The organism is Blautia sp. MSK17_66 (assembly GCF_020538025.1).
Lineage (GTDB): Bacteria > Bacillota > Clostridia > Lachnospirales > Lachnospiraceae > Blautia_A.
Map to the genome: position 1 here is coordinate 57672 of NZ_JAJBNQ010000011.1, position 50790 is coordinate 108461.

Here is a 50790-nt window from a genome sequence, read left to right on the forward strand (position 1 = left end):
GTCGGCAGCTCCTTAATTAGATGAGCAATTGTTTTTTCTGGAACACTTCTTTCATTGTGTTCCGAAAAACCTTTTTTTAAAAATCGTTCCGGATAAAACTTCAACACTTCAATATTTTTCATTTTCAAAAACTGTAGAAATGTATGCATATGTGTGATATGTCGGTTAAAAGTGGAATACTTAATATCGGACTCATCCAAAACAGACACATAATCCGCTATATCTTGCATCTCCAGTTCAGTTACTTTTTTACTCTGTCCATCCAGATATTTTAAAAATTGTGAAATAAAACTTATTGTATTTCGGATATTTGATAAAGACAGATCAGATATCCCGACCAAATATTTTGCGTATAATTGTAAATACCAACGATTTTCTTTTTCGTAAATATTAATAAATGAAAGGCTTTTAACAGGTGAACTGGCATTGATTCTCGATTTATCAAACTGAAACCTATCCATATACCAGATACACGCTCGCCAATTTGTCTCTGGATCTGTTAGAAATAACGTTCTTCTCGCAAACTCAACAATCTTAGAAGCCTGTTTTTTTATAATTTCCGGCTCATTATTTAAATACAGATAAAATCTGTTTTCGTCTGCCTGTTCCATTTCTTCAATATCATCTATTCCGTACTTATCGCAAAACCGTATAAGTGCTTTTAATGGTTCTAAAAAATATCTTCGATGTCTTTGTGCCTTATCCATATTCAGAATTTCACACAGCAATATTTTTGTCTGTCGCACCAACTGTGATGAATGTATCCTCGTTAAGTCCCATAACAAATCATTCTTATCGACCACCTGACGGAAAGATTGTGCTTTCTTCTTATTAGGGATATACAGCAAAAACAATTTGTCTTGCTTAAAAAACTCCTGTTCTACAGAGAAGGGATTTCCATGTGAATAGACATCCGGTATATTTTCTATTTTTAAACGATCAAATAAGCTCATTAATTCCACTTTATATTTTTCTGAAATATCCTCTTTTTCAAGAGAATCCATATACATTTTTCTCGTTTCATAGTTAATATCTGCAGTACACTGTATATCTGTATACTGAAAAAATTTGTATAACCGGTTATAATATTTTGCTTCTCCATTCGTAACCAAAGATATTTCTTCCTTTAATTTCTCAGATATTTTTTCCTGATATAACTTCGGAACAATTTTTAATACTGCCAAGGTAATCCCTCCTTCCTTTTACAGAAAATCTGCAATTTGGTATAAATCTTCATTATTTGAGTAGTATTGATCTGTTGCTTCTATCAATCGTTCATTATTTTCACCCAAGTATTTAATGGTAGTTTCAACTTTCTTATGCCCCAGGGCAAAACGAATGTCATTCAAATCCCATCCTTCTTTTCTTCTTTCCTCCGCAAAATAGTGTCGGAGCTGATGCGGATGGGAATTGATATCCGTTTTTTTGGATAGCCTTTTCAACATGCTATACACAGAATCCGCATCTAATGGCTCCCCTTTGTTTTTTCCAGTCAATTTTGTAAATAGATACTCCGAGTTCATCAGACTTTTCCGGTTATCAGAAATGTACTTAACCAAGAACTCAAAAGTTGTATTACTTAACAAAGCAATTCTATATTCTGCATTTTTTGCTCTTGCCAAGTTGGTATTGGATTCACGATACCTTACCCGAACCGTCCTTCTTTCAAAATCAATATCTTCGGTATAATGGATTCCCAGAATTTCCCCTAATCTAAGACCGGTTTCTGCCATCATTGCTATCAGCAATCGATCTCTATCATTCGTACAGGCATTTATCAGCTCCTGTATTTCTTCGGATGTTATTTCTTCCAGATTAGGTTCTTCTTCTTTGAAGAAACCTTTAAACGAATTCACTGCATTTTGATGATTTACTCCCATACTGTCAAAATACGATACTTTTTTTACTCGTAAGACTTTAAGCATTGGTAAAACATCTTCCAGTGCCAAAAACTGGTAGTATCTGAAGACTGCACCAAGATACATATTGCAGGTCTTATTGCTCGTCTGTGTATTATGCTCAGTATGCTTTCCACTCTTAACCCAATACAAGAAATCAATAAAATGTTTATTCTGCTCTGAATAGGATAGCAATGTAATCTCATCCAATCCTATCGTTTGCTCCTGCAGATAATTGTAATAATATGAAAGTGCGAAGGCTGCGGATTTTACAGTATTCGGAGAAGCATTAATCTGATCCAGATGCTTCAAATACTTTGATGGAAGGATTTCAATTTCTTCAATATCAGAAATAATCAAAAAACGTGGTCTATTATCTTTCAAAACCGAAACAACCCTATATTTCAATCCACAGCCCTCCTTCCTTTCTTTTGATTCATTTGACTTCTTTGACTTCTTGATTTACATTATACGCAAAGATGTCAAAATGTCAATTACGTTTTTGACTTCTTTGACTTTTATAAGAACATCAATAAAACATTTTTTGATTTCTTTATGTTTTAAATTGATTTTTAGGGATATAATTGATAAGATAAAATACAAGAAGTCAATTTATACAAAGTCAAAGAAGTCAAGAGGAGATTTGAATGAGCGAATTTATATCAAATTCAGGCACACTAATAAATCCTGACAGCGTTTACGATCAGGAAAGATTCATCAATATACTTCAAATCATTTTACAGAAAAAAACACAAAAAGAATTATCTGAACAAACAGGCTTAAATAATGCAACCATTTCACGAATGCTCAACGGTGCCCGATCTGGAAGACCATATAAAAGCACTATTGATAAAATTGCAAAAGCCATTGATGATCCAGAACTTATCCAAGAATTATATGATGCAACGGGATATTCTTCTAAGAAAATACGGGAACGAAAAAAGATAATTGCAGACAATGGATTTTCTCTGGATCTCTCTACTGTTCAGGTGCATGAAAAATTTTTTTCTACCTTAATGCGTGGACTTTCCATGATGACAAGTCTGCATAAAATTGAATGGACAATAAAATCTGGAACACCCAGATCATACGATTATTTAATTAAATTAAAAGAGGGAAATATAGATTATTGGTATATTAGATATGTAGATAGAATTACTTCTGATGAAGAAAGAAAAAAAGCCTTAACTGCCATTTATGGAGAATTTGCAAAATTGAAATTGGGCGGAAAAATCAAAGTTTCTTGCGCCACTCCTTCTTACGAAGATTATGATTATTTTGTTACAATTCCGCCATATCAATTAAATACAAATGCTTCAATTATACATTTTGATTCTGAACTCGAAAGATTTGCAGACGAAACCTTTTTAGAGACAGCTTTACCACTTAAAGAAAATATTCCTGTTAAGGATTTTTGTAATCTTACCGAACCACTGATACTATAACTTTTTGATTTTATCACAGAGAGAGTTACTTATGGCTCTCTCTTTTTTTACACTTCCTCCTCCCACGTTCCAACTCATTATGGCTAATCATTTTCTAAAGCAAGATCCACCTGTGTTTAACAATATTGTCTTTCCGACAAATGTTCTTTCATCAGGTTTTTATCTTGCTGGGGATTCCCCAAACCCATTTTTCTATTTATGCCGAGGTCTCAATATACACTAGAGCAAGATCCACCCCGGTAATACCATATCGCTATTTTAGCAATATGATATTTTCCGGACGTAGGATTCTTGCTGAGGATTGTGCTCCCCAGTTCCTCACATTCAGCATAAATATACACTTGGTTCCCCGAATTTTTCCGGTCACAACACAGGAATATAAAATAGACTAAATATCTCTATATCCCTGTGAAATCACTATGTGATTTTAAAAACAGCAAGGACAGGAAGTGTGGATACACTTCCGCAAAATTGCCAATTTCGGAGCCATATCCAAAATTGAAAAATACATAAAAAATCAAAAATCCGAAACTTTCCTTAATATCCAAATTTATAATTTTTGCAGATTATCAAAAAACCAATATGAAAATTTTACAAATTTTGTACCACCTGTAAAATTCTCATATTGGTTTTCATTCAACTTTTATGGATTTGGAATATTCTATATTTTCCAAATATTCTGTGCATTAGCTAAGAGCCATTCTGCACGATTTTCTATTTCATGTTCGTTCCAATCATTTTTTTGAAGTACGTCATGTAATGTATAAAGTCCGCTCGCACACAAAAGTAAACCTGGTTTATTTTGTCCCTTTCCCGCCTTTTTTACATTCCATGCAGCATCACGTATAGATGCATTTAAAGCTTGCGGAATAATCGCCAAATTCCCCAATGTCAGTAATAGAGAATCCCTCTTTTTTGCATCATCTTCTGTCGCGCAACAGTGGCTTTAAGCGTTCTCAAATTTACATTCTATTTTTAATACTGTCAAACTTGAATTTTACGGTAGTTAATTCAATTTCAAACGAAGAATTATTACCTGTTTCTTCTTCTCTGCAACCTTCATAGATACTTTTGTAACAAAAGAAAGTTTCTTCCCTAACATCTTCAATGCTTCTGGAAAGAATGTCTTTTCTTCCAATAATTCCATACTACATTTGTTTGCAAATTCTTTGCTATCGTTAATACCAAAATACATAATAGCACTTGCATTTCCTGTACGTTTGATAAACCAGTTCGTAAACTTTAATCCACTCTCACTTGTAGCGTCAAACAACATCTCACCTTTTGGAAATGCTTTTCCACACCCCTTAATAAATGCTATGATTTCTTCTTCATGGAAATATTGGAACACACCTGACACAATTAGCAGTGTAGGAAGCGAATTGTCTATTTCCTTTACCCATTCCAATTTAAACATATCGCCTGCAATGAGCGTTTCATTTTTTCGCTGACCAAATACTTTTTTTCTTGCCTCTATTACTTCTGGCAAATCAGCCTCATACCAATGTACAGTTCTGTTTTCAATCTTATCACTTAAACGGTCATAAGCAGTCTCTAATCCTGCACCAAGATATACAATATTACTTTCTGCGTAACTTTTTGCAAACGCAGTAACTGTTTTGTCCATATTGTAATAACGTGCTACCGATGCCATATTGCTATATTCAGAAGAACCTTTATCTGCACCTTGTGGTAAATACTTCTCCAACTCAAGAGCCTTTTCATCCATAAAATATTCTGGAAATTTTTTAGAGATATTGATTCTTGCCACTAACGGAACAAATAACGTATTTGCAACACCATCAAATTTATTCATAATCTACCTCTTTCTTTAGTTAGTTTTTGCTGACCAATCTAACATATGAAGTTTATTTTGTAAAGTATCTATCACTTAGAAAAATTCAAATTTAATAATTAGTTTTTTTCGCAATCAAAACTCCAACAGGAGCTAAACCGCCATCCACCAAATTCACTTTGACGACTGTAAAGCCATAATCCGTAATAAACTCACAAAAATTTTCCTTGTTCCATTCTTTGTATGCTTTAAATCCTGTAATAGACATCAATCGCTTTCGTAAACCACTTGATTTTTTCTCTGCCCATAAGAAGGTTGGTGCGTACAAAATACCATCTTTTTTTAATACTCTACGAATTTCCTGCATTGCTTTTTCAGGCTCTGGCATAATGTGCAGTGCATTTGAAATTACTACACAATCAAAATTTTCATTCTCATATGAAAGTGCCGTTGCATCGGCTACGCAAAAACTAAGTTTTTCTGTTGTACCTCTCCTTTTCGCTTGCTTAATCATATTTTCCGAAAAATCGGTTGCCGTCCAGCTATTAGTACAATCAGACAATGGGAAAGATAGCTGCCCTGTTCCACAAGCTAATTCTAATACATTCATATCAGATTTGAGATAATCTCTAATATATCCGCAGATTGCATTATAAAATTTCTTATCTGACTCCATCAAAGGTGCATATATTTTTGCAAGTCGTTGCCAATAACCCTTGTTTGCCTTGTCTTTCATATCAAAATCTCCATTTTATTCAATAATACAACTTCCGATTTGAATGAGTCCAGCAAGGGGCTAATGCCCCTTATGCTTTTCTCTTTTCTTTTGCTGTTTCATTTCAAACTTTCGCAGTTCTTCTCCTGCAGTGTTTCCTTTGCATCTTCATTGAAATGATAACGGACAACATAGACTGTCTGCCCGATTTTCTTTGTAAATGTGTTCCCCTCTGTTTTTGTATTCATCATTTTTTCCTTTCCTTGAATCCCCGGCAAAGAGTCATTCCATTGTTCTCTGTCAGGACACTATTCTTTAAATCAGGCCCAAAATGGGCACTTCCAGTTTCGTAGGCTACCTATATATAGCCTTTTCATTTTTGCTTGCAAAAAGCCTTGTGATCACAGCACTTTTTTAACGTAAAAATCATTTTAATATGCTTCTATCGTGTTGTTATACTGAGAAGCCCGACAAGGAGTAGGCGCTTAAAGGTCACTTCCAGGCACTTTATAGGCATTAAATAGGCACTTAGAAATACCTGTTTTCCTACTCCTCTTACTTATCCTTGCATTTTTTGATATAGCTTCATCAATTCTGCAACACACTCTTCTTCTGTCATTTTTATGCCAAAGCCATAAGCTGCCATAACTGCCTTATCATTTGCAATATGTGCTTTTCTTAATTCCACTGGCATCGTTAAAGGATCATACAAATCTGCGAGACTACTGTCTGGGAAAAGTGCTCTGGCATCCAAAATTCCATGTGCTGTTTCTTCGATTTTCTGTTTCTGCTGTTCTGTTGGCTCCGGCCATGGAAAATTGTTATATACGATTTTTGCAGAATATCTATAGTCACTCTTTAATCTACCACACACTACTCGCGTCCATGCCATGTGTACGTTAGAGGTAATAATTCCAAATGTATACAAATCAGCGTTTGGAATACACTGGACAGAATCCGTTATAATCGTTTCTGGCGATTCATATCCCATCGGTATATATCTTCTATTTTCCGATGATACCCTTGGTACAATTATATATGGTTCATCTGGCTGTCTAATTTGTTGAAACAATGTTGGTGAATCCGCACTTTTTACAGTAACAGCTTTTGTGCTTTTCAATCGAAATTCACGAACCTGTTGAACACGCTTTTTTATCATCGGCAACTTGTTTAATTCTTTTGGAGAAATATCTCTCAGCCATAAGCAATATCTCTCTTTAGAATTTATAAATTCCTCTGCTCCATAAACCCTGCGAACGAACTTTTTAGATTCTGGCTCATTTTGTATGAGTTCATCTTTTTCGTCTGGTGACAAAAACAAATATCCCCCATCCACTGGTTTATTTCCATTTGTTATCTTAGGGACATTACATAATGGATTAGTACGACTGTTAATAAAAGTAATCGGAGCATCTATTAGGTACGGACTAATTTGTACCGTTTCTTCAAGCGCTCCATTATCATACAAACGACATTTTCCCTTTGACATTGATGTGCTAAAACCTATAATAACGCAATGAACCGCCGCTTTTAATTTTGCCTCACTTCCCCATACAAATGTCCTGTGTGCAAAATCTATATGAATATCAAACTGTTTATATAGTTCAGCCCAAACATAAGCCACCTGCTCTCCCTGTGTAATGGAATTAGTAGAAACAAATGCCGTTCTAACCTCTGAACCCTCCATCATTTTTGCAGCCTTAAAATACCATGCCGCAACATAGTCGATTTTACCTGCCGTTGAAGTTGATTTTCCATTTTCGTCTACATATACATTCTCAATGTCTTTCTTTTGGCTTTCTGATTGATACGAATATCCAACAAACGGTGGATTCCCCATTATATAGGACAATCGTTCTACCGGAACCACTTCATTCCAATCTATCCTAAGTGCATTACCCTCCGTAATATTTACATACGTCTTCAACGGAAGAAAATCATCATTGAAGCCATAGACAATATTTTTGGTTTCTTCCAACATCTGCGATTCTGCAATCCAAAGAGCTGTCTTTGCAACGGTAACAGCAAAGTCGTTGATCTCTATTCCATAAAATTGCTGGATAGACACTTTGATTGGGTTATGGACTTCTCCCAATGTTATCTGACCGCCAACTCTTTCACGAATCACCTCATTCTCCAGCCGCCGCAACGACAAATAGGTTTCTGTGAGGAAATTTCCAGAACCACACGCCGGATCTAAAAACGTGAGAGATGCAAGTTTATTCTGAAATTCATCCAACCTCTTTTCTTTTGTTCTCCGAACAGTAACCGCTTGAATCTCCTTAAATTCTTTTTTCAAATCATCAAGAAACAGCGGATCTATCACTTTATGAATATTCTCTATGGATGTATAGTGCATCCCGCCAGATCTTCTTGTTTCCGGATTTAAAGTAGATTCAAAAACTGCTCCAAAAATAGTCGGTGAAATATCACTCCAGTCAAAATCCTCAGATGCTTTCGTCAAAAGCAGGTCTTTGATTTCTTCTGTAAAAGGTGGGATTTCTATTGTTTCATCTGCAAACAGACCACCATTTACATATGGAAATTGTGCAACATCTTCTTCAAGATATTCATCCCGTTCAGCGATTGGAGTATCCAGCGTCTTAAACAGTTCAATCAATGCTCTCCGGCAATCTTTTACATCATATGCTTCTAAGTAATCATGAAAAATATCCCGATGTTCACCAAATATGCCAGCATCCTCTGCGTACAGACAGAATACTAAACGCACACAAAGAGCGTTCAAGCTCTTCAACTTATGTTCCCTTTTTTCTTTCTGTTCTGCTGATTCCTGTTTTTCATTTCCGTCCGGTATCTTGTATTGCTTCAGGAAAGCATCATAAATCAGACCAACAATATCGCCAGCCTTAATAGAAACTTCCATCTCATGAGATAACTTTTTTACATCCTGCTTTACCAGAAAATCAAGGAGCAGATACTTGCTCTGCAATTCAACCAACGCTATTTTAACAGGTTCCGGTACCCTGGCATTCATATCATATATCCAAATATCCGAAAAATTACAAGTTATGATCCATCTTGCTTTTTCATCATACGGAAGATTGTCATTATAGCGTTTCGCCTGTTCATATGGTGTTAAATCCACATCTCCAGAGTTATGTATTTTCTGATCAAGTGACTTTCCCAGACTTTTCTGTTCAATGATGACATGTGTTTCCGGGATATATACGTCAATCCGCTTTGTATTCCCATTTACGATTACTTTCTTCTCAAAATTTACACGCTCTGTGGGATTTTCCATCCCCATTACATTGGATAAAAATTCCAGCCAATAAGAACGACCATCTTCATCCTCATTGCCACGTCCCATCCATCTATTGATAAACTGGTGAGCCGCTTCTCTTTTTTCAGCGTCTGTCATGCTTTTTTCCTCCTAAATAATCGTGCATTCACAAATCTTTCTCCGACTATTTTTACATATCATATCCACAGTATATCATAAAATTATTACAGAACAGCATTCATATATCATTATTTGTATTGTGTCTGCACACAAGGAACTTCTACCGTCAAATCATAATAATATTGATACATGATCATGTTATCTTTTGCTTCTATATACACTCTCTGAGCTTCTTTCATCAAGTTATTCCAAATATCTTTCCATTCACTAGGAGCTGAATCTAAAAACCACATATTATTAAATGACATTTCTATCGTCCCCCATAAATCATCTTCTTTACGCTCAGTTTTTATATTCATCTGCATATTTCGTGCAATTTCCAATGCATCTTTTTGTAAAAAAGTGAACTTCACTACTTTTTGAGGATCTGGAACTTTCTTAAAACGACGCATATGAGCTTCTGCCTTTTTAATAATTGTTTCCAATTGTTCATCATGCCATTTTTTATCCTCTAGTATCTCTTCTTCTGACATTTGCGCTTTTTCTTCATTAATTTCTCTTTGCATTTCTTCCAATTCACGCTGTGCAATATCATAATATTTCTTTTCAATCACCATAATCTCCCAACTCCATAAAAAAAGAAACAGTCAACATTTTCGTTACAACTGTTTCCTTTATTTTTGAAGTCCCCGGAGCATTTGTATCACTACATTCTGTTCTTTTTCATCAAGATTATTCCAAATATTCAGAACCTCTTGTTGTGATTCTGATAAGCTTACTGGAACATCCATTCCGGCAAAGAATTGTGCCATTGTTACTCCCAGTGCATCACATATCTTTTCTACAGTAGGCATGGTTGGTAAACTTTCTTTAGCAATAATTTTTCCAATCGAAGATTGAGATATACCAGTCAATTGTGACAGCCGATATTTACTCATATCACGTTTTTTACATAAAGCTATAATATTGTCCGCAATATAATCCTCTGTACGCAAGTAAATACACCTCTTTCCGATAGTAGTTACCTTAATTGTAACTAGAAATCCGCAAAAATATTAGAGATGTATCTTACAAGTATTTACTAAGGGAAACAGTAGTATTAAAACAAAAAAAATAGAACTATATAAAGTTGTATTCCATTAATGTCAGCTTATTATCTAAATGCTCATATTCTCTTTGTACCTCTTCAATTTTATCATATAGTTTCAGCACTGTCGAACCCTTTATCATTTTATTTTCTTGGCACATCTGCCGGAATTTTTCTTTGTACCCCCGCAGTATTCTTCCTTTTTCCTCTAATTCCTCCAGTGTTTTAATTTCCTCTTTATCTGCCATGTATTTTCCTCTCAGACATAATTTTTAATACATAAATAATAACCTTTTTTTCACTGTTGTTCAATTATAACTTATCGCCTTTTTCTCCCATCAATCGACAATCTTCTTTTTGCTATATACATATGATATACTTCTTTTTATACAACCAATTACTATTGTATAGCTCACCATTTTTTTCTATCTACAACACAAAAAAGTCAAGTTGTGATGGAAAGGAGGTGAGGACATGGAAATAAATTATGCACTTATAGGCAAACGTATAAGAGAAACCCGCAAACAACGAGGATTGTCTGCCGAGGAGCTGGCTGAAATCGCTGATCTTTCTACTGTTTATATAAGCTATATAGAAAATGCCAAGCGTAAACCCAGTTTAGAATCTTTAATCAAAATTAGCAATGCCCTTGAAATTACTATTGATGAATTACTCTATGGAAACTTGTTATACAATCCTACGGAATATCAAACTGATATCGATTTATTAATGGCAGATTGTACCAGCACTGAAAAACGTTACATATTCGAGGTTCTTTCAGCCATAAAGAATATTTTACGAATCAATGATTGGCATCTATCCTCAAAACACAATTACGATGCTGATAACCCGAATGATTATTAAATCATTCAATAACAATCAAATATCTATTTCTACATAAACCATCCGTTAATCACTTAACTGATGGTTTATGTCTTTTTCAATCCAAAAATTCTATGATAGTTATATCAACTATAAAGGATGTCGCTATTGATGAAAGAAAGTGAAGAACGAAGCAGTAATATTGATGAACAGAAAGCCAGAATCCGGCAAAGATACAAAGGTATTGATCCAGAAGAACTGGAAGTAATTCCGGCACTTCCACCAGAGGATATTTTTAAAACAGAAAAAAAACTACGAGTAGCTGTATATGCAAGGGTATCTACGGATGATCCACGCCAAACATCCTCATATGAATTACAGAAAAATCATTATCAGGATGTAGTAAATAAAAATCCGAATTGGATGCTTGTCGAAATATATGCCGACGAAGGCATTTCAGGCACTTCGCTTCAACATAGAGATGCATTCAAAAAAATGATTGAAGATTGTGAAGCCGGAAAAATTGATTTAATCATAACAAAAAGTGTATCCCGATTTGCAAGAAACGTTGTTGACTGTATCCGATATGTACGAGAGCTTTCTTCACTCCGTCCACCCGTCGGTGTATTTTTTGAAACAGAGCATTTAAATACTCTTGATCCCAAAAGCGAAATGATTCTGTCATTCATGTCAACACTTGCACAGGAAGAAAGTCATACCAAAAGTGAAATTATGAATTCTTCCATTGAAATGCGTTTTCGTCGGGGAATATTCCTTACACCTCCTCTGCTCGGATATGACCAAGACGAAAATGGAGATCTTGTAATCAATCCACATGAAGCTAAAATTGTGCAGCTTATTTTTTATATGTATCTGAATGGAAGCAGTACTCAACAAATTGCTGATTCTTTGACAGAACTCGGTTGTAAAACAAAAAAGAATAATGATGTCTGGTCATCCAGTACCATACTACAAATCCTTCAAAATGAACGCCATTGTGGGGATGTTCTGGCGAGAAAAACATGGACTCCTAATTATCTTGACCATAAATCAAGGAAAAACAATCAAGACCGTAATCAATACAGAAAAGTCGGACATCACGAAGCTATTATCTCCCGAGATGATTTCATAGCTGTTCAAAAATTAATTACAAATGCGAAATATGGAAATAAAGAGATTTTACCAGAATTACATGTGATACAAGAAGGCTCTCTAAGTGGATTTATAAGCATTAATCCAAGATGGTCTGGATTTAAAGCCAGAGACTACTTTGAAGCATCTCAAAGCGTCCTTAAACCGGCAAATATGAATGTACCTGATACAATTACTGCTTCCGCCGGTTCCTTCGATTTAAGAGACTATGAAGTTGCCAGAGGACAATTTTTCTCCTCTGTTGGTCGGATTTCTGTTTCTTTTTCATATAAACAGATCTCTTTTAACAAAGATGCTATACGGAAATTTCCAAACATAAAATTTGTCGAACTGCTAATACACCCAAGCTCAAAACTACTTGCTATCCGACCATGTTCCTCTGAAACAAAAAATAAAGTGCAGTGGTCACGTCTCAAAGATGGTCAACTTATTCCAAAACCAATTTCCGGCGCTGCATTTTTGCCAACATTATACGAGATATTTAAATGGGACAAAAAATGCAAATATAGAATATTAGGAGTTGCCCACCAAAAAGACAATGAAAATGTCCTTATTTTCAACATGGACGATACAGAAATACGAATACCGACAAGTACCAACGACGTATCCGCCCCCAATAACAACATGCCTGATACAATATCTGATTCTAAGAGTGTGTTAGCTTATCCTGCCGACTGGATGAATAGCTTCGGTAATAATTACTATACTCAGTCTCAAGCGCCAGAATTAACAGAATTTACAGCAGACAAAAACTGGCAGACTGCTTCAGAAAGTAAACCTTATAAAGAACCCGAGCTACAAACCACTCCCAAAGAAACCATTATACAAAATATAAAGAATATTATTACAGAAATTAAAGGAGACACCCAATGAGCGAGCAACCTATAAATCAATGGAATATGACTACAGAACCTTCTGATATGATGAAAATCAACACACCTATGCCAATAACAGCCGCACCCAGCCCCTCAAATCAAACGGAAGTCATTGACGATGATTCTTTCAGCTATGACGGTTATCAAGTTGTACGTGGCGAATTCTTCGCTCATATTTACGAACCTTCGTTTACGTTTAATAACTACAAGGTATCTGTAAATACCGCCTGCATAAAAAAACTACCCGATGTCGAATATGTGCAAATATTAGTCAATCCCATTGAAAAAAAACTGGCTGTCCGTCCCTGTCGAGAAGAAGAAAAAGACTCTTTTCGTTGGTGTTCCTCTGGAAAAAAACGTTCGCCAAAACAAATCACCTGTCGAATTTTCTTTGCTAAAGTGATATCTCTCATGGACTGGAATCCTAATTATCGGTACAAGATTCTCGGCAAACTAATTCGTTCTGGCAATGAAATACTGTTCATTTTCGATTTAACTTCACCTGAAATATTTCCTCGTACACTAAAAGACAATGGAACTGTAACCACTGCTAGGACACCTTCTTATCCTGAAGAATGGAAGAATCAGTTCGGTATTCCAGTGGAAGAACATCAAAAATCAATGCAAGTCAATATATTTGAAGGCTACGCAGTATTTGACATACAAGAAAAGAAGAAGGCAACTGATAAATCCATAGAAAAAGCAAAAGAACCATCAACAGCAGAAAGTGAGGAAAAATCCTATGAACAACAAACACTCTTCCCATCCACTAATATGTATTGACTTTAAAAAGAATCGTATACGAATCCACCGCAATACACTCCGTCAAATTGGTAACCCAGAATATATTCAACTTCTTGTTAATCCTGATCAAAAAATGATAGGTATAAAAGCTAGTTGTGCGGAGGATAAATTGGCACATAAAGTTAAGGATTATTTTGTCATCAATGGTAACAGTTATGAATTGTACAGCCGAGAATTACTATATTCACTTTCCCAACTTAACCTTTCTTGGGAGAAATTTAACATTTTTCGTTTAGAAGGCAATATTTACCCAGATAAAAAAATAGCTCTATTTTCCATGGATAACATCATCACAAAACTGCCACAAACAGAATTCAAATCAGAAATAATGGGAGATGAGTATGCGCAATTATAGTATATATACATTAAAAACAAAACTAGAATTCACCAATTTGTATCAATATCTCAGTGAAAAAGATTATAAACAACTTGAACAACAGATATTATGTTATTCCTATCACACCCCCATCTGCACATGGAATGGTATTGTCATTAATGGTATAGAAGCATATGAATTATTTCGTAAACACAGTATTCCTTTCCGAATAAAAAGACTACATTTTTCCAGTAAAGAAGATGTAATTTCATGGATATGTACTGACCAACTTAAACGAGAGGATTTAACCAATATCAATAAAAAATACCTGATTGGGAAAAAATATGATGCTGAAAAAATTTTAGTTTCAAGACAACTTTCATCTACAAATAAATCTCATATTTCCGGTGCAAGCATCGCAGCAAAAAAAATATCCGAAGAATGTAATGTAGCAATGGCTACCGTTTACAAATATTCTGCTTACAGTAGTGCACTAGATATAATTGATGAAAAAGTTCCGGATCTTGTCAAACGAGTTCGTTCTGGTCAGCTCTGGATTTCCCAAGCTAATATTATTGAGCTTTCAGGATTATCAAAAGAGCAGCTTTTAAGTCTAAATAACTACCTTCTTGCCGAAAAGATAGAACATCTCAGTTATCATGATATGAAAAGGGAATTACTGTGGAATAATTACGCCAAACCGATGTTAAAGAAAGAATCTTCCGTTTCTATTCCTTCAATACGCAACCTGCCACAATTTGATCCAGATGCGGAAATTGCAAGTCTTACGTTGACGATTCCCTCGTGGAACAGTTCTATCGAAAGAGTATTAAAAGTTTCAGATTTTAAAATTGCTTCTGATACAGCAAAATACAAGCTTAAATATCAGCTTATGTGCCTAATATCAACCACAAATAATATTTTAAAAAAATTGGAGGAAATATAATTATGGATGGAAATACCGAAGATTTACAAAAGTTTGTTCCCCAAGTGCATTTTGAGCAAATACCTATTAAAAATTTATGTTCAAATCAAGATTACCAACGTAATCTTTCCATCAAACACGTTCAGCGTGCTGCAGCTAATTTTGACCTTTATCAGATAAACCCTGTAAAAGTAAGTAGACGTGATGGGATAAATTATGTGTTCAACGGACAACACACTATAGAGATTGTTGCTCTCGTCTCTGGATCAAGAGAAACTCCTGTCTGGTGTATGGTTTATGATGATCTTGTTTACACCCAAGAAGCAGATATTTTTGCAAATCAGATGAAATATGTCAAATCATTATTACCTTATGAAATATTCATGGCTAATATTGAAGCTGGTAATGATAGAGAACTTATTATTCGTGACCTTGTTGAATCATATGATCTCACTATTACTTCTTCCTCTCGCCCCGGAGGTATATGTGCTGTATCCACTTTAATTAATATCTATGAAAAATATGGTTTTCACACTCTTGATCGTGTTTTACGTCTTTGTGTTGCCACATGGGAAGGTGCGCCTATGTCCTTTAGTTCCAATATGCTTAATGCTATTGCCCGTCTGGATAATGCTTATGGAGAAACAATGAAAGATGACACATTTAAAGAAAAAGTTGGGCGTGTCTCTGTCAGAGAAATCAGTCGTACTGCCAGAGAACGTCGTGCCGGTTCATTAGGATTCGCAGAAGCTCTTTTACTAGAATACAATAAAAAATCCAAGTATTCACTTCCTTTTGAGAAATTATACACTCATAAAACACCCAAAAAAAGAGAACAATCAACTGAAGATGAATCCGGTCAAAGTTCCACTCCAGAAGGTCAGTTAGATTTATTTTCTACGGATCAGGAGAATACTCAGGCTCTGCCAAACGAATAGCGCAGAGCCTTCAGCCTTTATTCTATCCATACTTTCAAAAGAACACCCTGCTTTAAGGCTCTCTTTCATGCAGTCACTATTTTATCTTATCCCAAATTCATCATCCGCTCCATCCGCCACCTTGTATATGAATACCCATTCCAAATATTTGCTTTTACCGGATACTCTTTCCTGTAAACAAATACAGTGTGATATTTAACAAAATGTATTCTACACCAATTATGTATATCTTTCATATATATGTTATTTATACCATTCATCCACTGTTCTAAAGCCCATATGTCTTTATCTGACACTAACTCCATTATGAACAGTACATTATAATATTGAATGACACCTACTCTCTTCCTTTCCTCTATTAACCTTTTACACAATAACCTATACTTAATGTTCATATCGTTCCTATGCCCCTCCCTCTAATCTATATTTTCCATCCTTATATACGTTATATATATAATTATTATATAGTACATATAAGTGCCTGAAGCATATCAACCGCCTCACCTCCGCGGACTTCTCCTACTACAATTCTGTCAGGACGCATTCGAAGTGCTGTTTTTATCAGGTCGCGTATTGTGATCGAAGTACCTCCGTCCACGTTTGCCATCTTGGCTTCCAGACGAACCAGGTTCTGCACTCCCTGGATTTTAAGTTCTGCATTATCCTCGATTGTGATCAGTCTCTCATCTTTTGGAATGTAATTGGACAATGCTCCCAGAAATGTAGTTTTCCCACTGCCGGTTCCTCCGCCGATAACCATCGAATATCTTGCTTTTACAAGTGTTGCCAAAAACTGTGCACATTCCGGCGGAAGACTGCCAAGAGCGATCAGCTTCTCCATTGTGATCGGTGTATCCGGGAACCTTCGTATTGTAAGAATCGGTCCTTCCAGGGCAACCGGACGAATCACTGCATTTACTCTGGCACCATTCTCCAGACGTGCATCGCAAATAGGCATGGATTCATTAATAACCCGGTTGCATCTTCCTACAATCTGCTGTATAACATCTTCCAGTTTTTCTCTGGAAGTAAATCCTTTTTCCCATTTTCTCAGTTTCCCGGCACGCTCCACAAAAATATGATCCGGTCCATTCACCATGATCTCTGTCACAGTATTATCGTCAATAAGCTCCTGCAAAACATCCAGTTTTCGTACAGAATAAAAGAGTTCCTGCCGAAGTGCTATTTTTTCTCTGAGTGAAAGCGCCTCTTCCTGTTTTCCATTCAGGAGCAGATCATCAATCTCTTCCAGAATCTCTTCATCTGATAACTCTCTCGCCAGATCCAGCTTTTCCATCAGACGCTGTCGGAGTACTCTGAAGCAGTCACTGTTCATGTGAAGTCTCCTTTCCAAGAAGTTCTCTCACATAATTTCCAAGCGGACTCCATATCAGGGATTCCGGATAATCTGCATTTCCTGATGTCTCACAGAAGGGAAGACTCATTTTTACAGTCTTTTCAAGCAGATGGGAATATCCTCTCATATCAAGAAGATTTTCAAACTGCTGAAGTTTACTTTGGGAAATGAGATCTGTACATACAGGCATATAAATAAACTTACATAACTCCAGCAATTGAAAGAGTTCTTCTGTTCCATTCCCCATATCCACTACGATCACATCATAACTGCCATGAAGAAGCAGTTCCTGAAAAAGATATTCCCAGTCCTTCCAGGCGGTTTCTCTGATGTCCTCCGGCAGCTGTACCGGTGGAACAAAATCGAGTTTTCCCACATTTTGAATCATACTGTTCAGCTTCAGAATAATGCCTGGACTTTTCTGTCTTACATAATAGAGCAGGTCGCTGAGTGTACAGGAAAATTTTTGATGCATCAGTTCTTCAAATCCGGAATATTCTTCCATATTCAGATAAAGCACTGCACGTTCTTCGCTTAATATCTGTGCCAATGTCCATGCAAAAGAAGTTTGCAGACATCTGCCAAGAGGAGAATACACACCCAGAAATTCTGTCTTCTTTTTCAATGCAGGGCTCTGTATGGGAAAAACATCTCTTTCTTCCCCATAGCACGCCATCACCTCACGGATGATCTCTGCCGAAGACTGATATTTATAGACCTCTGCATACATATCCAACTCTTCCGGTCTGCTTCCTTCTGTAAGAATCACAACCTTTCCAATGTCCAGTTCACGAACTTCCCTGCACATGGCATCCACTGAGATCAACAGCAATTCTACGTGTGTTTTCTGTGCATAAGCTACCAGACTTTCCACACTTGTAAATGCCTGGACTTCGAACGGAAGATTATTTCTTCGATTCAGATATTCCATGAAATTCCGGGCATAATCCGCTTCAAGGTCACAGACTGCAAAAATTTGTTTTTTCAATATAAACCTCCTGTATAAAGCATCACACTCATAAAAATAGGTACTGTAAAATGAATATTTTCCAGTGTATTTCCCGTCTGATAATAAGGCTTTGGCCTTCCCGTCCTGATGCATTCAGCAAGATATGCTGCCAGATAACTCATTCTCTTTCTAATCCCGGTATAACAGATCAGAAGTGCAAGCGAAATTCCTGCACCGCACAGAAAGGAAAACCAGATACACCACAGAATCTTCGCAGGACCCATGATTCCTCCCAGTGCACAGAATACTTTAATATCACCTGGACCAAGCATTCGAAAATAAAACATCCACCCGAGGATTGCCAGTGGCACCAGAGCTCCCGGCACAAATCTTATAAGACCGGCAAAACCACTCTTCCAGAAGCAATACCCTGCTCCTGCCAGAAGAGAACATAAAATCCAGTTGTTCTTAACCTTCATACTGTAAAGATCCATAATTACAGATACACCGGCAATCGTCAGAAGCAGCATTTGATCAGCAATAAATAATCCGCCTCCTTGTTCCTGATATTTGATTATAAAAAAATTGGGGTTATTCCGTCAGAACCGACGGTGGGAATACCAGAAGATTTCTGGTGAGTCTTATTATAGTCTTGGCTTCTGCTGTTTGTAAAGAAAATTCGTTCACCAAATCCAGACAGCCAGATTCTGCCTGTTTCTGCTTTTTTGTCAAATTTCTTCCTGTCTTCGCCTCAGGCTTATTGCAGTTTTTTGAGGGCTTTTGTATAATATGTGTAACTGCTCACAGGTAATATTTATCCTGTATTTACAGAGTACTTGCCGCACAGTATAATAATACATAGTTTTGAAACGGGAGGCATTTTCATGGAAAAAAACATCAAAAAAATCGAAGATATGTCATTAAATGCCTGGCCTTCACATAAAATGGAACTTTATGACGGCTGGATTCTTCGGTTTTCTTATTTTTATACACACAGAACCAACAGCGTTGAACAATTTGGCAGTTCAACCTTACCATGGAGAGAAAAGGTCTCCTACTGCGAAGACGTTTACAAACGCCTTGGCTCACCTGCAATCTTCAAGATCAGTCCTCTGGTCTCACCGGATTTTGACTATACTCTGGAGAACCGTGGATATGAGATCCAGCATACAACAGAAGTCATGACTCTACATCTGGAAAATGCCAATCTCAGTACCGAATGTTCAGACGTAACACTTACCGATGAGATTCCGGATATCTGGATCACCAGCCTGTTTGATCTCAAAAAAATGACAAATCCGATCCACCGTGCAGTGGTTCCTTCTATGTATCGTGCAATCCCAAAGGATACCATCTGTGCTTCTGTCTGGAGAAACGGCAAGATCATTGCCACTGGCCTCGGCATCCTGGATCGTGACTACATCGGTATCTATGCGATCCATGTCAAAGAAAATTATCGCGGACAGGGATTTGCCCGCCAGATATGTACTGCGCTTCTCAAAGAGGGAGTGCACCAGGGTGCACAGAATGCTTACTTACAGGTAGTACAGGGAAATACCCCTGCCAAAAGACTTTATGCATCTCTCGGATTCACAGATTTCTATACATACTGGTTCCGAGTTCAGCCACAGGGAGGAACAGAATGAAAAAATGGCTTCTTTTGTCATTCTGCAGTGTATTTATTACTTTGTTGTCAGGCTGCAGCCCTGAGAATCTCCTCAACGGGATTATACCTTCTGATGATCAGGAAATCCAGGATATCCATCCTGACAGCACGCGCGTCTATATGGATGAACTGCCGGGAACTGTCCAGAGTTTCACCGGAAACAAACTCACTCTTGTCAGTTCTTCTCTACTCTATACGTTTGATGTTTCTCAGGCCACTCTGGAATCTGAGGATGGTATTATCCGCGGAGACTCTGTCAGTGTGATCTATGAGGGACAGCTTACCGATACCGACACCTCTACAGTCCGTGCACTTAAGGTGGTTGATGATTATCATACGACCGATACTCTGAAGGATAAAACTTCTCATGGACAGATCCAGCAGCTCACTGCAAATTCTGTCACCATAAAATCCCGCGGCGGCAAAACTGCCACTTTCCCCAGCACCGGTGCAGAACAGTATTATCAAAACGGCCTCAAGGCAGGTACCTGGGTTTATATTCACTACAAAGGCGAATTGGAGACCCCCGATCCGGAAAATCCCTCCAGATTATACGGTTCTCATGTCAAAGTGCTCAGTATCTCTGATATTGATCCTCTTAAGGTTCCTGACCCGACGCCAACTCCTGCACCTTCCAAAGATCAGGAGCGTAAAAAGGAAAACCAACTGCGTGCTGTGATCCAGAGTATCCAAACCAACATCCTGCAGATAACTATTGAAAGTACAAATACCACCATGAAACTGGATCTGTCCGGATTTCCATCCTATTTCAGTGGAGGCCCGACTCCGGGATCTCATGTCACCATCACTTATACCGGTGATTTTGACGGCAGCACTACAGAGAATATTTCCATCCTCGGAGTCACAGGAGATGTTCCCGAATCACTCAGTGAACAAAGGATTTCCTTTGCTGTATCCGGCGACATTATCGCTTCAACCTCCAATACGCTCACTCTTTTGACTTATGATAATGTGTATGTTACCTGCAATATAGACAATGCTTCCAATTCCTCTACAGGCGGACTGCTCAGCGGAAGTTCCGTTAAGATTACTTTCAATCCTGCCAAATCACGTAAATCCAATATTCTCTGTGCACTCAACATCGAAGATGCATAGATATAAGCATGAACAACGCAGACATGTCTGCTTCAAACTTCCTGAAACCTTCAATTAAAGTGAAAAAATGCCATAACTCTCAACACTTCTGAGAATTATGGCATCTTCTGTTTTTATAACTATTAACTTCTTCTGAATTTCTTTCGGATGATCTCCTCTCCGTTTCTCAGCCAGTCCTGCACTTCCTTTGAATCTCCCAGTATTTCTCTGAAGGACTGATATTCCTGACAAATTCCATCTCCATGAAGTACGCAATAGGCTCCCGCATCACTCCCAAGAGCTGTTTTGACACCCTTTCTGAAAGCTGTTCTGACCATTTCTTCTGCCCGATGGATAATCGGAAGCAGAGTTTCATCCTCATATCTTCCGCATCCCAGAAGATTACGGACCGTCACTAGAGTCGGAACCCACACCGTATGACTGTCAGCCAGCATGGTCAGCGTTTCTTCATCCATATAGTTACCGTGCTCCAGTGTATCTACTCCCGCCTCGATCGCCGCCTGCGTGCCATAAATTCCATTTGTATGACTCATCACGGCAAATCCCTCTTCATGGGCGATATGCACCATCTCTTTGACCTCTGTCTTATCCAGAGGTGTACCTGTGATCTCACCATGGTTTCGGAAATCCAGCAGTCCCGTCGTCATGATCTTGATAAAATCTGCGCCCTCCGCTGCCGCTTCCCGGACTCTCTGGTGGAATTCTCTCATATTGCCAAAGCTTCGTCCGACAATCCTGCCATAATGTCCTTCTTTATGGATAGCAAAAACCGGTGTCCTATAATCGATCCCATATTCTCCGGCAATCTGTGCGGCTCTTCTGGAAACTCCGCAGTTATCTCCTCCGTCACGTACAAAAGAAACCCCTGCTCTTCTGTAAGCCTCAAAATACTCCCGGATTTTTGACTCACATACAGATTCTCTGTGCAGCTTAACCGCCTCACGGTAATCGATTCCATCCATCAACATATGTGCATGACATTCACCAAACATTTATCCTACCTCTTACTGGCGGAAAAATCCGCGGATTTCTTCCTCAGATGCCTTCACTGAACCCTGTACGAAGAATGGTTTTCCACCACCTCTTCCATTCAGCGCTACATTCATTTCTTTTGTGAACTGACGAAGATCACCATTTAGTTCTCCCATGGCATACTTATAGCTGCCGTCTTCCCCCTTTGAGAATACCGCACAGCAGCCGGAGCATGTCTGCATAACAGCGTCTGCCATTCTGCGAACCTGATCTGACTCCAGTCCGTCATGGAACAGAAGGACACTTCCCTCATCTTCCCATCTCTTTGCCTCTGTCGCACAAAGTTCATCTACCATATGACTGACTTTACCTTTGAGCCGGAAATTTTCATCCTGCAGCCGGGCTACCGCTGCCGCTGTCTCGCCTGTTTTTGCAGAAAGCTTCACGGAAATCTGATGATTCTGGTCATCTATCATATTCAGGTAATCCATGACACGTTTTCCACAGATCATGGTTATGCGGATTCCTTCATGGAAATTTTCTACGGAAAGGATCTTGACCGCACCGATCTCTCCTGTATGTGTGACATGCGTTCCACAACATGCACAGAGATCAGAACCCGGGAAACGCACAAGACGCACCTGACCGGTAAGTTCCTTTTTGCTTCTGTAGGACAGTTTTTCCAGTTCTTCTTTTGGCGGATAAAAAATTTCTACCGGAGTGTTCTCCCATATTTTCTGATTTGTCTCCGCCTCAATCTCAGCAAGCTGTGTCTCTGTCAGAACCCCGCTGAAATCTACTGTGATCACATCACTGCTCATATGAAATCCCACATTGTCATATCCATATGCCTCATGCACCAGTCCACTGACAATATGCTCTCCGGAATGCTGCTGCATCAGATCAAACCTTCTGGCCCAGTCAATTTTTCCTGTTACCTTGCTTCCGGTTTCCAGCGGTTTCTCTGTATAATGAACAATCTCACTTCTCTTTTCCTGTACATCCACAACGGAAATTCCATTTATGGTACCAAGGTCACATGGCTGACCGCCGCCTTCCGGATAAAAGGCTGTCTGATTCAAAACGATCTCATACCCCTGAGCAGTTTCTCTGCATTCCAGAACCTCTGCAGTAAATTCCTTCTGATATACATCCTCATAATACAGCTTTCTTGTCTCACTCATTCTGCTGTCCTTCTTTCTGTAAATTTATCCGGGAAAATCCCCGTTTGTCTGCCTTTCAGTATAGCACAGCTTCTCCTTTATGAACAGAAAAAAGACAGGCGCGCTTAATGCTTACGCCTGTCTTTTGGGAGGTTTTATCAGAAAACAAGGTTATACTTGTCAATACTGATTTCTGCTTTACCTTCTGCTGCAAAAGTGATCTGATCCGCGTCCTGCGGGGTAAACAGAACCATTGTTGCAGTCTGGCTTCCATCGTTGATAAAGATTTCCACACTGAATTTATCCATAAGGATTCTCAATGTCACTTCTCCATCTACCGGTTTCACCCGAATATCTCTGCTGTGGAGGATGTCGTAGAGATATCCGCTTCTGCTTCTGTCAATATTCAGAATTTCTTTTGCCGGATCATAGGTAATATATGAAGAATAGGTATCATCTGCTGCAAGTTTAATTGTAAACTTGCGGAGATCATCAGTCACTTTCAGTTTCACGGTCATATCAAGAACGCGTCCGCTGATTCCATCCAGAGCTGTTTCTTCTGTGATTTCAACATTGTGATGCTCAACCAGTTCGCCACGATAATTTTCGATTTCTCTTACCGGCTGCTGGATCAGTTTTCCATCACGATAATTGATTTCTCTCGGAACTGTCATCTGTCCGAAATATTTCACTCCATCCGGAACAAACTTGGAATTCGGCCATGCCTGCATCCATGCGATCATGACACGACGTCCATCCGGAGTGAGCATACTCTGAGGAGCATAGAAATCAATTCCGCTGTCGAGAGGCTGTACATCCTCTCTTACAAATTTGTGTGTTTCTTTGTCATAGGTTCCTGTCAGATAGATAACGCTGTGCCCCACATGGAATTTGAGGTCTTCCGGAAGCATTGCCATCGGACTGACCACAAGGACATGTTTACCGTCAACTTCATAGAAGTCCGGACATTCCCACATCTTGCCAAGTCTGGCATCGCTGTGATCCAGAACCGTTACATATTCCCATTTGAAAGCATCCAGACTTCTGTAAAGAAGAATTCTGCTGTTTCCATCATCTGTCATATTGGAGATCACAGCATAAAAATAGCCATCGTCTTCCTTCCAGATCTTAGGATCACGGAAATCTACTTTACTTCCGCCTTCCGGAATATCATCTCCGGTAATGACCGGATTGTTTTCATATTTCTCATAATTGATACCATCACCCACAGCGATACACTGTGTCTGATGAGTCGGAAGCTCTCCGTTTGCCATCGGAGTATCGCCTACGAAGCCAACTCCAGTGTACATCAGAAGATGTCGTCCATCAGAAAGCTCCAGAGCACTTCCGGAAAAGCATCCAAAGTTATCATAGGATTCTTCCGGTGCCATAACTACCGGAAGTCTTTTCCATGCAAGCATATCTTTGCTGCTGAGATGTCCCCAGTGCATTGGACCCCATTCATTAGAATATGGATGGTACTGATAAAACAGATGGTATTCTCCATTGTAATAAGAAAATCCGTTTGGATCATTGATCCAGCCTGTACCACCAGTCACATGAAAAGAAGGACGTTCTTCCGGAGAAATTTTGCTCAACTGTTCCTGTTCAAATTCTCTGGCCTTCTGTAATTTCTCACTAATCATACATTCGTTCTCCTTATGGTAATATTCTGTAACTATTCAGAAGATAGTATCCCACGAGGTTTTTTGCATGGTAACAAAAGACCCTGACATCATGGTTTCCGATTTCTGATCCAAATAAAATTTTAGCCTTTGATACCAGAAGATGCAATACCTTCTACATAGTATTTCTGCATGAAGATAAACATAATGATCATCGGAATCGCAGAGACAACCAGGGCTGCCATGATGGCACTGTAGTGCACCGGCTGGGTACCAAAAAATGACTGAACTGCAAGCTGGATCGTACGTTTATCCTCACCTGTCATAACGAGGAATGGCCACATAAAGTCATTCCAGTGTGCTACGAAATCAAGAATAAATACTGTAGCATACACAGTTTTGGAAATTGGCATAACAATCTGGAAGAAAGTTCTGATCGGACTGCAGCCATCAATTGCCGCTGCTTCAATCAGGTCGTCCGGAACATCACAGAAAAACTGCCGGAACATATAAATTGAGAAGCATTTTGCAACAAAAGGAATAACAAGTGCAGCCAGTGTGTTTACCCAGCCAAGCTGAGACATTTCAATATAAAGCGGGAGCATGATAGCTTCCATCGGCAATACCATCAGTGCAATTACGAGATTCAGAACTGCACCTTTACCTTTGAACTCAAATTTAGCCAGTGCATAACCGCACATGGAGTTTACAAGAAGATCAAGAACCAGGATCAATGCAATATACAGAAGTGTATTCTTAAATACCAGTGGCATATTCAATCGTGAAAATACCTCTGCATAGTTACTTAAGGATGCCTGAACTGGTAAAAAAGTAGTCAGTGAATCCATATTTGCAAAAATCTTAGCCTCTGGCTTCAGTGATGCGGAAATCATCCAGATCAGAGGAGATACAAAGATGATACCGATGATAATATTTCCAAAATAGAACATAAATTTTCCAAATGCATTAGAAAACCTCATTGATTTTTTCATATTTATATCCTCCTTTCTCAGTCTGTTGCCGCAGTTACTTTCTTCATAGCCATAGACATACATACTACGATTACAAAGAATACAGCCGCGATCGAGCAGGCATAACCAAAGTTACCCTTCTGGAAGCCCTGTGTATAAATATAGTATACAAGAGTCTTTGTGGAGTTTTTCGGTCCACCCTGTGTCATGATATATGGCTGTGTAAAGAGTTTCATTGCCTGGATCATAGTGATCATGATTACATATTTAATTGTTCCCTTCAGCCCAGGAATAGTGATATAAAGGAACTGTTTAAATTTTGTAGCACCGTCTACGGATGCTGCTTCGTACTGGTCTCTCGGGATTCCCTGAAGACCTGCCAGGAAGATCATCATCTGATAACCGGCGCCCTGCCATGCAGACATAAAGATGATAGAATTCATCGCTGTGCTTGCATCACTCAGGAACTTGATCGGGCTCATTCCCAGAGATACCAGAATGGAGTTGATAAGACCTGTGTTCGGGTTTGCATTGTAAAGTACAGACCACAGTACGGAGATAACTACCATAGAAGTAAGCTGTGGTGCAAAGTACATGGTACGGAAAACAGCCACTCCACGGAACTTCTTTGAAACCAGAAGTGCAAGTGCGAGTGCGAGTACACACTGACACGGAACAACAATTACAGTAAAGTACACTGTATTTTTTAATGCAAGCCAGAAGTTTTTGTCACTGAAAAGCTTCTGATAGTTTTCTAAACCAATAAATTTCATGGCATCAGGTCTCATGATCTGATATTTAAATCCTGAAAAATATACGGTATAGATCATAGGTACAACAAGAAATGCAATCAGAAGAATCACTGCCGGTGCTACAAAAATATATGCAGCCACTCTTTCATCACGTTTACGGCCGGAAAGCTTCTTTTTTTCTGCCTTTGCCATTGCCTTTCCCCCTTTTTCTTATCCAGAAAAAGCGAAGCCGCACCGCTTTTTTGCCGATGCGGCTTCGTTTTCATTTATTTGTTTTCTTATTCAGCGTAATATGTTTCGTAGTCTTCTGTAAATGTATCTACCACTGTATCAAATTCAGACTGAATATAATCTGTATCTGCTTCTTCATTACTTGCCGCATCAGAGAAGATGTTTGTCATTGCTTCTGCATATGCTGCGGAGAAAGTAGCATAGGAAGGAGTTCTTGGACGCGGAACTGCTGTGTTTTCAAGCTGATCTACGATAAGAGCTCTTGCACCTTCTTTGTACTCAGCCATTGCTTCTGTTTCATAAGCAGAAGAACGTGTTGCAGGTTTTGCAATTGCTGCTGCATAAGATGCTACGTTATCAGTATTCATCAGCCATGCCAGGAATTCACCTGCTGCATCTGCGTTCTCGCAGTCTTTGGAGATTGCTGCTGCCCAGTCACCACATGGGGAAACTGCTTTTTTAGTTTCAGCATTAACCGGATAATAAGTTACACCCCAGTCAAAATCAGCATTCTGTTCAAGTGTTGCGATTTCCCATGAACCACCGATCATTGTTGCACATGCACCATTGAGGAATTCATCTGTGATCGGTTCAACGTTTGCATATCCTTTAGCGATCAGATCTGCAAGCCATGCTGTTGTGTTTACTGCTTCTTCACTGTTCACATATCCATCGGCTTCTTTTCCATCTTCGCTGATATAATCTTTTCCAGCAGAAAGATACAGCGGTTCAAGAGCATATGGAAGTCCTTCGCCGTGGTCCATGATGATGTGTGTTCCTACATAATCATCTGTTGTACATTTTTCAGCAATCTCAGCAACTTCATCTGTTGTCAGAGGATTTTCGAGTGTACGGGAATCCAGATCATCTGTATCTACACCACATTCTTTGAGGTAATCTTTGTTGTAATAGAATGCTACGGAAGATTCTGTTGCACCTACAGCATATAATTTGCCATCATATGTATTCTGCGTCATTGAAGACTTTACGAAATCTGCTTTGTCTTCATCTGTAAAATAGTCATCCAGCGGAACTGTGATTCCATTAGCTGCATAATAGGAAACCTGCGGTCCGTCTACATAGAAGATATCCGGAAGATCGTTGGATGTAACTGCTGTAGCAATCTTGTTATCATACGCGTAAGAGTCTGAACGGTCAATTGCTTCACGACTTACCTGAATCTCAGGATGTTCTTCGTTCCATTCGGAAATTTTTTCTTTCCACCATGCTTCAATTGATTCTCTGTCTGTTGGACTCCAGATTGTGATGTTTGTCACGTCATCTGCGAATACCGGTACAGTTGTTGCTGCTCCTGAAACTGCAAGTGCTGCTGCCATTGCCAGACTAATGGTTTTTTTCATTTCTTAATCCTCCTTTAATGTTTATTTCCACCGCGCGAAAGGAAATATTTTAGAACTCGTTCCATATTCTCAAACAGCCGATTCTTATAAGTTTGTTCGAGAAGTTTTTTGTGGAAGCCGTTCCATATCGTGTCTTTATCATACTTCCATGAAGTGTATTTGTCAACAGAATTTGATTAAAAACTCGTTTCCAAGCACAATTCCGTGCATTTTTATAATTTTAGCATTTTAATTTTGTGCATATTGTATATGTGTATATGTTATTTTTTTAACATAGTCTATTTAGCATACAAAAAACATGCAAAGCCATTTTAGAGCCTTGCATGTTTTAATATTTTGTCAGATTTTTTTGTTTAAATGCTGATATATTTTTCTTTTTATGCTATATTTTTTATGTTTTTTGTTTATATCTTATAATTTACCATCAATTTCAACCGGATAGGTACTTTGTCCCTGCCTTAATTCCACGGATAAAATCTGTCTGTGTGGAACGGGTTCCTTGTCTTCTATCAGATTTATGACACTTTTGGCACAGGTTTCTGCCAGAAATTTCACATTCTGACAAATAGCCGTTACCTCCGGATAGCAGATTCTGCTGACATCCATGCCATCATAAGTGATCACCTTGAGATCCTCCGGGACTCTTTTCCCTGCTTTGAGGGCAAGGTGCATATAGCAGAGTGCCGGCTGGTCAGCTGCAAATACACCATCTGCATCCGGATATTTCTCCATTGCCTCGGCTGCTGCATCCCAGTAAGACTGGTGATCAAACAGATTCCATTCCATGGTCAGATCCAGGACTTCCACTCCATGCTTCTTCAACGTCTCTTCAAATATGATATGTCTGTCATTTGCCGCTACATTCGGAGCAATACCAGTGATGTGGACGACCCTCTTACAGTTATTTTTCAGCATGATCTCTGCTGCCAGCTTACCACCATAAGCATGGTCAGACCCTACCATAGGAATCTCCGGACCGAAATCCTGATCCAGTGCGACAATTGTACGCTTCCGGTTCACATATTCCTTCCAATGCAATGTATGTGCACCGGTAATGATTCCATCCACCATATTGCGGTCCAACATATTCAGATAGTCGCGTTCTCTGTTGCTGCTTCCTACTGTATTGCAGATCATCGCCTTGTAGCCTCTTTTATATAGAGCCACCTCTGTCTCTCGTGCAAATGAGGAGAAAAACGGATGATCCAGGTCAGGGATCAGAACGCCTATGATACCGGTTCGATTGCGAAACAGATTTCTTGCCAGTTCATTCGGCGTGTATTCCAGATCACTGATCGCCTGTTCAATTTTTTTGCGGGTATCAGCGGCAACATAACCACTGCCGTTTATTACTCTGGACACAGTACCGACCCCTACTCCGGCCTTCTGTGCCACATCTTTAATACTTGCCATACTTTTTAAGTTAACCTTTCTTATACTCTGTTGTCTGGTTACGATAGTTTATTGTAATTGTTCTGTCTCCTTACAGTTTTTCCACTTCAGACAACGAGTTCAAAACATTTCCAATCTTTTTCGCGGTAGATCATTACTGTTCATTCATCAACAGCAATATGAATTATTATCACGCAGAGTGACTCTGCAATTATAAGTAATGTGACAATTATAGCATAGCAGCATTTTCTTTACAATTATCATCCTGTAGGAAAAAACAGACATTTTTCAGCAACGTTACTGTTAACTCCGTTCGCAGTAACTTGGAAGCTAAAAAAGCAGGACCACATTCATTTCTGAATCGCAGTCCTGTTTTGCTGACTTTGGTTTGTAACTGTTCTCTGTTCACATCCCGTAACCGGTTCATGTCTTAGCAGTTACTTTTATATATTTTTGCTGACACGAAGTCTTGTCATCGCTCTTGCGAGTGCAGCCTGGCTTCTGTGATATTCCACAATGCTCTGTTTCTGACGCAGCTGCTCTTCCGCACGGTCTCTTGCCTCTTCTGCTCTGCGGATATCAATTTCTTCCGGACGTTCCACAGTCAGGCAGAACAGCTTTGCACGGTTGTTGATCATCTCAACAAAACCTGAACTTACCGCAACTGTCAGCCAGTTCCCTTCAGAATCCTCAAAGCGCATCTCACCCGGAACGATCGCACAGATCATATTGGCATGATGTGCCAGAAATTCCTTCTGTCCATCCTCGGCCGGGATGATCAGTGACTTGGCTCTTCCTGCAAAAAACTGTCTGTTGGCAGCATAAATTTCAAGTCCGAATGTACTTTCCATAAGCCTCACCCCTTATTCTTCTGATAAAGTTTTGGCTTTTTCGATTACTTCGTCAATGGTTCCTACGTTGAAGAACGCATTTTCCGGATACTGATCCATCTCACCATCAATGATCATCTTGAATCCACGAATCGTTTCTTTGAGCGGAACATATTTACCAGGAATACCTGTAAAGTTCTCAGCTACATGGAATGGCTGGGACAGGAATTTCTGAATCTTTCTTGCACGGAATACCGTATTCTTATCCTCATCAGAAAGCTCTTCCATACCAAGGATTGCAATGATATCCTGGAGTTCTTTGTATTTCTGAAGGATTTCCTGTACTCTACGTGCAACTTCATAATGCTCCTCGCCGACTACATCAGCTTCCAGAATACGGGAAGTAGATTCCAGCGGATCAACAGCCGGATAAATACCCTGCTCTACGATCTTACGGGAAAGTACGGTAGTCGCATCCAGATGTGCAAACGTTGTTGCCGGAGCCGGGTCAGTCAGGTCATCGGCAGGTACATATACGGCCTGTACAGAAGTTACAGAACCAGAAGTTGTAGAAGCGATACGCTCCTGAAGTTCACCCATCTCAGTTGCCAGTGTAGGCTGATAACCTACGGCAGACGGCATACGTCCGAGAAGTGCAGATACCTCAGAACCGGCCTGTACAAAACGGAAAATATTATCAATAAACAAAAGTACATCTCTGTGCTCTGTATCACGGAAATATTCAGCCATTGTAAGACCTGTTTCCGCAACACGCATACGGGATCCCGGTGGCTCATTCATCTGTCCGAACACTAAGGCTGTTTTCTCAAGAACACCGGATTCCTTCATTTCTGACCAGAGGTCGTTACCTTCACGGGAACGTTCTCCAACACCTGTAAAAATAGAATATCCGCCATGCTCTGTAGCGATATTCTGGATAAGTTCCTGGATCAGAACGGTTTTACCAACGCCGGCACCACCGAACAGACCAATCTTACCACCCTTTGCATAAGGAGCAAGAAGGTCGATGACCTTGATACCTGTCTCCAGGATCTCTACGGCCGGTTTCTGATCTTCGAAGCTTGGCGGATCTCTGTGGATCACCCAATGCTCTGCATCATCCAGAGCTTCTCCACCGTCAACTGTCTCTCCAAGAACATTAAAAAGTCTTCCAAGAGTGCAGTCTCCCACCGGAACCTTGATTCCACTTCCTGTGGCAACTACTTCTCTGTCTCTCTGAAGTCCCTCACTGGCGCTCAGCATAATGCAGCGAACCACATCATTTCCCAGATGCTGAGAAACTTCCATAACGCATTTCTTACCATTGTTTTCGACTTCAAGGGCGTCCTTGATATCCGGAAGATCGCCATTCTCAAAAACAACATCTACAACAGGTCCCATGACCTGTACAATCTTACCTTTACTCATTATCGTCCCTTCCTTTTCTGGGCCTTCGCACCACTGCAAACTTCTGTGATCTCCTGTGTGATCGCTGCCTGACGTGCACGGTTATACTGAATCGAAAGATCCTGCAGCATTTTCTTTGCACTGTCTGTAGAAGACTGCATGGCTGTCATTCTCGCATTGTTCTCACTTGCATATGCTTCTACAAGACAGCCGTAGATCACACCTGTCAGGTAATTAGGAATCATAATGTCCAGTACGCCGTCTGCCGAAGGAAACATCTCTATCTCCTCCTGATGAACGCCCACCGGAACCTCAAGTGGCGAAAAGTTCGTTTTCTTTAAAGGAAGAAGCTGCATATTTACTGGCTCCATCACAACTGCATTCTGCATCTGTGTATAGATGATATGCACCTCATCCACTTCTCTTTCCAGAAAGCTTCTTACAACTTCCTCACTGATCAATCTTGCACGATGCATGGTCGGCTTCTGTACGGTATAGCGGAAGCTTCCATCCATGTCCACATCTTTCTTGCCAAAATACTGACGACCGACCATACCAAGAACATACAGCCTATGATATCCAGGTTTAGATGCTATAAATTCTTCTGTCATTCTGGTAATATTATGGTTATAAGCACCTGCCATACCCTTGTCACCAGTTACCACTATGGTTGCTATCTTACGCTCTTCCTGCGGGATCAGATGACGCACGCTAAAGAACGGATGCTGAATATCCGGGATATGACGAAGGATTCTGGCGATCGCACCCTGCATATTATAGAAGTAAGGCTCTGTATCAGACAGTATCTTCTTGGCTTTTTTCATCTTGGAAGAGGAAATCATATACATGGCATTGGTAATCTTCATTGTGTCCTGGACACTGCTTATCCTGCTTTTTATTTCTCTTGCATTTGCCATAAGTTCCTCCTATGCAATATCTGCTTATTATTTTGCGGCTGCACGATCCTTAAACTCATCCGCAGCCTGAAGGATCTTCTCTCCAAGTTCATCGCTTAAGACTTTCTTCTCATCAATCTCTTTGCCGATTTCAGGATATACATTATCAAAATATTCAAGCATATCCATCTGATATTTCTTCAAATGCTTCTTATCCACATGAACCAGCTTTTTGTGGGTCGCTGTCCACAATGTGATGACCTGCTGGTGGAGAGAAAGTGGATTACACAGCGGCTGTTTCAGAAGTTCCATCAGACATCCACCATAGGCAAGCTGTGCCTTGGTAGCATCATCCAGATCTGAACTGAACTGAGTAAAGACTTCCATCTCACGATACTGTGCCAGATCGATACGGATACTTCCGGATGCTTTCTTCATTGCCTTGGTCTGTGCTGCACCACCTACTCGGGATACAGAAAGACCTACATTGACAGCCGGTCTCATACCTGAGAAAAACAGATCACTCTCGAGGAAAATCTGTCCGTCTGTAATGGAAATTACGTTGGTAGGAATATAGGCAGATACATCACCCGCCTGTGTCTCGATGATCGGAAGTGCCGTGATAGAACCTCCGCCCAGTTTGTCACTCAGACGGCTGGAACGCTCCAGAAGTCTTGAATGAAGATAGAATACGTCACCAGGATATGCCTCACGTCCCGGAGAACGCTCCAGAAGCAGTGACAGTGCACGATATGCAACTGCATGCTTACTTAAATCATCATAAACAATAAGGACATCTTTTCCTTTGTACATAAAGTACTCAGCAAGAGCGGTTCCCGCATAAGGAGCGATATACTGAAGCGGTGCACAGTCACTTGCAGTTGAAGAAAATACGGTTGTATATTCCATAGCTCCATATTTCTCAAGGTTGGATACAACTTTGGCTACCGTAGATGCCTTCTGACCGATTGCCACATAAATACAGATCACATCCTTACCCTTCTGGTTCAGGATGGTATCGATTGCAAGGGAAGTCTTACCGGTCTGTCTGTCACCAATGATAAGTTCTCGCTGTCCTCGTCCGATTGGGAACATGGAATCAAGTGAAAGGATTCCTGTTTCCAACGGTACATTTACGGATTTACGGTCAATAATTCCAGGTGCCGGATTCTCTACCGGGCGATAATCCTGTTCTTTGATATCACCTTTTCCGTCAATCGGGGCTCCAAGAGCATTGACGATTCGTCCAACGAAACCATCACCTACAGGTATACCTGCCTGTTTACCAGTTCTGGTTACTTTGGTTCCCTCCTTGATTCCGGTATCCTTACCAAACAGAATACATCCCATGCTGTTTGTACGGATATCCTGAACCATTCCCTTGAGTCCGTTTTCAAATACTACAACCTCGCCATACATAGCGTGATCAATTCCATAAACAGTTGCAATTCCATCTCCTACGGAAATGACCGTTCCTACTTCCTGGTTCTGGCTGATTTCATCATAATTCTCTATTTCTTCTTTCAGAATGGAAATAATCTCATCTGGATTGATTGCACTCAACGTGTTCACCTCCGGGTCAATTTCTGTTCCAGCTTGCGGTAACGTCCCCGCAGGCTCCAGTCATATTCGCTTCCGCCCGCCAGAAGGACAAATCCTCCGATCAGGCTTTTATCTTCTATCATTTCTATTTCGGCTTTCTGCGCCCCAAATTCCCGGCATAAAAATGCTCTGATACCATCAAGCTGTGCATCCTTCGGTGCTGTTACATAACGCATGACTGCGTGTATGGTCTTCTCATGCTGTCGGCACAGTTCTTCGTAATCTTCAAAAATTTCCTCGATCAGATCAATTCTGTGATGCTTGCAGACGACCTTGATGAAACTCTTCATTTCCTCAGGGATCACTCTGTCGATCACTTTTTCCTTGATCTCAAATGGTACCAATGGGTTCTTCAGACTCTGTGCGAGTTCAGGAACCTCCCGGAATATTTCTTTTGTATTCTGTATGACCTTTCTGGAAACAGAAAGGTCATACAGAGTTTTTGCATAATTAACGGCGGTCACTGTCATCTGGATCACCTGCTTTTTCTATAAATTGGTCATACAAGGATAAATCCTGGTCTGCTCCACTGTTTTTACCAATAATTTTACCGGCAGCTTCCATAGCAAGAGAGGCAACATCATCTTTCATCTGACGCATAGCATTCTCACGCTCTGTGTTGATGTCCTCCTGCGCTTTGGCAAGCATTGCAGATACCTTTGCCTGTGTATCTTCCACAGTTTTGTCTGCCTGTGCTTTGGCTTCTTTTCTGGCCTGCTCCATAATCTGGAAGGATTCTTCTCTGGCGGATTTCAACGCACCCTCATACTGTTCCTTAAGTGCCTTCGCCTGATCCTCCTGCTCCTTTGCTCCTGCAAACTGCTGATCGATCATAGCCTTTCTTACGTCCATCACTTTGATGATCGGTCCGAATAAAAACTTCTTCATCAATAAATAAAGAACTAACAGGTTGATGATCGTAAAGACAAGGTTGATGTCAATTTTTATCACCTGGTCCACCTGCCTCTCTGTATTTTTCGGTTCTTTATCATTAGCCCAGCATGATGATGATCAGAAGTCCGATTACGAAACCGTAAATAGCTGTTGCCTCGGCAAGGGCACAACCTAACAGCAGGTTCTTGCTGATCTTGCTCTCTGCTTCCGGCTGTCTTGCGATAGCTTCAACTGCCTTGGAAGTTGCGATACCAATACCAATACCTGCTCCAATACCTGTAAGAACTGCGATAGCTGCTCCGATTGCTACTAATGTTGACATACTTTTTTCCTCCTGAATAGATATCAAATTTTCTTTTGCCTTACTCGATTGCTTCCTTGATGAACAAGGATGTTAAAAATACAAATACATAAGCCTGTATGAATCCGTCAAAGAAATCAAAATACAGACTGAACGGTATGGGAAGAATTGCCGGACATATAAATTCAAGCAATTTCATTACAACAAAGCTTCCCAGGACATTACCAAATAATCGCATACACAGAGATGTTGGTCTGATCGCAAGCTCCAGAATATTGATCGGAAGCATGATCGGCACAGGCTCTGCAAAGCTCTTAAGGAATCCCTTAAGTCCTCTCTTATGAAATCCTGCATATTCAATCAGGATAATGCTCATAAGCGACAATGCTATGGTAACATTCATGTCCTTCGTCGGTGGTGTAAACCCAAACACACCTGCTATATTGGCTATTCCAATGAAAATTACGGTTGACATCAGATAAGGGACATACCGTTTTCCCTCTTCTCCCAGAATTCCCACAAAGAAATCCTGGAGGAAACTTACTCCTGATTCCAGAAGAAGCTGTTTTTTGCCTGGATTCTCGACTTTAAGGTTTCGAACCAGTATCAGAGAAAGTATTACCAGAACGGCCATAATGACCCAGGTAACCGCGACGCTCTCTGCAATCGGTATTCCGCCGAACACTGGTATCGTAAACAATGTCTTGCTCTCAAGCTCTTCTGCCAATGTGGCTGATAAATTCCCCGTCTTTCTCCCTCCTTTTCTCCGACCGAACCAACATATTGGTCATACCGGTCTGTCATTTGATGCCTTTATTTTACGCTTTGTCAAAAAAAAGTCAATATCCATTCTAACTGTTTTGTACAAGAAGTTTTTCGTATTTTATACATTTTGCATAATTATATTAAATATAACTTCATATTATAAGTGATATTTCTCCATAAGATAAGACCGAAAATGAGCCGTCTGCTTCCTGTACTCTGAGCCTTCCATCCGGACAGATTTCCAGGGCCTTCGCCTCACGTATTTCCTGCCCGTCCACGATCCGGACCTCTCTTCCGGGGACAAGATTTTGCTGTATATATTCAGGCGGAAGCCGTAGTTCCCTGGTCTCTTCAAGCAGAGAATTGATGATCTCTGCTGCCAGCCGGTTGCGGTCCAGTTCTGCTGCTGCCTCCCTGTCCTTATAAAGTGCTCCTGCAATCCCCTTTAGTTCAGATGGATATCCCTCAGCTGCTTCATACAGGTTCAGACCGATCCCCACCACTGCAAAATCAATCTCCCCACTCTCAAAATCTGTAACAGCCTCTGTCAGAATGCCACAGACCTTCCTGTCATGATAATAAAGATCGTTGACCCATTTAATATCAAGAGAGATTCCCGTTACCCTGAGAACCGCCTTGTAGACCGCCACAGCTGCCTCTGCGGTGAGAAGAAGGCTCTCCCTTAAACTTCCCTGTGGTTTAAGGATCACACTCAGATACAGCCCTGCCTCCTCCGGAGAATAAAAGCTTCTGCCTCTCCTTCCCCGCCCTGCAGTCTGCTTTCCTGCTACCACACAGCCTCCATGACCGGCAGTTCCTGTCACTGCCGCTTCTTTCGCCGCACGATTCGTAGAATCTGTTTCCTGATATACCTTCAGATAAACTTCTGGTGAAACTAAAAAAGGCCGTATTGCCTCAACGGAAAGACGATGACTGTCCTTCACCAGCATATAGCCCTTATTCTGTCCTGCTTCTATTGTATATCCTTCTTCCCTGAGAGCCTTCACTGCCTTCCAGATGGCCGCTCTGGTACAGTGAAGTTCCTCAGCAAGTTTCTCGCCAGAGAGAGTTTCTCCTTTCTGCTGTTCTAATATTCCTAAAAGTTTAGATTTTACCGTCATATTTTTCTCCATAATTTCTAAGGGTTTTTTTAAGAAATGCGACATATTCCCTGCGGATATTATCCGGTGATACGATCACAGCTCCGCTGCCAAGTCCTGCAAGCCAGCCAAAAAACTGTGTACCAACCTTGATCTGTGCCTGCATGGAAAAATGCTTCTCATCCTTGGGGATCAGCATAACATCCCGTCCGAAATGATCCAGCACAGTCCCTACAAACTGATTCTCAAACTCCATCCGCACACTTCTCTCCATGCCTCCGAACATTCCAAAGGTACCGGAAGAAAATTTCCCAAGATCAAAATCTCTGAAAATATTACCGCCGTTTCTCTTCTGTTTCTCAATGACCTCCACATGCATCATCTTATCCACCCGGTAATGCTTCAACACTCCACTGTTCTCATCCAGACAGAGAAGATAATAATTCTCATTCTTCCAGATCATCTTCCACGGGCTTACCTGATACCATTCACCGTTCTTCCTGGGCTTCAGCTCCCTGGACAGAGTCCATTCATAGTAGTGGAACCGAATCTGCCGATTATTCGATATCCCCTCATAGATGGTCTGGATATTGCTGTAAATCTCCTCGTTGACTGTCTTATTGCCTGGCTCGATAAAAAGCTGCTCCCGAAGCTTCTTGGCCGCTTCCGGGACAACAAGACTCTCCAGTTTGCGCAGCAGTTCTCTGGATTTCTTCTGTGTTACAAATCTCGAAGACTGCACTGCATCCATAAGAAACTTCACTTCCGGAAGCTGAAATTTACGGTTTGCTATATAAAATCCACCAACCTTCCCACGGCGGTTGCGGATATCAAGTCCGTAGATTCTCAGTGCCTCGATATCATCGTAGATCGTCTTGCGCTCCACACTGATCCCGTACCCTCTGAGATACTGTGCCATGTCCTTCGCAGTTATGGGATGCTCCTCATCTGTCCGCTCCAGCAATACATCCATCAGGTATAATATTTTGAGTTTCTGGTTAAATGATTTCGGCATGTAATATAATATCCTTTTAATTCTGCTTTTATTTATCGGTCAGTGCTGCCACTACACCGGAATATACTACCACAAAAGCCAGTGCCATCGCAATCCAGTCAGCAGAATGCACATCAATCTTCATGACCATGGCACCCAGGATCATGATCTCCACCGTTACCAGTATTCCGAGTATCATCGCCATAGCATTGGAAAATTTCTTCCTCTCCGTATGATTCTCTCTGTTCTCTGTCTCATAGTGTCTCTTTGCTGTTTCTGCTGTGTTCATCATAGTAAAATCCCCTTTATATCGTATTATGGTCCGAGAGTTCCGAATATTTGTTCTGAACATATTTTCCGAACATCTTTTCGATATAAAGAGTATCTCATATTAAATGTCCAATAAAACGGGATGAACTTAAATTTCCGAATATATGTTTGCTATTTATCTGCGAACACAATTTTATCTACCTGATATGTGCCATTTTCGACTGTCATAACTGCCATTGAGATGTCCTGCCCGAAACGGCTTCTTCCGCAGCTTCCCGGATTCAGCCATAGTCTGCCATCGATCGTTTTTTCAAAATAACTATGGGTATGACCAAAAATCACGACCTGCGTGCTGCCAAGCTCCCATGCCACATCTTTTTTGTTATGTGTCATAAAGAACTCCACTCCTTCAATCCTGAAACGAAGGGTCTTTGCGATCCCGGCCGCCCATTCTCCGTCATTATTGCCCCGTACAACATAAATAGAAGCAAGACAGCGAAGTTCATCAAGAAGTTCCGGCCTGGTCACATCACCCGCATGAAGAATGCAGTCACATGTTTTGAGGATTTCCAGAATCTCCGGCCTTAACAGTCCATGCGTGTCTGAAATAATCCCGATTTTTTTTGCCATAGGATGCCTCTCCCTTTCTGTCAGAGCTGATGATCTTATGTAACTGTTCAAAGTAACGATCTATCAGTAACCTTCTATGCGTCTTTCCTTTCGGAGTGCATTGCGCTTCTGAGCTCCGAGCCACTCGGCTTTTTCAGATTCTGTCTCGACGATCAGACCGGGAACTTCTACCTTATTGTCATTTTGATCCAATGCAACCATAACCTCATAGGCACGGTTGATGACCTTACGCGTTCCGTCAGGGCTTTCTACATAGGTATCGATCCGTACTTCCATGGAGGTTCGGCCGACATAAGTCAGCTTCCCGATCAGAACCACGGTATCTCCCAGATAGGCTCCTGCCTTAAAGTTCAGATTATCCACGCAGGCAGTCGTCACGATCGTCCCTGCATGTCTGTACGCTACGATCCCCGCCATCTCATCGATCCACTGCATCAGAACGCCGCCAAAGAGTCTGCCGTAACCGTTGATATGCTTATTCATGATGAGATAGGTATTCTCCGTGCGGGAATCCTCCATATGCTTCATCTTTCTCATAATTTTTCTCTTTTCTTATAACTATAATCCCTGTTTCTGAAACTGTACAGCTGCTTTTTCATATTCCGACATCGGCACGCCATATTCTCTGCCCATGCGCACGACTTCATATACAAGTCCATCAATCTCAGACTGCTTTCCGGCCATAACATCTCTCTGCATGGATGTTGTGGATTCCGGTGCGAGATTTGAAAGAATCTTGAGGTTTCGTTCCACAAGGTCTTCTTCAAATTCAATTCCCATTGCATGGGACAAATTAACGATTTCACGCATCAGTTCGCAGATCATCTCACGTTTCTCGCCTTCCTGCTGAAAATCAACTGCCGTAGCATTGTAATATAAACCTGCCGTTCCGATCGGTGATACATAGGAAAACTTCACCATCGCATCTCTGCGGATATCCGGTGAGAGAATCACTTCCAGATTTTCGGATAACATATCCCGTGCAATCGCTCTCATGCTTTCGGTTTCTTCAGAAGGAGTCCGCGCACCAAAAACAACTCGAAGGATCCTGCCATGGCGAAGGATCACTCCCGGCTCCTCGATTGCCGCTGATACATAGATGCATCCATCCGGTACGGTGAGATCCGGAAATTCTTTCTGTAATCTGCCGCCGGTTCCATAAATATTCAGGATTGGAAGAACTACTGTCTCCGGACCGGCAATCCTGCGGATATCCGGGATCAGATCCGTCAGGGAATAGCCCTTGACACACACCAGGATCACGTCCGGCTGCTCTGTGTATTCTTCCATCCGGCATGCTTTGACAGGAATGGTCTCTTCTTTTCCATCCCAGAGCTGTCTCATGGTAAGCCCCTGTTTCTGCATCGCCTCAAGATGGCAGCCTCTCGCGATCAGAGTTACATCCTTTCCTGCTTCTGTAAGATAAAATCCAAGAGTCCCTCCGGTTCCTCCTGCCCCGATGATTGCGTATTTCACACCAGATTCCTCCTTTAAATTCTGTCGTATTTACTTTCAAAACAGGCCCCTCGTCATATGAGGAGCCTGAAGTATTCATGAAGCACTTCCGCGCTTCTTCTAATATCAAATATTTTTCTGGCAAATATCCTCCAGACAACATTTGTCACAATATGGCTTCGTCCGTGCCGTACAGACTTCACGCCCATGATAGACAAGGCGATGGCAAAAGTCACTTCCCTCTTCCGGAGGAATGATCTTCCATAACGCCATTTCCACCTTCTTCGGATCCTTGATTCCGTCAACCAGACCGATTCTGTTACACAGACGAATGCAATGTGTATCCGTCACAATTGCCGGCTTGCCAAAAACATCCCCCATGATCAGATTCGCACTTTTGCGTCCCACCCCCGGAAGCTTCAGAAGCTCCTCAAAGGTTGTCGGAATATTGTCATTGTAGTTCTCGTGAAGAATCCTCATGCATGCACTGATGTCCCTTGCTTTGCTCCTGCCAAGGCCACACGGACGGACGATCGCCTCAATCTCCTCCGGTTCTGCCTTTGCCAGAGATGCCACATCCGGATACTTTGCATAAAGATCCTCCACAACCACATTCACTCTTGCATCCGTACACTGGGCAGCCAGTCTCACACTCACAAGCAGTTTCCATGCCTGGTCATAGTCCAGCGTACATCCTGCATCCGGATATTCTTTCTTAAGTCTGTCGATCACTTCCAGTGCCAGTTCTTCCTTTGTCATTTCTCACACCTCAGCCTAAAAAGTACCGAAAATACGGTCACCGGCATCTCCAAGACCCGGACAGATATATGCGTGATCATTCAGCTCACGGTCCAGATGTCCCACATAGATCTGTACATCCGGATGTTCTCTGTGAAGACGCTCCAAGCCTTCCGGTGCTGCAATAACAAACATACATTTGATTTTTTTGCCGCCATGCTGCTTGATCATTCTGACAGCATCTACCGCAGATCCTCCAGTTGCGAGCATCGGATCCGTCACAATAATCTGTCTCTGTTCGATCCGATCCGGCAGCTTACAGAAATATTCATGCGGTTCATGGGTCTCCGGATCTCTGTAAAGCCCGATATGACCGATCTTTGCAAAAGGAACCAGTGTGGTAATGCCATTCACCATACCAAGACCTGCACGAAGTACCGGTACGATCGCCAGCTTCTCACCTGCGATCATAGGTGACATACAGGTTTCGATCGGTGTCTCAACCTCTACATCCTCCAGCGGAAGATCTCTCAGTGCCTCATATCCCATCAGCACCGCGATTTCCTCAATCAGCTTACGAAATTCATTTGTCCCTGTGTTTTTGTTTCGAAGCATGGATATTTTGTGCTGGATCAGAGGATGATCCATAATAAATACATTCTCCATAGTTACCTCCAAATACGTTTTTTTGTTCGCCACTTACTTGCCGAGGCAATGGCTTAAGTTGTTACTGTTCACTCCGTTCACAGCAACTTGTTTTCTATCGTGATTATACTCTATTTCTCAATCATTGACAACCATCTCAAAAGTGTTACACTTAACTTATATTTATCGCAGACAAGGAGAATTTTATGACGGATTATGAACAGGTTTTTCTATCTTCCGGGCAGGAGAAACAGAAGCTTGCCATTGCCCTGAAACGTTTTGCAGAAGTCAGCGAACCTGACTGGCAAGAGCGCTACCAGAGTTATCTGCGGACAAGATTTCGTCCTGCCATGACAGAACTAATCCACAGCGGTGACCTCGAACGGATCCGGAGATTATGCAGCTTCGCTTCACTGACTGCCCCCACACTGGAACAGTTTATTCAGGAAGCTTCCGTCTCCGGTCAGACAGAAATCCTTACCTTTCTGCTCCGGTTAAAAAAAGACTCCTTCGGCTTTCATGACAGGGAGTTTTCTCTATAAAAAATAATAAGGAGACAGCACAGGAATCAGTCATCCAGGATTGACTCCCATGCCCGGTGATATCATATGGAGTCCTTTGATAAACATTCTCTCTATCAGAAAATCTGGGAGCTGACACGCGAACAGCTCTCTGTAAAATATCCATTTTTCCGGAAACTCCTGTGGGATTTTTCCTTTCAGGAATCTGAGGATACCCAGACCGCCGGAACAGACGGCAGCATTATCTATTTTAATCCTGATTTTGTGATACGAAGCTTTCAGAACTCCGCCACAGAACTGGAGGAACTTTTTCTGCACATGCTGTATCACTGTCTGTTCCTTCATCCTGTCATGGATATACCGGCAGATCCTGTACTCTGGAATCTCGCCTGCGATACTGCGGTCCAAAGAATTTTGTATAATGAAAAAAAAGAATGGGATTCAATGAAAATATATCAGGAATTTTCTGCATCAGAAATCTCCGAACAGACAGATCCTGCCGCCTCCGCTCCCGAATCAGACTCAGTCATCACACTGGATGACCATGCCTTCTGGAAATATGTCCACCGGGATCAGTTTCTGAAAAAAATCCACAAGACTCTCGCCGGCATGTCAGGCGCCTCCAGTCTGGGTCTGTACGGAAATGGCGGCCGGGGCAGTTCGCCCGGAAATCGAACCGAGGAGCTTTCTGTCGAAGAAAAAGGTAAATACGATTTTCATCGTTTTCTCAGACGCTTTGCCGTCCACCGGGAAGAAATCCATACAGACACCCAGAGTTTCGACTATATTCCCTATATATACGGACTGGAACACTATGGAAACATCCCCCTGATCGAATATCTGGAATATCAGGAGATGACCCGTCTGGAAGAACTTGTCATCGCGATCGATACCTCCGGTTCCTGCTCATCTGACACGGTTCGACGTTTCATGGAAGAAACCTATGGAATCCTCAGTGACCAGGAGAATTTTTTCCGCAAAATGAACCTCTATATCATACAATGTGACTGCTTTGTACAGGACGTGGCACACATTATCTGCGAAAAAGACTGGAAGGATTATCTCAAAAATCTCAGAATCCACGGACGCAGCGGAACCGATTTCCGACCTGTTTTTGACTATATAGAAAAGCTTCGCAGCGAGAGGAAACTGAAAAACCTCAAAGGTCTTCTCTACTTCACAGACGGCGACGGAATCTACCCGGAAAAGCCCACCGATTATGAGACTGCTTTTGTTTTTTACAAAGAAAAAGCCCTGCACCAGAAGGTTCCCGCATGGGCTGTAAGATTATACCTTGATACCGAAAAATCCTGAATCTCCGCTGAAAGGGTCATGTTATGAATATCAAAGAAGCCAAAGAAGAAATTCTGCATACCATACAGATCTACACCCGAAAGGATGCCCACGGACAGTATCTCATGCCCTCCGTCCGCCAGCGTCCCGTCCTTCTGATTGGTCCTCCCGGAATCGGAAAGACTGCCATCATGGAGCAGATTGCCCGTGAATGCGGCATCGGCCTCACCGCCTATACCATCACCCATCACACCCGCCAGAGTGCTGTAGGACTTCCCATCATTGTCAAAAGAAATTATCAGGGACATGAATATTCCATCACAGAATACACTATGAGTGAAATCATTGCCTCCGTCTATGAAACCATAGAAAAAACCGGCTGTAAAGAAGGCATCCTGTTTATCGATGAGATCAACTGCGTTTCAGAAACCCTGGTTCCTACCATGCTCCAGTTTCTTCAGAATAAAACCTTCGGTACGCATCCTGTTCCTGCGGGATGGATCATCGTTGCCGCCGGAAATCCAATAGAATACAACAAATCAGCCAGAGAGTTTGATATTGTCACTCTCGACCGTGTAAAGCGGATTGATGTGGAACCGGATCTTGCCGTATGGAAGGAATATGCCTGGGCAAAAGGGATCCATCCAGCAATCCTGTCTTATTTAAGTTTACATAACGACAGATTCTACCATGTAGAAAATACTGCTTCCGGCGTACATTTTGTCACAGCACGAGGCTGGGAAGATCTGTCTTCTATCCTATATGGCTATGAAGATCTTAGTTTTTCGCCGGACGCCTCTCTGATCCTGCAGTATCTCCAGGAACCGGAAGCTGCCAGAGACTTTGCCGGCTATTATGCACTCTATGCAAAATACCGTCAGGATTACCAGATTCCACAGCTCCTCTCCGGGCGTCTGTCCGAAGAGGAATTCCAGAATCGCTGCAATCTCGTGCAGCAGGCCTCCAGTGATGAAAAAATCTCTGTCGCAGGTCTCCTTCTTGATGGATGGAACAGTTTTTTCCAGAAATTCCAGAAAGAAGACCAGTTCACAACTACACTTCATGAAACACTGAAACAGATCCGCACTACCCTGCTTCGAGGAGAGACTCTGGATGAGATCATTTCACAGCGAAAACAGGCACTGAAAGTCAGAGTGGAAAATCATCTTATCTCATCTGAAGAATACGATCAGGCCGATCAGATCACAGAAATCCTGGAAAACTGCCTGATCGAGACACGCAGAGAACGGGCTGCATCCACTGACACTGTTCTTGATATTCTCCGGGATGCCTTAATCGATGCCGTTGACAGCCGCAAAACCGCTGCCGCTCGCACTTCGCTTGCGCTGGAGCATGGCTATCGTTTTGCAAGCGAAGCCTTCGAGGATGGACCGGAACTGCTTTTCCTTACTTCTGATCTCGGTCATAATCCAAAAGCAGTACAGTTTATCAGCACCTTCGGATGCGAACCCTATTTTCATTACAGTGAGCAGCTGATGTTCCAGGAAAAACGAAAGTCTCTGCTTCGCGAAATCGAAAACCATTCTTAAAGCCCAAAAACGGGCAGATCCCTTTGTTATATCCAGGGATTTGCCCGTTTATCATTTATAGATCATATCCAGTCTCTGCCATCAGAATTTCTGCGAATCTTCGGTCCCATCAGACTATTTTTGCGCTCCAATATCTGACGAAATTCAGATGCATACATCGCAAAGGACATTGCCATACATACCGCACATGCTCCGATCAGTACGTTTGCCGTCGAGTACGGAAGTCTCACTCCCGCCGTCAGAACCATGACGACCACATAAGAAACTGCGGTATTCAACTTTCCATGCCACTGTGCTTCTCCTGTCGCTTCTGTCTCCATCATGACCTTCCAGCCCATCACAAGCATATAGGTTTCCTTCACCACAAACAGGATCAGAACCAGCTTTACCAGCGGATAACGCGACATCAGACACGCCAGCATCACTGCCTGCATCGCCTTGTCTGCCAGCGGATCAAGGATCCTGCCGATCTTGCTGACCTGATGAAAGGCTCTCGCGATTCTTCCATCCAGAAAATCGGTCGCTGCAGCTACCATAATGATCATAGTCAGAACCGGCCTGTTTCCTCTCATTCCATGTCTCTCACAGATACCAAGGAAAAGTACTGCAAGCCCAAGTCTGATAAAACTCAGAAGATTCGGTACTGTAAGGATTTCCTTACGCGTAAAAATCTCCGCCAGTTTCTCTTGTCGAGCCGGAATCACACGATAGAAAAGCTGATAACACAGAATATTCAGGATCAGTGCAGTCATTACATCTGAGACACAGTGCTGTTTCAAAAACATCGTTGCCAGAACAATCGAAACTGTCAGGACCGTCTGAGCTGCAGTAAACAGCCTGTTTTTCCTGCATCGCTCATTCTGAAAAAGTGCTATGCAGCTTGCCACAGAGTTAAATACATGGATGCTTGGAAAAATATTCGTCGGTGTATCTATTTTGTACAGATATCGCACTGCCGAAACAAAAACTCCGCTCTCCCCGCTCAGATCCGGACGAAGATTCTGTCCGTTCGGATACACGTAGGAGACAAGGATAAAAAGAGTCATTCCCACTGCCAGAGTGCCAATATACTGATAATATTCCTTCTTGCTCGAACAGAACAGTGCAAAATAAGCGATTGTGCCAATCAGGAAAAAATACCACAGCACATATGGAATAATAAAATACGGGCAGAATGGAATCCTGTCATCTGCCAGGGAATGGATGATATGTATCCTCGCTTCACTTTTCTCTACAAGCGTAAAGGACAACATATAAAAAACTCCATACAACGGAATCATCCATAAATGTTTTGATTTCTTCAGATAATCCAAAATATCACCTTTCCAAAAACGCTGGCCTGTGCCAGGAGATAATTTTCAGTCACTTAGTTCTCGTTTCATTTATCTGTAGGTAATAATATACCCATTCACAAGATTTAATCAATCCACAAAATACCCAAAATAAATGATTTTACAAAAAATTCACCATCTCTTTGCATAAAGATAAGATAAAAATAAGAAATTCTTTTGTTTTCTTCGGACGCAAAAGAGGAAGTGCTTTTATGCTGCACTTCCTCTCTTCCTCTGTGTATCCTTACACAAGACCTGCTGGAATTCTCTCAGCTTCTCCTTTGCCTCAGGACTTAAATTCTGCGGTACCTGAATCTGTACGGTCACGTACTGATCTCCATGTATGGCGGAATCTTTCATAGACACAATACCTTTACCTCTCAAACGGATCTTGCGTCCGGACTGTGTTCCCTCCGGAATCTTACAGATTACATCACCGTACAGAGTAGACACCTTCGCCTCACCGCCAAATACGGCTGTTGTAAATGGAATATTTGCTGTTGTGTAAATATCCATTCCTTTACGCTCAAAGCCAGGTTTCGATGTTACATTGACCTTCAGAAGAAGATCCCCTGCCGGACCGCCATTGAATCCCGGATTTCCTTTTCCTTTCAGCCGGATGCTCTTGCCATCCTCGATGCCCGCCGGGACATGTACCTTAAGTGTCTGAACCGCACCATTTCCGGATGGATCAGACAGTCTCAGCATTCTGTCACAGCCAAATGCTGCCTCCTCGAAGCTGACACTTACTTCAGACCGCAGATCACTGCCTTTCGCCTGAGCACTTCTCCCGCCGAAGCCACCTCCAAAACCGCTCTGTCTGTGGAAACTCTGACCTCCGAAGCCACTGCTCTGACTGCTGCCCTTACCGTGGAACATATTTCCAAAAATGTCTCCGAAAATATCTCCCATATCGTCCATGTTTCCATTTTCGAAATGGTATTCACGATAGCCGCCATTACCATCCTGATGAAAGTTAAAACCACCAAAACCACTGCCATCAAAACCGCCCTGGCCATGAAAGCCCTGACCTCCGCCATAAGCACCGCCGGCACCTGCACCTTCCTCAAAGGCTGCGAAGCCATACTGATCGTACAGTTTCTTCTTCTCATCATCACTTAAGATATTATATGCCTCTGTGATCTCTTTAAACTTCTGTTCCGCATTCTTATCCCCCGGGTTCATATCCGGATGATATTTCTTTGCAAGTTTTCTGTATGCTTTTTTGATTTCCTTCGCATCGGCATTCTTACCGATTCCAAGAACTTCATAATAATCTCTCTTAGCCATAACTGCCACCTCCGGTTATATTTGTATAGAAAAGAAGATGCGGTCGTAAACTCCCGCATCCCCTGCCCTTGTCTTTTTGTTCTATTTGTAATATAACACTTGTTTTGCAGTATGTCAAGCGCCTCCGCCAAACAATTTTAAAAACATAAGAATCTCTTTATCCAGACACTTTGCCATATATCGACTGTCGCATAAATGATTGAATTACTTTTCCTCTATATGAAACAATGCCTATATCGCCTATTGAAATCAGCAATGTTGATGCCCGTGGATTCTTAAGTTTCAATCTTTCTCCGTTTTGGCATTCGGCAATATACCATTCAACATTTTTACTCTTTACTACTTTTCTTTTTATCTTTATGCGCTTTGTAATTAATTTTCTTCGACCACAGCCTCTCTTTATTAAATAAAATATTACCATAATAATAACTACGGCAATCAGTAATATTATAAATATATTCATAGATGACTACTCCTTTTTTACAAAATCTCTAATATTTTGTACTATCTTATCTATTTTAGAAAATTCCTGTCCGTGTTACAAGATGTGGCATAATTAGTGGACAGTTTTTTTATGGATAGTTTTTTATTTTTGAAAGAGATTTTCAATATCGTCATCTTAAAAAAATACATTTTATCTTCCTGCTTTATAATATTTTTCTTTTAAAATACTTCTTCTTTTTCCTTTTTCATAATCGCGCCGCATCAATATCCGCTTGAACGAACTGTCTTCGCATTCTTCATGTATCTGTTAATGGTCCTATTATAAGTAGAATAGCCTACTTTCCTTCCATTGATCGCATATCCACTCTTAAATTTACCATTAAAACGTTCGGCCCTTACTACTCTCGTAGCTTTGGTGCCTTTAATCTTGTAGATGTAATACTCACTTCCACCTGTATTCGCATTGCAGACCATTACAGTATGGCAGCTTCTGGAATACTTGATCGGCAGGTTGTATCCCTTTCCATATCCGATAGAACCTACCCGTACATTTTTTCTTGTTTTGGGATTGTAGGTTCGGACTTCATTGATTCCTGCTGAACTGTTATGCATGAGCAGTTCCGGGATTCCATTTCCATCGACATCTACAATCTTATAACTGCCGCGTTTGCCTCTCATGTACTTCTTGTAGCTTGATACTGCTGCATTATACTTTGATGACGCAGCCATGACCGGTACTGTCATTCCAATGCACAAAATAGCCGCCAGCAAAATACAGCACAACTGTTTTGCTTTCTTTTTCAGCACTGTCTGTTTTGTGGTTTTCATCCTCATTGCTCCTCCTTATTTTATGGTACTTTTAGTTTATCATAGCATATTGCAAATTTGTTTTTTAAAGCTGTTTTTAAATTTGTTTTTGATCTTCATACTCCGTTCCATCTCCTTCATAAATATTTTTTCCCTCTCTTTGTTCTTTTTTATATCTCGTTTATGTAAAATCACAAAATTATTAATATAATAAATAATTTCAAGAAAATTCCAACCATATCACAAGATGGGGCACAATTTGTGGACGAATTTTCTGTTACTTTTTACCAGTTTTTGTCTGATTTTCCAAACAGATCCTCTCAGCCATCCTATAATCTGGCGACTTCTGCGCCTGATTTAAAGGAGGATTTTTCTCCTAGCCAGAACTGTCTTCTGCTGAATTCCAGACAGGCAATAGATTCTTCTGTTCACCAGATTTTATTATCAGAGGCAGCCAAACCAAATGGACAGATTGCTCTTTTCCTTCAACCTGACTATCCGTTTCTGCTGCATCTGCTGTCTACGATCCAGCCTGCCGGTTCATTACAGAGCGATCATATTTTCAGTCTGAACCGTACCGCACAGTTTACAGACGCACATGAGCTTTATGAACTTTATTACCTGCGAAATCTGTTTCCGATTTATATGAATAAGCTGGATTATCATATTCATTGTTTTTATACAAATGAAATTTCACATTTGCAGAATCTCTCTGCTCTGCCATATATGATTTTGACCTCGGAATTTGCCATCACATGTTCTTCTGATTACCAGACGGGAATTCTATACCAGGATCCGGATATTCTGCAGGCATTGTGGAATCTTTTTCATTCGCATCGGGATCTTTGTCAGCCTGCCTTTCAAACTTTTCCGATTATTGCAGATGATCTGCCATCCCTTTTTCAATTTGTTGCTAATACAAGAGCTTCTGCCGATCTGATTATTTCTACTCAGCCTGAAGCATGCATTCTCCCGTTTTTACGTCTGGATTTGCTGAAAGATATTTTTAATTATGACATTCCTGGGGCAGATTCTGTTATAGCTATGGCAGACGCTTTGTTCAGCAATAATATACAGCTAGTCAATGATGGAAAATTTATTATCTATTTTACAGAATATGGAATGACCCGTTTTCTGCAAGAAGGTTTGTTTGAAGAGATTCCACCAACATTCTATCATCCGTTAAATATCGAGCAGTGCATCCGAATTCTTCGTGAAATCGCACAGTGCTGTCATAACGGTTCCTATCGAATCGTGATATGCTCCTACCACTTAAATCATAGATTTTGAAGTGGGGGCTTCTTGCTCAATGGCTCTATTGAGCCAAGTATCTACA

53 protein-coding genes and 1 pseudogene (1 of these 54 cut by a window edge) are annotated in these 50790 nt (G+C 41.0%); 13 read left to right on the plus strand and 41 right to left on the minus strand.

The features are described 5' to 3' along the window. Together LIR34_RS07495 and LIR34_RS07500 are read right to left on the minus strand one after the other, a co-directional pair. A protein-coding gene (locus LIR34_RS07495) for a tyrosine-type recombinase/integrase (protein WP_055181485.1) crosses the window boundary here: on the minus strand, positions 1–1184 show its 5' portion. It extends 547 nt beyond the left edge of the window; 1184 of the gene's 1731 nt are visible here — the first part of the coding sequence; the start codon lies at positions 1182–1184; its stop codon lies off the left edge, out of view. Between the two features lie 18 nt (positions 1185–1202). After that, positions 1203–2306: a tyrosine-type recombinase/integrase gene (locus tag LIR34_RS07500; RefSeq protein ID WP_055181487.1), complete on the minus strand. Its 1104-nt coding sequence runs from the start codon at positions 2304–2306 to the stop codon at positions 1203–1205. Between the two features lie 239 nt (positions 2307–2545). On the opposite strand from LIR34_RS07500, the gene LIR34_RS07505 reads away from it, so the two are divergent. After that, positions 2546–3343, plus strand: coding sequence for a helix-turn-helix domain-containing protein (locus LIR34_RS07505; protein ID WP_055145164.1), 798 nt, complete (start codon positions 2546–2548; stop codon positions 3341–3343). A gap of 661 nt (positions 3344–4004) precedes the next feature. Here the strand turns inward: LIR34_RS07505 and LIR34_RS07510 are convergent. The 8 genes and pseudogenes from LIR34_RS07510 to LIR34_RS07545 form a co-directional block, all read right to left on the minus strand. Then, positions 4005–4262 (minus strand): annotated as a pseudogene (locus tag LIR34_RS07510) (GmrSD restriction endonuclease domain-containing protein); the annotation flags it as partial. Between the two features lie 87 nt (positions 4263–4349). Next, entirely contained in the window at positions 4350–5159 is an 810-nt protein-coding gene (locus LIR34_RS07515; protein ID WP_055145176.1) for a class I SAM-dependent methyltransferase, read from the minus strand. 91 nt (positions 5160–5250) lie between these two features. Further along, positions 5251–5874: a class I SAM-dependent methyltransferase gene (locus LIR34_RS07520; protein WP_012740435.1), complete on the minus strand. Its 624-nt coding sequence runs from the start codon at positions 5872–5874 to the stop codon at positions 5251–5253. Between the two features lie 98 nt (positions 5875–5972). Next, the gene (locus tag LIR34_RS07525; RefSeq protein WP_081016822.1) at positions 5973–6104 is read right to left on the minus strand and encodes a transposon-encoded TnpW family protein; all 132 of its coding nucleotides are present in this window, start codon (positions 6102–6104) and stop codon (positions 5973–5975) included. A gap of 308 nt (positions 6105–6412) precedes the next feature. Next, a complete protein-coding gene (locus LIR34_RS07530) occupies positions 6413–9235 on the minus strand; it encodes a DNA methyltransferase (RefSeq protein WP_055145180.1) in 2823 nt (940 codons plus the stop codon). A gap of 110 nt (positions 9236–9345) precedes the next feature. Continuing rightward, a complete protein-coding gene (locus LIR34_RS07535; RefSeq protein ID WP_055145183.1) occupies positions 9346–9834 on the minus strand; it encodes a hypothetical protein in 489 nt (162 codons plus the stop codon). A 57-nt stretch (positions 9835–9891) separates the two neighbouring features. After that, positions 9892–10212: a helix-turn-helix domain-containing protein gene (locus LIR34_RS07540; RefSeq protein ID WP_013976760.1), complete on the minus strand. Its 321-nt coding sequence runs from the start codon at positions 10210–10212 to the stop codon at positions 9892–9894. A gap of 124 nt (positions 10213–10336) precedes the next feature. Continuing rightward, positions 10337–10552 (minus strand): hypothetical protein, encoded by a 216-nt coding sequence (locus LIR34_RS07545; protein WP_129794637.1) that lies wholly within the window; start codon positions 10550–10552, stop codon positions 10337–10339. 226 nt (positions 10553–10778) lie between these two features. Here LIR34_RS07545 and LIR34_RS07550 point away from each other — a divergent pair, with 226 nt between their 5' ends. From LIR34_RS07550 to LIR34_RS07575, 6 genes are all read left to right on the plus strand, one after another. Further along, entirely contained in the window at positions 10779–11168 is a 390-nt protein-coding gene (locus LIR34_RS07550; RefSeq protein WP_008374249.1) for a helix-turn-helix domain-containing protein, read from the plus strand. 129 nt (positions 11169–11297) lie between these two features. After that, positions 11298–13151: a recombinase family protein gene (locus tag LIR34_RS07555; RefSeq protein ID WP_055171291.1), complete on the plus strand. Its 1854-nt coding sequence runs from the start codon at positions 11298–11300 to the stop codon at positions 13149–13151. Then, entirely contained in the window at positions 13148–13936 is a 789-nt protein-coding gene (locus LIR34_RS07560) for an integrase (protein ID WP_173722329.1), read from the plus strand. Before LIR34_RS07555 ends, LIR34_RS07560 begins: the two co-directional genes overlap by 4 nt. Continuing rightward, complete coding sequence (locus tag LIR34_RS07565; protein ID WP_044999283.1) at positions 13896–14312, plus strand: hypothetical protein; 417 nt, start codon at positions 13896–13898, stop codon at positions 14310–14312. Before LIR34_RS07560 ends, LIR34_RS07565 begins: the two co-directional genes overlap by 41 nt. Continuing rightward, positions 14299–15219, plus strand: a complete 921-nt coding sequence (locus LIR34_RS07570) for a hypothetical protein (RefSeq protein ID WP_129794638.1) — start codon at positions 14299–14301, stop codon at positions 15217–15219. The genes LIR34_RS07565 and LIR34_RS07570 overlap by 14 nt, the downstream gene beginning before the upstream one ends. Before the next feature lie 2 nt (positions 15220–15221). Beyond that, entirely contained in the window at positions 15222–16136 is a 915-nt protein-coding gene (locus tag LIR34_RS07575; RefSeq protein ID WP_158440728.1) for a DUF6551 family protein, read from the plus strand. A gap of 460 nt (positions 16137–16596) precedes the next feature. Here the strand turns inward: LIR34_RS07575 and LIR34_RS07580 are convergent, their stop codons facing one another. The 4 genes from LIR34_RS07580 to LIR34_RS07595 all read right to left on the minus strand — a co-directional run bounded on the left by LIR34_RS07580 (position 16597) and on the right by LIR34_RS07595 (position 19174). After that, positions 16597–17472, minus strand: coding sequence for an ATPase, T2SS/T4P/T4SS family (locus LIR34_RS07580; protein ID WP_330603649.1), 876 nt, complete (start codon positions 17470–17472; stop codon positions 16597–16599). Beyond that, complete coding sequence (locus LIR34_RS07585; RefSeq protein ID WP_244092270.1) at positions 17462–18481, minus strand: hypothetical protein; 1020 nt, start codon at positions 18479–18481, stop codon at positions 17462–17464. The genes LIR34_RS07580 and LIR34_RS07585 overlap by 11 nt, the downstream gene beginning before the upstream one ends. After that, on the minus strand, positions 18478–18972 hold the full coding sequence (locus LIR34_RS07590; RefSeq protein ID WP_173902422.1) for a prepilin peptidase: 495 nt from the start codon (positions 18970–18972) through the stop codon (positions 18478–18480). Before LIR34_RS07590 ends, LIR34_RS07585 begins: the two co-directional genes overlap by 4 nt. A gap of 61 nt (positions 18973–19033) precedes the next feature. Continuing rightward, a complete protein-coding gene (locus LIR34_RS07595; RefSeq protein ID WP_173902423.1) occupies positions 19034–19174 on the minus strand; it encodes a hypothetical protein in 141 nt (46 codons plus the stop codon). 152 nt (positions 19175–19326) lie between these two features. Between LIR34_RS07595 and LIR34_RS07600 the strand changes: the two genes are divergently transcribed. Together LIR34_RS07600 and LIR34_RS07605 are read left to right on the plus strand one after the other, a co-directional pair. Continuing rightward, on the plus strand, positions 19327–20088 hold the full coding sequence (locus LIR34_RS07600) for a GNAT family N-acetyltransferase (protein ID WP_173902424.1): 762 nt from the start codon (positions 19327–19329) through the stop codon (positions 20086–20088). Next, positions 20085–21224, plus strand: coding sequence for a hypothetical protein (locus LIR34_RS07605; RefSeq protein ID WP_173902425.1), 1140 nt, complete (start codon positions 20085–20087; stop codon positions 21222–21224). Before LIR34_RS07600 ends, LIR34_RS07605 begins: the two co-directional genes overlap by 4 nt. A gap of 122 nt (positions 21225–21346) precedes the next feature. Here the strand turns inward: LIR34_RS07605 and LIR34_RS07610 are convergent, their stop codons facing one another. The 23 genes from LIR34_RS07610 to upp form a co-directional block, all read right to left on the minus strand. After that, positions 21347–22216, minus strand: coding sequence for an amidohydrolase family protein (locus LIR34_RS07610; protein ID WP_173902426.1), 870 nt, complete (start codon positions 22214–22216; stop codon positions 21347–21349). A gap of 12 nt (positions 22217–22228) precedes the next feature. After that, the gene (locus LIR34_RS07615) at positions 22229–23380 is read right to left on the minus strand and encodes an alanyl-tRNA editing protein (RefSeq protein WP_173902427.1); all 1152 of its coding nucleotides are present in this window, start codon (positions 23378–23380) and stop codon (positions 22229–22231) included. 137 nt (positions 23381–23517) lie between these two features. Continuing rightward, complete coding sequence (locus LIR34_RS07620) at positions 23518–25005, minus strand: glycoside hydrolase family 32 protein (protein ID WP_173902428.1); 1488 nt, start codon at positions 25003–25005, stop codon at positions 23518–23520. A gap of 122 nt (positions 25006–25127) precedes the next feature. Further along, positions 25128–25976 carry a carbohydrate ABC transporter permease gene (locus tag LIR34_RS07625; RefSeq protein WP_022213966.1) on the minus strand — a complete coding sequence of 283 codons (849 nt, stop codon included), beginning with the start codon at positions 25974–25976 and terminating at the stop codon, positions 25128–25130. Positions 25977–25993: 17 nt separating this feature from the next. Then, positions 25994–26899, minus strand: coding sequence for a carbohydrate ABC transporter permease (locus tag LIR34_RS07630; RefSeq protein ID WP_118252160.1), 906 nt, complete (start codon positions 26897–26899; stop codon positions 25994–25996). Positions 26900–26985: 86 nt separating this feature from the next. Further along, positions 26986–28299 (minus strand): ABC transporter substrate-binding protein, encoded by a 1314-nt coding sequence (locus tag LIR34_RS07635; protein ID WP_227239553.1) that lies wholly within the window; start codon positions 28297–28299, stop codon positions 26986–26988. Positions 28300–28710: 411 nt separating this feature from the next. After that, positions 28711–29712 (minus strand): LacI family DNA-binding transcriptional regulator, encoded by a 1002-nt coding sequence (locus LIR34_RS07640; RefSeq protein WP_173902429.1) that lies wholly within the window; start codon positions 29710–29712, stop codon positions 28711–28713. Positions 29713–30134: 422 nt separating this feature from the next. Then, a complete protein-coding gene (atpC, locus tag LIR34_RS07645; RefSeq protein WP_022213962.1) occupies positions 30135–30542 on the minus strand; it encodes an ATP synthase F1 subunit epsilon in 408 nt (135 codons plus the stop codon). A gap of 12 nt (positions 30543–30554) precedes the next feature. Continuing rightward, entirely contained in the window at positions 30555–31949 is a 1395-nt protein-coding gene (gene atpD, locus LIR34_RS07650) for a F0F1 ATP synthase subunit beta (RefSeq protein WP_161284621.1), read from the minus strand. Further along, positions 31949–32845 carry an ATP synthase F1 subunit gamma gene (gene atpG, locus LIR34_RS07655; RefSeq protein WP_173902430.1) on the minus strand — a complete coding sequence of 299 codons (897 nt, stop codon included), beginning with the start codon at positions 32843–32845 and terminating at the stop codon, positions 31949–31951. The genes atpD and atpG overlap by 1 nt, the downstream gene beginning before the upstream one ends. Positions 32846–32872: 27 nt before the next feature. After that, the gene (atpA, locus tag LIR34_RS07660; protein ID WP_173902431.1) at positions 32873–34387 is read right to left on the minus strand and encodes a F0F1 ATP synthase subunit alpha; all 1515 of its coding nucleotides are present in this window, start codon (positions 34385–34387) and stop codon (positions 32873–32875) included. Positions 34388–34392: 5 nt separating this feature from the next. Next, the gene (gene atpH, locus LIR34_RS07665; RefSeq protein WP_161284618.1) at positions 34393–34896 is read right to left on the minus strand and encodes an ATP synthase F1 subunit delta; all 504 of its coding nucleotides are present in this window, start codon (positions 34894–34896) and stop codon (positions 34393–34395) included. Next, positions 34877–35377: a F0F1 ATP synthase subunit B gene (gene atpF, locus LIR34_RS07670; RefSeq protein WP_022213957.1), complete on the minus strand. Its 501-nt coding sequence runs from the start codon at positions 35375–35377 to the stop codon at positions 34877–34879. The genes atpH and atpF overlap by 20 nt, the downstream gene beginning before the upstream one ends. A gap of 40 nt (positions 35378–35417) precedes the next feature. Next, positions 35418–35642, minus strand: a complete 225-nt coding sequence (atpE, locus tag LIR34_RS07675; protein ID WP_015540752.1) for an ATP synthase F0 subunit C — start codon at positions 35640–35642, stop codon at positions 35418–35420. Between the two features lie 40 nt (positions 35643–35682). Beyond that, positions 35683–36348 (minus strand): F0F1 ATP synthase subunit A, encoded by a 666-nt coding sequence (locus LIR34_RS07680; protein ID WP_022213956.1) that lies wholly within the window; start codon positions 36346–36348, stop codon positions 35683–35685. A 190-nt stretch (positions 36349–36538) separates the two neighbouring features. Further along, positions 36539–37507: a biotin--[acetyl-CoA-carboxylase] ligase gene (locus LIR34_RS07685; protein WP_173902432.1), complete on the minus strand. Its 969-nt coding sequence runs from the start codon at positions 37505–37507 to the stop codon at positions 36539–36541. Continuing rightward, complete coding sequence (locus LIR34_RS07690) at positions 37491–38501, minus strand: helix-turn-helix transcriptional regulator (protein WP_161284616.1); 1011 nt, start codon at positions 38499–38501, stop codon at positions 37491–37493. The genes LIR34_RS07685 and LIR34_RS07690 overlap by 17 nt, the downstream gene beginning before the upstream one ends. Before the next feature lie 28 nt (positions 38502–38529). Then, positions 38530–38772, minus strand: a complete 243-nt coding sequence (locus tag LIR34_RS07695) for a hypothetical protein (protein WP_161284615.1) — start codon at positions 38770–38772, stop codon at positions 38530–38532. A gap of 149 nt (positions 38773–38921) precedes the next feature. Beyond that, positions 38922–39380 (minus strand): metallophosphoesterase family protein, encoded by a 459-nt coding sequence (locus LIR34_RS07700; protein ID WP_161284614.1) that lies wholly within the window; start codon positions 39378–39380, stop codon positions 38922–38924. A 63-nt stretch (positions 39381–39443) separates the two neighbouring features. Continuing rightward, positions 39444–39917, minus strand: a complete 474-nt coding sequence (locus LIR34_RS07705; protein ID WP_161284613.1) for an acyl-CoA thioesterase — start codon at positions 39915–39917, stop codon at positions 39444–39446. 21 nt (positions 39918–39938) lie between these two features. Beyond that, on the minus strand, positions 39939–40856 hold the full coding sequence (locus LIR34_RS07710; protein ID WP_173902433.1) for a ketopantoate reductase family protein: 918 nt from the start codon (positions 40854–40856) through the stop codon (positions 39939–39941). A 105-nt stretch (positions 40857–40961) separates the two neighbouring features. Beyond that, the gene (locus LIR34_RS07715; RefSeq protein ID WP_161284611.1) at positions 40962–41594 is read right to left on the minus strand and encodes an endonuclease III domain-containing protein; all 633 of its coding nucleotides are present in this window, start codon (positions 41592–41594) and stop codon (positions 40962–40964) included. 15 nt (positions 41595–41609) lie between these two features. Continuing rightward, positions 41610–42239: a uracil phosphoribosyltransferase gene (upp, locus tag LIR34_RS07720; RefSeq protein ID WP_161284610.1), complete on the minus strand. Its 630-nt coding sequence runs from the start codon at positions 42237–42239 to the stop codon at positions 41610–41612. A 185-nt stretch (positions 42240–42424) separates the two neighbouring features. On the opposite strand from upp, the gene LIR34_RS07725 reads away from it, so the two are divergent. The 3 genes from LIR34_RS07725 (at position 42425) to LIR34_RS07735 (ending at position 45582) form a co-directional block, all read left to right on the plus strand. Continuing rightward, positions 42425–42760: a hypothetical protein gene (locus LIR34_RS07725; RefSeq protein ID WP_173902434.1), complete on the plus strand. Its 336-nt coding sequence runs from the start codon at positions 42425–42427 to the stop codon at positions 42758–42760. A gap of 66 nt (positions 42761–42826) precedes the next feature. After that, positions 42827–44053, plus strand: coding sequence for a vWA domain-containing protein (locus LIR34_RS07730; protein WP_173902435.1), 1227 nt, complete (start codon positions 42827–42829; stop codon positions 44051–44053). Positions 44054–44076: 23 nt separating this feature from the next. Next, positions 44077–45582, plus strand: coding sequence for an ATP-binding protein (locus LIR34_RS07735; RefSeq protein WP_173902436.1), 1506 nt, complete (start codon positions 44077–44079; stop codon positions 45580–45582). A gap of 62 nt (positions 45583–45644) precedes the next feature. On the opposite strand, the gene LIR34_RS07740 is transcribed toward LIR34_RS07735, so the two are convergent. The 4 genes from LIR34_RS07740 to LIR34_RS07755 form a co-directional block, all read right to left on the minus strand. Beyond that, the gene (locus LIR34_RS07740) at positions 45645–46895 is read right to left on the minus strand and encodes a CDP-alcohol phosphatidyltransferase family protein (protein ID WP_173902437.1); all 1251 of its coding nucleotides are present in this window, start codon (positions 46893–46895) and stop codon (positions 45645–45647) included. Between the two features lie 228 nt (positions 46896–47123). Beyond that, positions 47124–48203, minus strand: a complete 1080-nt coding sequence (locus tag LIR34_RS07745; protein WP_161284605.1) for a DnaJ C-terminal domain-containing protein — start codon at positions 48201–48203, stop codon at positions 47124–47126. Between the two features lie 157 nt (positions 48204–48360). Then, entirely contained in the window at positions 48361–48666 is a 306-nt protein-coding gene (locus LIR34_RS07750; RefSeq protein ID WP_161284604.1) for a hypothetical protein, read from the minus strand. Positions 48667–48908: 242 nt separating this feature from the next. Continuing rightward, positions 48909–49475 carry a hypothetical protein gene (locus LIR34_RS07755; RefSeq protein WP_161284603.1) on the minus strand — a complete coding sequence of 189 codons (567 nt, stop codon included), beginning with the start codon at positions 49473–49475 and terminating at the stop codon, positions 48909–48911. Positions 49476–49715: 240 nt separating this feature from the next. Between LIR34_RS07755 and LIR34_RS07760 the strand changes: the two genes are divergently transcribed. After that, entirely contained in the window at positions 49716–50744 is a 1029-nt protein-coding gene (locus LIR34_RS07760; protein ID WP_161284602.1) for a hypothetical protein, read from the plus strand. Positions 50745–50790 lie beyond the last annotated feature (46 nt).

What these genes read in the sequence shown, in the direction of transcription:
- atpG (WP_173902430.1), bottom strand. Translation starts at nt 32,845, where the DNA reads ATGGCAAATGCAAGAGAAATAAAAAGCAGGATAAGCAGTGTCCAGGAC.
- LIR34_RS07565 (WP_044999283.1), top strand. Translation starts at nt 13,896, where the DNA reads ATGAACAACAAACACTCTTCCCATCCACTAATATGTATTGACTTTAAA.
- atpC (WP_022213962.1), bottom strand. Translation starts at nt 30,542, where the DNA reads ATGGAAAGTACATTCGGACTTGAAATTTATGCTGCCAACAGACAGTTT.
- LIR34_RS07635 (WP_227239553.1), bottom strand. Translation starts at nt 28,299, where the DNA reads ATGAAAAAAACCATTAGTCTGGCAATGGCAGCAGCACTTGCAGTTTCA.
- LIR34_RS07750 (WP_161284604.1), bottom strand. Translation starts at nt 48,666, where the DNA reads ATGAATATATTTATAATATTACTGATTGCCGTAGTTATTATTATGGTA.
- LIR34_RS07520 (WP_012740435.1), bottom strand. Translation starts at nt 5,874, where the DNA reads ATGAAAGACAAGGCAAACAAGGGTTATTGGCAACGACTTGCAAAAATA.
- LIR34_RS07755 (WP_161284603.1), bottom strand. Translation starts at nt 49,475, where the DNA reads ATGAAAACCACAAAACAGACAGTGCTGAAAAAGAAAGCAAAACAGTTG.
- atpE (WP_015540752.1), bottom strand. Translation starts at nt 35,642, where the DNA reads ATGTCAACATTAGTAGCAATCGGAGCAGCTATCGCAGTTCTTACAGGT.
- LIR34_RS07735 (WP_173902436.1), top strand. Translation starts at nt 44,077, where the DNA reads ATGAATATCAAAGAAGCCAAAGAAGAAATTCTGCATACCATACAGATC.
- LIR34_RS07730 (WP_173902435.1), top strand. Translation starts at nt 42,827, where the DNA reads ATGGAGTCCTTTGATAAACATTCTCTCTATCAGAAAATCTGGGAGCTG.
- upp (WP_161284610.1), bottom strand. Translation starts at nt 42,239, where the DNA reads ATGGAGAATGTATTTATTATGGATCATCCTCTGATCCAGCACAAAATA.
- LIR34_RS07590 (WP_173902422.1), bottom strand. Translation starts at nt 18,972, where the DNA reads ATGCTGCTTCTGACGATTGCCGGTGTATCTGTAATTATGGATCTTTAC.
- LIR34_RS07690 (WP_161284616.1), bottom strand. Translation starts at nt 38,501, where the DNA reads ATGCCGAAATCATTTAACCAGAAACTCAAAATATTATACCTGATGGAT.
- LIR34_RS07700 (WP_161284614.1), bottom strand. Translation starts at nt 39,380, where the DNA reads ATGGCAAAAAAAATCGGGATTATTTCAGACACGCATGGACTGTTAAGG.
- LIR34_RS07715 (WP_161284611.1), bottom strand. Translation starts at nt 41,594, where the DNA reads ATGACAAAGGAAGAACTGGCACTGGAAGTGATCGACAGACTTAAGAAA.
- atpD (WP_161284621.1), bottom strand. Translation starts at nt 31,949, where the DNA reads ATGAGTAAAGGTAAGATTGTACAGGTCATGGGACCTGTTGTAGATGTT.
- LIR34_RS07600 (WP_173902424.1), top strand. Translation starts at nt 19,327, where the DNA reads ATGGAAAAAAACATCAAAAAAATCGAAGATATGTCATTAAATGCCTGG.
- LIR34_RS07580 (WP_330603649.1), bottom strand. Translation starts at nt 17,472, where the DNA reads ATGAACAGTGACTGCTTCAGAGTACTCCGACAGCGTCTGATGGAAAAG.
- LIR34_RS07525 (WP_081016822.1), bottom strand. Translation starts at nt 6,104, where the DNA reads ATGATGAATACAAAAACAGAGGGGAACACATTTACAAAGAAAATCGGG.
- atpH (WP_161284618.1), bottom strand. Translation starts at nt 34,896, where the DNA reads ATGACAGTGACCGCCGTTAATTATGCAAAAACTCTGTATGACCTTTCT.
- LIR34_RS07640 (WP_173902429.1), bottom strand. Translation starts at nt 29,712, where the DNA reads ATGGCAAGTATTAAAGATGTGGCACAGAAGGCCGGAGTAGGGGTCGGT.
- LIR34_RS07705 (WP_161284613.1), bottom strand. Translation starts at nt 39,917, where the DNA reads ATGAGAAAGATGAAGCATATGGAGGATTCCCGCACGGAGAATACCTAT.
- LIR34_RS07615 (WP_173902427.1), bottom strand. Translation starts at nt 23,380, where the DNA reads ATGAGTGAGACAAGAAAGCTGTATTATGAGGATGTATATCAGAAGGAA.
- LIR34_RS07605 (WP_173902425.1), top strand. Translation starts at nt 20,085, where the DNA reads ATGAAAAAATGGCTTCTTTTGTCATTCTGCAGTGTATTTATTACTTTG.
- LIR34_RS07610 (WP_173902426.1), bottom strand. Translation starts at nt 22,216, where the DNA reads ATGTTTGGTGAATGTCATGCACATATGTTGATGGATGGAATCGATTAC.
- LIR34_RS07550 (WP_008374249.1), top strand. Translation starts at nt 10,779, where the DNA reads ATGGAAATAAATTATGCACTTATAGGCAAACGTATAAGAGAAACCCGC.
- LIR34_RS07505 (WP_055145164.1), top strand. Translation starts at nt 2,546, where the DNA reads ATGAGCGAATTTATATCAAATTCAGGCACACTAATAAATCCTGACAGC.
- LIR34_RS07560 (WP_173722329.1), top strand. Translation starts at nt 13,148, where the DNA reads ATGAGCGAGCAACCTATAAATCAATGGAATATGACTACAGAACCTTCT.
- LIR34_RS07555 (WP_055171291.1), top strand. Translation starts at nt 11,298, where the DNA reads ATGAAAGAAAGTGAAGAACGAAGCAGTAATATTGATGAACAGAAAGCC.
- LIR34_RS07625 (WP_022213966.1), bottom strand. Translation starts at nt 25,976, where the DNA reads ATGAAAAAATCAATGAGGTTTTCTAATGCATTTGGAAAATTTATGTTC.
- LIR34_RS07620 (WP_173902428.1), bottom strand. Translation starts at nt 25,005, where the DNA reads ATGATTAGTGAGAAATTACAGAAGGCCAGAGAATTTGAACAGGAACAG.
- LIR34_RS07695 (WP_161284615.1), bottom strand. Translation starts at nt 38,772, where the DNA reads ATGATGAACACAGCAGAAACAGCAAAGAGACACTATGAGACAGAGAAC.
- LIR34_RS07745 (WP_161284605.1), bottom strand. Translation starts at nt 48,203, where the DNA reads ATGGCTAAGAGAGATTATTATGAAGTTCTTGGAATCGGTAAGAATGCC.
- LIR34_RS07685 (WP_173902432.1), bottom strand. Translation starts at nt 37,507, where the DNA reads ATGACGGTAAAATCTAAACTTTTAGGAATATTAGAACAGCAGAAAGGA.
- LIR34_RS07545 (WP_129794637.1), bottom strand. Translation starts at nt 10,552, where the DNA reads ATGGCAGATAAAGAGGAAATTAAAACACTGGAGGAATTAGAGGAAAAA.
- LIR34_RS07725 (WP_173902434.1), top strand. Translation starts at nt 42,425, where the DNA reads ATGACGGATTATGAACAGGTTTTTCTATCTTCCGGGCAGGAGAAACAG.
- LIR34_RS07535 (WP_055145183.1), bottom strand. Translation starts at nt 9,834, where the DNA reads ATGGTGATTGAAAAGAAATATTATGATATTGCACAGCGTGAATTGGAA.
- LIR34_RS07530 (WP_055145180.1), bottom strand. Translation starts at nt 9,235, where the DNA reads ATGACAGACGCTGAAAAAAGAGAAGCGGCTCACCAGTTTATCAATAGA.
- LIR34_RS07575 (WP_158440728.1), top strand. Translation starts at nt 15,222, where the DNA reads ATGGATGGAAATACCGAAGATTTACAAAAGTTTGTTCCCCAAGTGCAT.
- LIR34_RS07570 (WP_129794638.1), top strand. Translation starts at nt 14,299, where the DNA reads ATGCGCAATTATAGTATATATACATTAAAAACAAAACTAGAATTCACC.
- LIR34_RS07630 (WP_118252160.1), bottom strand. Translation starts at nt 26,899, where the DNA reads ATGGCAAAGGCAGAAAAAAAGAAGCTTTCCGGCCGTAAACGTGATGAA.
- LIR34_RS07515 (WP_055145176.1), bottom strand. Translation starts at nt 5,159, where the DNA reads ATGAATAAATTTGATGGTGTTGCAAATACGTTATTTGTTCCGTTAGTG.